General features: G+C 37.3%; 46 protein-coding genes and 1 pseudogene (2 of these 47 only partly in view). 41 read left to right on the top strand and 6 right to left on the bottom strand.

Translation table 11 applies throughout. The annotated features are described in order from the left end of the window. From AB5I83_RS08305 to AB5I83_RS08415, 23 genes are all read left to right on the top strand, one after another. A protein-coding gene (locus tag AB5I83_RS08305; RefSeq protein ID WP_448974414.1) for a PIG-L deacetylase family protein crosses the window boundary here: on the top strand, positions 1-668 show its 3' portion. 13 nt of this gene lie to the left of the window's left edge; only the last 668 of its 681 coding nucleotides appear in the window; its start codon lies beyond the left edge, outside the window; the stop codon is at positions 666-668. A 21-nt stretch (positions 669-689) separates the two neighbouring features. Further along, positions 690-1,514, top strand: coding sequence for a formyltransferase family protein (locus AB5I83_RS08310; protein ID WP_448974416.1), 825 nt, complete (start codon positions 690-692; stop codon positions 1,512-1,514). Continuing rightward, complete coding sequence (locus tag AB5I83_RS08315; protein ID WP_448974418.1) at positions 1,514-2,173, top strand: sugar transferase; 660 nt, start codon at positions 1,514-1,516, stop codon at positions 2,171-2,173. The genes AB5I83_RS08310 and AB5I83_RS08315 overlap by 1 nt, the downstream gene beginning before the upstream one ends. Continuing rightward, a complete protein-coding gene (locus AB5I83_RS08320; protein ID WP_448974419.1) occupies positions 2,170-3,045 on the top strand; it encodes an NAD-dependent epimerase/dehydratase family protein in 876 nt (291 codons plus the stop codon). Before AB5I83_RS08315 ends, AB5I83_RS08320 begins: the two co-directional genes overlap by 4 nt. Before the next feature lies 1 nt (position 3,046). After that, complete coding sequence (locus AB5I83_RS08325; RefSeq protein WP_448974421.1) at positions 3,047-4,282, top strand: glycosyltransferase family 4 protein; 1,236 nt, start codon at positions 3,047-3,049, stop codon at positions 4,280-4,282. A gap of 1 nt (position 4,283) precedes the next feature. Then, the gene (locus AB5I83_RS08330) at positions 4,284-5,303 is read left to right on the top strand and encodes a polysaccharide biosynthesis protein (RefSeq protein ID WP_448974423.1); all 1,020 of its coding nucleotides are present in this window, start codon (positions 4,284-4,286) and stop codon (positions 5,301-5,303) included. Then, positions 5,303-6,412, top strand: a complete 1,110-nt coding sequence (locus AB5I83_RS08335; protein ID WP_448975255.1) for a capsular polysaccharide biosynthesis protein CapF — start codon at positions 5,303-5,305, stop codon at positions 6,410-6,412. The genes AB5I83_RS08330 and AB5I83_RS08335 overlap by 1 nt, the downstream gene beginning before the upstream one ends. Positions 6,413-6,415: 3 nt before the next feature. Then, positions 6,416-7,540: a non-hydrolyzing UDP-N-acetylglucosamine 2-epimerase gene (gene wecB, locus AB5I83_RS08340; RefSeq protein WP_448974425.1), complete on the top strand. Its 1,125-nt coding sequence runs from the start codon at positions 6,416-6,418 to the stop codon at positions 7,538-7,540. A gap of 39 nt (positions 7,541-7,579) precedes the next feature. After that, complete coding sequence (locus AB5I83_RS08345) at positions 7,580-8,281, top strand: glycosyltransferase (protein WP_448974427.1); 702 nt, start codon at positions 7,580-7,582, stop codon at positions 8,279-8,281. Positions 8,282-8,304: 23 nt separating this feature from the next. Then, positions 8,305-9,462, top strand: coding sequence for a glycosyltransferase family 4 protein (locus AB5I83_RS08350; RefSeq protein ID WP_448974429.1), 1,158 nt, complete (start codon positions 8,305-8,307; stop codon positions 9,460-9,462). Positions 9,463-9,482: 20 nt separating this feature from the next. Then, entirely contained in the window at positions 9,483-10,580 is a 1,098-nt protein-coding gene (locus AB5I83_RS08355) for a glycosyltransferase WbsX family protein (protein WP_448974430.1), read from the top strand. Between the two features lie 16 nt (positions 10,581-10,596). Then, entirely contained in the window at positions 10,597-11,643 is a 1,047-nt protein-coding gene (locus tag AB5I83_RS08360; RefSeq protein ID WP_448974432.1) for a glycosyltransferase family 2 protein, read from the top strand. A 328-nt stretch (positions 11,644-11,971) separates the two neighbouring features. Continuing rightward, positions 11,972-13,258, top strand: a complete 1,287-nt coding sequence (locus AB5I83_RS08365) for an O-antigen polymerase (protein ID WP_448974434.1) — start codon at positions 11,972-11,974, stop codon at positions 13,256-13,258. 411 nt (positions 13,259-13,669) lie between these two features. Beyond that, on the top strand, positions 13,670-15,028 hold the full coding sequence (locus AB5I83_RS08370; protein ID WP_448974436.1) for a sugar isomerase: 1,359 nt from the start codon (positions 13,670-13,672) through the stop codon (positions 15,026-15,028). Positions 15,029-15,080: 52 nt separating this feature from the next. Next, positions 15,081-15,722, top strand: a complete 642-nt coding sequence (locus AB5I83_RS08375; RefSeq protein ID WP_448974437.1) for a CatB-related O-acetyltransferase — start codon at positions 15,081-15,083, stop codon at positions 15,720-15,722. A 194-nt stretch (positions 15,723-15,916) separates the two neighbouring features. After that, the gene (gene rfbA, locus AB5I83_RS08380; RefSeq protein WP_448974439.1) at positions 15,917-16,795 is read left to right on the top strand and encodes a glucose-1-phosphate thymidylyltransferase RfbA; all 879 of its coding nucleotides are present in this window, start codon (positions 15,917-15,919) and stop codon (positions 16,793-16,795) included. A gap of 20 nt (positions 16,796-16,815) precedes the next feature. Next, positions 16,816-17,376: a dTDP-4-dehydrorhamnose 3,5-epimerase gene (gene rfbC, locus AB5I83_RS08385; protein WP_448974441.1), complete on the top strand. Its 561-nt coding sequence runs from the start codon at positions 16,816-16,818 to the stop codon at positions 17,374-17,376. Positions 17,377-17,380: 4 nt separating this feature from the next. Continuing rightward, the gene (gene rfbD / locus AB5I83_RS08390; protein ID WP_448974443.1) at positions 17,381-18,235 is read left to right on the top strand and encodes a dTDP-4-dehydrorhamnose reductase; all 855 of its coding nucleotides are present in this window, start codon (positions 17,381-17,383) and stop codon (positions 18,233-18,235) included. Then, the gene (gene rfbB / locus AB5I83_RS08395; RefSeq protein ID WP_448974445.1) at positions 18,236-19,258 is read left to right on the top strand and encodes a dTDP-glucose 4,6-dehydratase; all 1,023 of its coding nucleotides are present in this window, start codon (positions 18,236-18,238) and stop codon (positions 19,256-19,258) included. Positions 19,259-19,339: 81 nt separating this feature from the next. Further along, positions 19,340-20,506, top strand: coding sequence for a nucleotide sugar dehydrogenase (locus tag AB5I83_RS08400; RefSeq protein WP_448974447.1), 1,167 nt, complete (start codon positions 19,340-19,342; stop codon positions 20,504-20,506). Between the two features lie 258 nt (positions 20,507-20,764). Next, entirely contained in the window at positions 20,765-21,475 is a 711-nt protein-coding gene (locus AB5I83_RS08405) for a GDSL-type esterase/lipase family protein (protein WP_448974449.1), read from the top strand. Between the two features lie 410 nt (positions 21,476-21,885). Beyond that, positions 21,886-22,092 (top strand): hypothetical protein, encoded by a 207-nt coding sequence (locus AB5I83_RS08410; RefSeq protein ID WP_448974451.1) that lies wholly within the window; start codon positions 21,886-21,888, stop codon positions 22,090-22,092. 348 nt (positions 22,093-22,440) lie between these two features. Beyond that, the gene (locus AB5I83_RS08415) at positions 22,441-23,022 is read left to right on the top strand and encodes a hypothetical protein (RefSeq protein WP_448974453.1); all 582 of its coding nucleotides are present in this window, start codon (positions 22,441-22,443) and stop codon (positions 23,020-23,022) included. 739 nt (positions 23,023-23,761) lie between these two features. Here AB5I83_RS08415 and AB5I83_RS08420 read toward each other — a convergent pair. Both AB5I83_RS08420 and AB5I83_RS08425 read right to left on the bottom strand, forming a co-directional pair. Next, positions 23,762-24,442, bottom strand: coding sequence for a retron system putative HNH endonuclease (locus AB5I83_RS08420; RefSeq protein ID WP_448974455.1), 681 nt, complete (start codon positions 24,440-24,442; stop codon positions 23,762-23,764). After that, positions 24,435-25,769: an AAA family ATPase gene (locus AB5I83_RS08425; protein ID WP_448974457.1), complete on the bottom strand. Its 1,335-nt coding sequence runs from the start codon at positions 25,767-25,769 to the stop codon at positions 24,435-24,437. Before AB5I83_RS08425 ends, AB5I83_RS08420 begins: the two co-directional genes overlap by 8 nt. A 512-nt stretch (positions 25,770-26,281) precedes the next feature. On the opposite strand from AB5I83_RS08425, the pseudogene AB5I83_RS08430 reads away from it, so the two are divergent. From AB5I83_RS08430 to AB5I83_RS08465, 8 genes and pseudogenes are all read left to right on the top strand, one after another. Further along, positions 26,282-27,318 (top strand): annotated as a pseudogene (locus AB5I83_RS08430) (ATP-binding protein). A 316-nt stretch (positions 27,319-27,634) separates the two neighbouring features. Beyond that, positions 27,635-31,393: a carbohydrate binding domain-containing protein gene (locus AB5I83_RS08435; protein WP_448974459.1), complete on the top strand. Its 3,759-nt coding sequence runs from the start codon at positions 27,635-27,637 to the stop codon at positions 31,391-31,393. A 508-nt stretch (positions 31,394-31,901) separates the two neighbouring features. Then, entirely contained in the window at positions 31,902-32,393 is a 492-nt protein-coding gene (locus AB5I83_RS08440; protein ID WP_448974460.1) for a hypothetical protein, read from the top strand. A gap of 16 nt (positions 32,394-32,409) precedes the next feature. After that, the gene (locus AB5I83_RS08445) at positions 32,410-32,880 is read left to right on the top strand and encodes a hypothetical protein (protein WP_448974462.1); all 471 of its coding nucleotides are present in this window, start codon (positions 32,410-32,412) and stop codon (positions 32,878-32,880) included. 10 nt (positions 32,881-32,890) lie between these two features. Continuing rightward, on the top strand, positions 32,891-33,334 hold the full coding sequence (locus AB5I83_RS08450; RefSeq protein WP_448974464.1) for a hypothetical protein: 444 nt from the start codon (positions 32,891-32,893) through the stop codon (positions 33,332-33,334). 39 nt (positions 33,335-33,373) lie between these two features. Next, complete coding sequence (locus tag AB5I83_RS08455) at positions 33,374-33,811, top strand: hypothetical protein (RefSeq protein ID WP_448974466.1); 438 nt, start codon at positions 33,374-33,376, stop codon at positions 33,809-33,811. A gap of 709 nt (positions 33,812-34,520) precedes the next feature. After that, positions 34,521-36,320, top strand: coding sequence for a sugar phosphate nucleotidyltransferase (locus tag AB5I83_RS08460; protein ID WP_448974468.1), 1,800 nt, complete (start codon positions 34,521-34,523; stop codon positions 36,318-36,320). Then, positions 36,301-37,845: a BCCT family transporter gene (locus tag AB5I83_RS08465; protein ID WP_448974470.1), complete on the top strand. Its 1,545-nt coding sequence runs from the start codon at positions 36,301-36,303 to the stop codon at positions 37,843-37,845. Before AB5I83_RS08460 ends, AB5I83_RS08465 begins: the two co-directional genes overlap by 20 nt. A 197-nt stretch (positions 37,846-38,042) precedes the next feature. Here AB5I83_RS08465 and AB5I83_RS08470 read toward each other — a convergent pair whose 3' ends face one another. After that, positions 38,043-38,399 carry a hypothetical protein gene (locus AB5I83_RS08470; protein WP_448974472.1) on the bottom strand — a complete coding sequence of 119 codons (357 nt, stop codon included), beginning with the start codon at positions 38,397-38,399 and terminating at the stop codon, positions 38,043-38,045. 20 nt (positions 38,400-38,419) lie between these two features. Beyond that, the gene (locus AB5I83_RS08475; protein ID WP_226086121.1) at positions 38,420-38,806 is read right to left on the bottom strand and encodes a hypothetical protein; all 387 of its coding nucleotides are present in this window, start codon (positions 38,804-38,806) and stop codon (positions 38,420-38,422) included. A 130-nt stretch (positions 38,807-38,936) separates the two neighbouring features. On the opposite strand from AB5I83_RS08475, the gene AB5I83_RS08480 reads away from it, so the two are divergent. The 5 genes from AB5I83_RS08480 to AB5I83_RS08500 all read left to right on the top strand — a co-directional run bounded on the left by AB5I83_RS08480 (position 38,937) and on the right by AB5I83_RS08500 (position 49,682). Next, positions 38,937-40,127: an HIRAN domain-containing protein gene (locus tag AB5I83_RS08480; protein WP_448974474.1), complete on the top strand. Its 1,191-nt coding sequence runs from the start codon at positions 38,937-38,939 to the stop codon at positions 40,125-40,127. Between the two features lie 13 nt (positions 40,128-40,140). Next, positions 40,141-42,156 (top strand): ATP-dependent helicase, encoded by a 2,016-nt coding sequence (locus tag AB5I83_RS08485; RefSeq protein ID WP_448974476.1) that lies wholly within the window; start codon positions 40,141-40,143, stop codon positions 42,154-42,156. Between the two features lie 253 nt (positions 42,157-42,409). Beyond that, on the top strand, positions 42,410-46,126 hold the full coding sequence (locus tag AB5I83_RS08490; protein ID WP_448974478.1) for an immunoglobulin-like domain-containing protein: 3,717 nt from the start codon (positions 42,410-42,412) through the stop codon (positions 46,124-46,126). 689 nt (positions 46,127-46,815) lie between these two features. Continuing rightward, positions 46,816-48,480 carry a hypothetical protein gene (locus AB5I83_RS08495; protein ID WP_448974480.1) on the top strand — a complete coding sequence of 555 codons (1,665 nt, stop codon included), beginning with the start codon at positions 46,816-46,818 and terminating at the stop codon, positions 48,478-48,480. Positions 48,481-48,491: 11 nt separating this feature from the next. Then, a complete protein-coding gene (locus AB5I83_RS08500) occupies positions 48,492-49,682 on the top strand; it encodes a hypothetical protein (protein WP_448974482.1) in 1,191 nt (396 codons plus the stop codon). 221 nt (positions 49,683-49,903) lie between these two features. Here the strand turns inward: AB5I83_RS08500 and AB5I83_RS08505 are convergent, their stop codons facing one another. After that, on the bottom strand, positions 49,904-50,566 hold the full coding sequence (locus tag AB5I83_RS08505; RefSeq protein ID WP_448974484.1) for a sulfite oxidase-like oxidoreductase: 663 nt from the start codon (positions 50,564-50,566) through the stop codon (positions 49,904-49,906). Positions 50,567-50,997: 431 nt separating this feature from the next. Between AB5I83_RS08505 and AB5I83_RS08510 the strand changes: the two genes are divergently transcribed. The 5 genes from AB5I83_RS08510 to mtnA all read left to right on the top strand — a co-directional run bounded on the left by AB5I83_RS08510 (position 50,998) and on the right by mtnA (position 57,039). After that, positions 50,998-52,113 (top strand): sugar ABC transporter substrate-binding protein, encoded by a 1,116-nt coding sequence (locus AB5I83_RS08510; protein ID WP_226643099.1) that lies wholly within the window; start codon positions 50,998-51,000, stop codon positions 52,111-52,113. 121 nt (positions 52,114-52,234) lie between these two features. Beyond that, positions 52,235-53,719, top strand: coding sequence for a sugar ABC transporter ATP-binding protein (locus AB5I83_RS08515; RefSeq protein WP_448975257.1), 1,485 nt, complete (start codon positions 52,235-52,237; stop codon positions 53,717-53,719). 1 nt (position 53,720) lies between these two features. Then, on the top strand, positions 53,721-54,722 hold the full coding sequence (locus AB5I83_RS08520; protein ID WP_226086115.1) for an ABC transporter permease: 1,002 nt from the start codon (positions 53,721-53,723) through the stop codon (positions 54,720-54,722). Between the two features lie 16 nt (positions 54,723-54,738). Next, the gene (mtnK, locus tag AB5I83_RS08525; protein WP_448974487.1) at positions 54,739-55,962 is read left to right on the top strand and encodes an S-methyl-5-thioribose kinase; all 1,224 of its coding nucleotides are present in this window, start codon (positions 54,739-54,741) and stop codon (positions 55,960-55,962) included. A gap of 12 nt (positions 55,963-55,974) precedes the next feature. Beyond that, positions 55,975-57,039, top strand: a complete 1,065-nt coding sequence (gene mtnA, locus AB5I83_RS08530; protein ID WP_448974489.1) for an S-methyl-5-thioribose-1-phosphate isomerase — start codon at positions 55,975-55,977, stop codon at positions 57,037-57,039. A gap of 361 nt (positions 57,040-57,400) precedes the next feature. On the opposite strand, the gene AB5I83_RS08535 is transcribed toward mtnA, so the two are convergent. After that, positions 57,401-57,671 carry the 3' end of a DeoR/GlpR family DNA-binding transcription regulator gene (locus AB5I83_RS08535; RefSeq protein ID WP_448974491.1) on the bottom strand. Its footprint extends 491 nt past the window's final position, so the window shows 271 of its 762 coding nt (coding positions 492-762); the start codon falls outside the window, past its right edge — the gene reads right to left on this strand; it ends in the stop codon at positions 57,401-57,403.

Raw genomic sequence — 57,671 nt, forward strand, 5'->3', positions numbered from 1 at the left:
TTGTTATTGCACATCCAGATGATGAAGTTTTAGGAGCAGGAGCTACTATGTATAAATTAGCACAGGAAGGCCATTCCGTAAATGTCTGCATCCTTTCAGGTGATGTTAATGCTAGAAACTTCAGACCGAGCACGGAAGAGTTAAATGAAGATGTAAATAGTTCTATGAATATTCTAGGTGTTGATAGAGTCATTACAGGAGAATTTCCAAACATTGAATTCAACATGGCCCCACATTTAAAACTTGTACAGTTTATCGAAAATGCAATTATTGAAACTGGTGCGGATGTAATTTTCACACACCATCCAGCGGATTTAAATAACGATCACCTACACACTTCTCTGGCTTGCCAAGCAGCATCGAGGCTATTCCAACGAAGAAGTGATGTTAAACCTTTAAAAGAACTACTCTTCATGGAAGTTCCATCATCTACGGAATGGGGATTAAACAAAACGATGAATCAATTTTCACCTAACACCTTTATAGAAGTTGGTGAAAAGAGTGTTGATAAAAAGATAGAGGCTCTAGCTCAGTATCGTGGTGTAATGAGAGATTACCCTCATCCTAGAAGTAATGAGGCAATCAAAGGATTAGCAGCATACCGTGGTGGCCAAGCTGGAATGGTTTATGCTGAGGCCTTTGAAAGTGTATTTAGACGTGGATTCTAGATAAAGAGAGGATGAGATAAATTGAAGAAAAAAATAGCTTTTGCTACTTGTGTACAATTAGGTTTGAGCTGTATTGAAGAAATATATCGCATTGGTGGGAGTCTTGATTTACTCATCACTCTTAAAGATGAAAAAGCGAAGAATAAGTCTGGAAGAATTTATTTAGATGAGATTGCAAATGAACATAATGCACCCCTCTTGAAGATTGATAACATCAACGACCAAGAGGTTCTTAGTACTTTAAAAGAACACCAAATTGATTGGTTGTTTATTATTGGTTGGTCCCAAATAGCAAAGAAAGATGTTCTTGAAGCACCTACGTATGGTTGTATCGGAATGCATCCTACATTATTACCAGTCGGTAGAGGAAGAGCAGCAATACCGTGGGCAATTATTAAAGGTTTAAAAGAAACTGGTGTAACTATGTTTAAGTTGGATGAAGGTGTAGACACAGGAGATATTATTGGTCAAGGCGTTATTAAGCTAGATCAGAATACAACAGCAACAGAACTTTATCAAAAAGTGGACGATATGCACATTACCCTTATTGCAAAGTATTGGGACGAAATCGTTAATAACAATATTACACTTACAAAGCAAAACGATGCAGTTGCTACAGAATGGCCGGGAAGAAAGCCAGAAGATGGCGAGATATTAAATAGAATGACTATGGATGAAGTTGATAAGTTGGTGAGAGCTGTTACACATCCGTATCCAGGAGCTTTCTATAAAGATAGAGATAAAACAATGAGAATATGGTCAGCTAAAACGGATAAAAACGATGGTGGAATAAAACTTAGTGATGGGTATTTAATTCCTATTGATTATGAAGTTGAGGGATTGTAATGGAAGGTAAAAAGTTTCAAAGGTTTATAAAACGTTTAATTGATATTGCGGTTTCATTGATAGTACTTTTAGTATTTTTACCACTGTGGGTAATAGTATCTGTATTAATTAAGACCACTTCAAAAGGACCTGTATTTTTCTTGCAAGATCGACCGGGATTAAACAAACAAATCTTTAAAGTTTATAAATTTCGCACGATGAAACCGGGATCGGACAAAATGGTTAAGGGCCAAGAAGTAATGAAAGACGATGACCGGGTCACTGCAATTGGTAAGCTGCTTAGAAGAACGAAGATAGATGAAATTCCTCAAGTATTAAATGTATTGAAGGGTGAAATGAGTTTAGTTGGGCCAAGACCTGAAAGAATTGCATCCCTTGCAGACTATAATGATGAAATTTCAAAAAGACTTAACATGAGTCCGGGGATGACAGGATTAGCACAAGTGAGCGGTAACATCTACCTTTCCTTAGAAGATAGATACAAGTTTGATGTTTATTATGTTGAGAATTTTAGTGTGTGGCTAGATATAAAGATAATATTTAGAACTGTTGGCGTTGTTTTATTAGGAGAAGATAGATACATTAACAAGTGCTTAGTTGAAATTAACCCAGGAGCTAAAGAGGTAGCTGCTACTAAAGAGGAGACTGTTTCAAAATGAAAAAAGTACTTGTAACTGGTGTTAATAGTTATATAGGTACGTCTTTTAAAAAATGGGTTTCGCAATATCCGGTTAAATATTTAGTAGAAACAATTAGTTTGAGAGACGATGGCTGGAAAGAACACTCATTTAAAGATTATGATGTAGTGTTCCACACTGCAGCGATTGTTCATGTTAAAGAAAATAATACAGATCAGTATTTTAAAGTGAATAGGGATTTAACTTTAGATTTGGCTAAAAAAGCTAAAAAAGATGGAGTAAAACAATTCATACTTCTAAGTACAATGGGGGTTTATGGTACGGAGACAGGACACATAACAAATAATACTATTCCTGAACCAAAGACACCTTATGCAAAGTCAAAATATGAAGCTGAACAACTCCTTGAAGAACTAGGGGATCATGACTTTCAAATTGCAATCTTAAGGCCACCAATTGTATATGGAAGGGATTGCCCTGGGAACTATAGCAGACTTGCAACATTGGCTTTAAAAGCACCATTCTTTCCTAATATAGATAATGAGCGTAGCATGATCTATATTGATAATTTATCTGAATTTGTAAGATTAATAATTGATCACGAAGTTAGTGGTTTGTACTTTCCGCAAAATAAGGATTATGTAAATACGACCGAGTTAGTAAAAGTTATTGCAGAAGCTCATGGGAAAGCCTTAAAAGTTACAAGCATTTTCAATTGGGCTGTTTCAATAGTCCTTAAAAAGTCAGAGACAATCAGGAAGGTCTTTGGCTCTTTTTTTTATGATAAAGAGATGCCTGGTAGCCCAGGGACTTTGCTGAATAGTCAGAGTATAGATTACGAGACTGCATCATTTAAGGACACTATTATAAGTACTGAAGGTAGGGAGCAATGAAATGAATAAAAAGAAAGATATTTTATTTTTATGTCAGTATTTTTATCCTGAATATGTTTCTTCTGCTACACTACCTTTTGATACTGCAGAGGCTCTTAAGAAAGCTGGGTTTTCAGTCGGAGCGTTATCAGGTTATCCAAAAGAATATAGTTTAAATGATGAAGTACCGTTGAAAGAAACTTATAAGGGTATTGAGATAAGAAGGTTAAAATATATTCAACTTAAACGAAGTAACATTATTGGAAGGCTAATTAACTACTTTTCTTTCACTTTTTTTGTTGCTTTACGTATCAATGAGTTAAGAAAGTATAGGGTAGTAATTGTTTATTCTAATCCACCAGTATTACCATTAGTTGCAGCACTAGCTTCAAAATTTTTTAACACTAAAGTTATTTTCGTAAGCTATGATATTTATCCTGAGATGGCTCATATAACAAATAGTATTTCAGAAGATAGCATTATAAGCAAAATGATGAAAATAGTTAATAAGAGTGTTTTCAAACATGTAAATAAAGTAGTAGCTTTATCGAATGAGATGAAAGCATATCTACTTAACCATAGATCAAAGTTATCTGAAGAACAGGTTGAAGTAATTCCTAATTGGTATGAAGATAAAGGAATAATTGAAGATAAAGATGCATCAAAAAATAAATTATTTCGTTCGATAAAAGAAGATGACAACCTTATAGTCTCCTATTTTGGAAACATGGGAATATGTCAGGATCTTGATACGCTAGTCGATGCAATTCGTCAATTCAAAGATGATAGTAAAGTTCAATTTGTATTTGCTGGACATGGAAATAAAATGGATACATTAAAAAAAATAGTAGAAAAAGAAAAACTAGATAATGTAAATATTTTTGATTTTTTACATGGTCAAGACTTCCAGGATGCACTTAATATCAGTGATTGTTTCATCGTAAGTTTAGCTGAAGGTTTAACTGGGCTAGCTGTACCAAGTAAAACCTACAGTTACATGATGGCAAGCAAACCTGTAATTGCCATTATGGGAGAAGAATCTGATATAGCTAAGGATTTAACAGAAAATAATGCAGGCTATGCAATGGAAGTTGGAGAAAGTTTAAAATTGGTAAATTCAATTAAAGAACTTCGTGATGATAAAGAGAAATGTAGAAATATGGGCGAGAATTGCAGGAGTGTTTTCCTTAAAAAGTACACTAAAGAACAGTGTACTCAACAATATGTGAATATGATGCAGAAAATACTGGAGGATTAATATGTTTAAAGACAAGACTTTGCTAATAACTGGTGGTACAGGTTCGTTTGGGAATGCTGTTATGAAGAGGTTTTTGGATTCAAATATAAAAGAGATTCGAATTTTTTCACGTGATGAGAAGAAACAAGATGATATGCGAAAACAATATAAAAACGACAAACTAAAATTCTACTTGGGTGATGTAAGAGATCTGGCTAGTGTAAAAAATGCTATGCATGGCGTTGATTACATTTTCCATGCAGCAGCACTAAAACAAGTCCCATCTTGTGAGTTCTTCCCACTAGAAGCTGTGAAAACAAATGTTTTAGGAACAGAGAATGTACTTACTGCAGCTACGGAATATGGTGTGGAAAAAGTTATTTGTTTGTCTACAGATAAAGCTGCATACCCTATTAATGCAATGGGGATCTCTAAGGCAATGATGGAAAAGGTGTTCGTAGCAAAGGCAAAGACAGTAGACCCAGATAGAACGTTGATCTGTGGTACACGTTATGGAAATGTAATGGCTTCAAGAGGATCTGTAATTCCTCTATTTATCGAACAAATAAAAAGTGGACAACCATTAACGGTAACCGACCCAAATATGACAAGGTTTCTAATGAGTCTTGAGGATGCCGTTGAACTTGTAGTCTTTGCTTTCGAAAATGCTGAAGCTGGAGATATCATGGTTCAAAAATCACCTGCGTCTACAATTGCTGATTTGGCACAAGCAATTAAGGAATTGTTTAATGCTGATAATGAAATAAAAATTATTGGTACTCGTCATGGCGAAAAGCTATATGAAACACTCCTTACAAGAGAGGAACATGTTGTAGCACAAGACATGGGTGGCTTTTATAGAGTACCTGCTGATACACGAGATCTTAACTATGATAAATATTTTGTCGAAGGTGACCAAAAGTTATCAACGGAAGAAGAGTACAACTCTCATAATACAGAAAGGTTAAATATCGAGCAGATTAAAGATAAATTGTTAATGCTTGATTACGTTCGAGAGGAATTGAAAGGTTGGAATCAATGATGAAAATCCTAGTTACAGGTGCAAAGGGGTTTGTTGGTAAAAATCTGATAGCTGAATTAAGAAATAGAAATTTTACTGATATATTAGAGTGTAGTAGAAAAACTGACCAAACTTTACTAGATAAATATTGTAAAGAAGCTGAGTTTGTGTTTCACCTTGCTGGTGTTAATCGTCCTAAGGACCAGTCTGAATTCATGGATGGTAATTATGGATTTACTTCAACACTTCTAGAAACGCTGAAAAAGCACCAAAATACATGTCCAATATTGACTTCTTCTTCCATTCAAGCTGAACTTGATAACCCATATGGTATAAGTAAAAAAGCAGGGGAAGACTTGCTTTTTGAATATAGTAAAGAAACTGGTGCAAAAGTACTTGTCTATCGTTTACCAAATGTTTTTGGGAAATGGTGTAAACCAAATTACAATAGTGTAGTAGCAACATTTTGTCATAACGTAGCACAAGGTTTACCGATTAATGTGAATGATCCTACTGTAGTGATGAACTTAGTTTATATAGATGATGTATTAGGTGAATTTATCAATGCTTTAAATGGTAAAGAAAACATAATGGGAGATTTTTGTGAAGTTCCAATTGTTCATACGACTGCTCTTGGTGAAATAGTTGAATTGATATATTCATTTAAGAAAAGTCGTGAAGAACGTGCTATTCCAAATATGTCTCAACCATTTATTAAAAAATTATATAGTACTTACTTGAGCTATTTGCCGGAAGACCAGTTTAGTTATGGTCTTAAGATGAATACTGACAACAGAGGCTCTTTTACAGAGTTTATTAAGACTCCTGAAAGAGGACAAGTTTCTGTTAATATTTCTAAACCTGGTATAACTAAAGGGAACCATTGGCACCACACAAAGAATGAAAAGTTTCTTGTGGTAAGTGGTAAAGGAGTTATCCGCTTTAGAAAAATTGACTCAGATGAAATCGTTGAATACTTTGTTAGTGGTGACAAAATGGAAGTAGTTGATATACCTACTGGCTACACGCATAATATTGAAAACTTAGGCGATACAGATATGGTCACTGTTATGTGGGCAAATGAGTACTTTGATCCAGAAAAGCCAGACACATACTACTTGGAGGTATAATTAATGAAAAAGTTAAAAGTAATGACAGTCGTAGGGACTAGACCAGAGATCATCAGGCTGTCGGCAGTTATTAATAAATTAGAAGAATCAACTGCAATTGATCATACACTTGTTCACACAGGACAAAACTATGATTATGAACTAAATGAAGTGTTCTTTAATGATTTTAATTTAAAAAAACCAGATTATTTTCTTAATGCAGCTACAGGAACTGCAGTAGAAACGATAGGAAATATTCTAGTTAAGATTGATCCAATTATGGAGGAAGTAAAACCGGATGCCTTTTTAGTTCTTGGAGATACAAATAGTTGTTTATGTGCCATTGCAGCAAAAAGAAGACATATTCCGATATTCCATATGGAAGCTGGAAATAGATGCTTTGATCAAAGGGTACCAGAAGAAACCAATAGAAAAATTGTTGACCATACTGCTGATATAAATTTAACTTATAGCGACATTGCAAGAGAATATTTATTAAGAGAAGGATTGCCTGCTGATAGAATTATTAAAACAGGAAGCCCGATGTTTGAAGTTCTTAATTCAAGAAAGAAAGATATAGAGAAATCAGATGTACTTGAAAAACTGGAGCTTAAAGAAGGAGAATATTTTGTAATATCAGCTCATAGAGAAGAGAATATAAATTCTGAAACTAATTTTCAAGATTTAGTAGATAGTCTTAATGCATTAGCTGATAAATATAATTTACCTATCATAGTGAGTACACATCCTAGGACAAAAAATATGATTGAGGCTAAAGGAATAGAGTTTAATCCGTTAGTTAAAACAATGAAACCTTTAGGATTTAATGATTATGTAAAACTTCAACTTAAAGCCAAAGCCGTTCTTAGCGATAGTGGAACAATTAGTGAGGAATCCTCGATTCTGGGGTTTAGAGCTCTTAATATTAGACAAGCTCATGAAAGGCCAGAAGCAATGGAAGAGGCATCGGTTATGATGGTAGGTCTTAAGAAGGAAAGAGTGTTACAAGGACTAGAAATTTTAGAAACACAAGAACAAGGTATATTAAGGCTTGTTAATGATTATAGTATGCCTAATGTTTCAGATAAAGTAGTTAGAATCATATTATCATATACAGATTATGTAAATAGAGTTGTTTGGAATAAGTAGAAATATAATATTTAATAAATTCTGATAGTTGGTGAGGGTATGAACATATCAGTAGCAATGGCCACTTATAATGGTGAAAAGTTTATATTAGATCAGGTAAATTCAATAATTAAACAGCTGAATTCAAATGACGAAATAATAATTTGCGATGATGGTTCTGTAGATAATACAGTTAAAATTATAGAGGATCTAATGCGTACTGAAAAAAGGATAAAATTGTTTAGAAATCAACATAAAGGTGTTGTAAAGAATTTTGAAGATGCAATAAGACAATGTAATAATGAGATTATTTTTCTTTCCGATCAGGATGATATCTGGGAGGAACCGAAAGTAAGGATAATTAGGAATATTTTTGAACATAGTGACAAATTGTTAATTCTTCATAATGCAATTGATTTTTCAGAAGAGCAATCAAATTTAAAAAAGGAATTAATTCCTGACATGTACCATGGGGTTTATAGGAATATATATAAAAGTTGTTATTGGGGCTGTTGTATGGCTTTTAAAAGGGAACTTGTTAATTATATACTTCCATTCCCAGAAAATCTTGTCTCTCATGACCAGTGGATTGGAATAATTGCAGAATCAAGCCAGGACAGCGAGTTTGTTAATGAACCATTGATAAAACATCGTAGGCATAGTAGTAATGTTACTAAGAATTTGTCACTAAATAAAAAAATTCAGTTTAGACTCAATTTACTTTTAAGATATCTTAAATACAAATATAAACTGATACATTAATTTAATGAAATGAGTTGAAAGAAGTGAAAGTTTCTCATGTATGCCTTTGCGGACCTGTTACTGATAACTGGTCATATCAAGATAACTTATTAACAAAGTATCATAAGAAGTTGGGGTTTGATGTTAGTATTATCACATCTAAGTATGTTTGGAATAATTCAGGTGAAATTGTAATTGATGAACGTGATGAGTATATTAATGAAAATGGAATTAAAACAATAAGGATTGACTCAGTTTATAATACAAATATAAATTCTAAATTTAAAAAATATAAAGATTTATATAAAACAATTGCGAAAGAAAATCCAGACATACTTTTCGTTCATGGTGTTCAATTTATCGATTTAAAATATGTAACTAAGTATGCGAAAGAGAACCCGAATGTGAGAATATATGTAGATAACCATGCTGATTTTTCAAATAGTGCCACGAATTGGTTATCTAAAAACATTTTGCATAAAGTTATTTGGAAACATTTCGCTCAACAAATAGAACCATACGTTGAGAAGTTTTATGGTGTATTACCAGCAAGAGCGGATTTCTTAAAAAACATTTATAAAATTCCAGAAAGAAAAGTTGAATTGTTGGTCATGGGAGCAGACGATGATAAGGTTAAAGAAGCTAAAGATGAAAATGTAATAAAAGAAGTAAGAGAAAAATATAACATTGAATCAAACGATTTTTTAATTATAACAGGTGGTAAAATTGATAATGCAAAAAAGCAAACTTTAGATTTAATGAAAGCTGTTAAGCAAATTGAAAATAAAAATGTAAAACTTTTAGTATTTGGATCCGTCATTAATGAATTGAAAAATGAAGTGAATTGTTTAGCAGATGGCAATAGAATCCAATATATTGGTTGGGTAGAACCGGATGAGAGTTATAAGTATTTTGCAGCTTCTGACTTAGTAGTTTTTCCGGGAAGGCACTCAGTTTTTTGGGAACAAGTTGTAGGCTTAGGAAAACCCATGATTGTGAAGTATTGGAAAGGTACAACGCACGTTGATTTAGGTGGAAACGTTGAGTTTCTATATGATGATTCAATTGAAGAAATAGGTACTAAAATTAATAACTTAGTTAATGATAAGTTGAAATTTAGTAATATGCAAGAAGTTGCTAATAAGCAAGGAATAGAATACTTTACTTATAGTAAAATTGCAAAGAAATCTATTAGTGAATGAAAAAGCTGTATTTTGGGAGGATGAAAGATTATATGAAAGCAAGATTTATTGCAATTTATTTGCCACAATATCATCCAATACCAGAGAATGATAAATGGTATGGTCCAGGATTTACAGAATGGACGAATGTTGCAAAAGCTAAACCATTATTTAGAGGACATTATCAACCGCATATCCCAGCAGATTTAGGTTTTTATGATTTGCGATTAAGAGAAACGAGAGTAGCTCAAGTTGAATTAGCAAAAGAGTATGGAATAGAAGGTTTTTGTTACTGGCATTATTGGTTTGGAAATGGTAAACGTCTTTTAGATATGCCATTTAATGAAGTTGTAAAGGATAAAGAACTAGATTTTCCATTTTGTCTTGCATGGGCTAATCATTCTTGGGAAAAGAAAATGTGGGATAATCAAAAAAATAATGAGCTAATTGTTAAACAAAATTACAATGGGGAACAAGACTATAGAGAACATTTTGAAGCTTTATTGCCTGCATTTAAAGATAAGAGGTATATAACAGTAGACGATAAATTACTTTTCTTTATATACAATCCGTTTGGTTCTGATGAGATCCCTAAAATGATGAAACTTTGGAATGAACTAGCACTTGAAAACGGATTAAAGGGATTTTACTTTGTTGGGAAAACATTTTTTAATGAGAAAAAGGAGCAATTACTTACACTTGGTTTTGATAGTGTATATAACGAAACAATGTTGAGTATACATCATAATTTAAGTTTAGCTCAAAAGGTTAAATTAATGATAAAGAGAAAAGTATTTAAAATGCCTACGGTATTCCCTTATAAACAAGCATCAAAATTGTTAGTAACTGATGATGCTTATTCAGATTCGACCATACCTGTTATTGTACCGAATTGGGACCACTCTCCGAGATCAGGGTCTAATGGATTTATTTTCACTGATTCGGAACCAAAATATTTTAAAGAAGTTGTAAAAGATGCTATAAATAGTGTTGAAAAAAAACCAGATGATAAAAAGATTGTGTTGATAAAATCATGGAATGAGTGGGGCGAAGGGAATCATTTAGAACCTGATTTAAAATATGGTACTGGATACTTAGAAGCAATCAGAGAAGCTGTTAATGAGAAAAAAAATAGTTAAAAAGGGGTAGGTGGTTATGGGAAAATTAAATAATACCCCACTAGTGTCGGTTGTAGTCCCTGTTTTTAATGCCGAACAATATTTGGGAAAAACATTAGAATGTATATCTAACCAAACTTACGAAAATTATGAATTTCTATTTGTTGATGATCATTCAACGGATAGTTCAGCAGATGTTTTAAAAATAGCTTCTAAAAAAAATAATAGAATAAAATTTATTGAACGTGATAGATTACCAAAAGGGGCTCCCACTTGTCGCAATATTGGTTTATCTAAAGCGAAAGGAAAATATATAATTTATATAGATTGTGATGATATATTTTCAAAGACATTCTTGGAAGACAGAGTGAACTTCATGGAAGCTCATACTTATTGTGATTATGCTACTTTTCGTGGGAGTACGGTAATTCAAAACGAAAATCAATTCAAATATGGTGGGAAAATATGGGGAGAACCAGTTTCAAATGATACATTATGGGACTTTTTATCTGTCAATTACCCATTTTCAATTTGGAATAATATATATCGGTTAGATATATTTAGGGATGTTTTATGGGATGAAAAGCTAAAAGTTTACCAAGATTTCGACTTTGCTGTTATGGTGATCTTAAAAAATTATAAGCATGAGTTTGTGCATAACAGTAAGTTTGATTATTATTATAGGATCGGACTTAAAAATAATTTAAGTGCAGAATTTATTTCGGAAGGTAAATTTGAATCTACCAAATATTTATTTAATAAAATTTGGCTTCAAATTTCAAACTTGTCAGATAGTGATAAATATAAGAAAGCATTCACTAAATTTTTTATATTACAGTATACCAGGTTGTTGCATAATGGTACGGGAGTTCAACAGAGAGATTATTTGAAATTTTGTGAAAAACATTTAAACAAAATCATATTAAAGAAAATGAAGGTTACTCTCAAAATGTATACTGTATTTTCAAATGTTAGTAATAATAAGCAGTTAATTGCAAAGTTAATAATTGCATTGTTTTATTATCCTAAAAACATTGCTTCTTCAGTTTTAAATAAGGTTATTGTTAATAAGAAAAGTGGGTAAATGAGACTGGGTAAATGTGATAATCTGAATAAAATCACTACTCGCGAATTTTTTATTTTATTAACACTTTCTTTTATTTAAGCGAAACTTATAGTTTTTAGTTTTTATGAATGATTAACCTAGTGATCTAAAATTAGAACATTTTAGAACTAAAACGTTCGAGGCAAAAAATTTCCTCTTCATTTGACCATAATATAGTTGCGTGAAGTGAAGGCATATATTCTAATATATGACTAGGACGTAAATGTCCGAATTATACAGAAAATGTCTAAGAACATATTAAAAATAACTATTATGGATTTAGAACACAAGAAAGGTAAATTATTATATGGAAAGCGCAGTATTTTATTCTGTAATTCTTTTAGGAAGTATCTTGTTAAGTTTAATAATCAATAGATCAAAAAGTAATGATACATCACTCGGATTAATGTTACTAACTGTATACTTTGTTATTAGTATATTTTCTATAATTATAGTAAAAAACAATCTTATGTATTTACCCGAAATAACATTCTTTCCGTTCATAATATTATTGCTTTCATATTCAATAACTTTCTTGCCATTTTTTAATAGTAAAAATAATCTTAAAGTAAATAATGTTGAAATTACTTATTATAAAGTATATAACTATCTAATATTTTTATATATAGGATTTTCAATTATTTCGATTTTTATATACTTGCCTCATGTAGCAGAGTTAATTACTGAAAATAATTGGGCATTACAACGAAATATGTATTATGACGATCTAGCAGATAGGCCTTATAATAACTTTTTAGAACGAGTTGCATTAAACTATACAAGTTATTTTAGAACTTTTGCTATGCTAATATTTTTTATTTTTCTTAAATATGATTACAATCCAAAGTTAAGATCATTACTATTAATCACCATTGTAGCTGAGATTTCATTGACAGCGATGCAGAATGTCTCTAGAGGGATGATTTTTGACTTTTTTATTCTTTTTATTGCGATGTATATATTCTTTCGTAAATCACTTTCCCAAAAGAATAAACGTCAGATAAGAGTATTTTTTCTTACACTTGGTAGTATTTTTTTATTGTATTCTATTGTAGTTACAATAAGTAGATTTTCTGAATCTACTAGTTTTGACGTTAATTCTATGCGTTCGTTAATTGAATACTTTGGTCAATCACCGCTTGTTTTTAATTATGGTGTATTTCCTATTTCAATGCATACCTATGGCATTTATTCATTTGGAAGGATATTTGAGTTATTTGGTGCAGATATTTCATACCCACAAGCTTCTATTGGTGGAAGCTGGGGGAGTGGTTTTTATACCTATGTTGGTTTAGTTTTTATAGATTTTGGTATTATGGGAGTAATAATTCATGCATTATTTATAAATTTTGTTCTAACTTACCTTTTTAGAAGAAATAAATTTAAGGTAAGTCATTTATTTTTAATATTTACTATATATCAATACTTACTTAAAGGTGCTTTTGTTATTGGTAGAAACTATATAATTTCTCTTGTAGTCTATATTTGTATCTTTATTTTCCTCTATTTATTAGAAAGGGTTAAACTTGATAATGGTATAAAGCCTTATATAGATTTATCTAAAAAGCGTAATAGCAAAATAAAAATTAAATGATGAAAAAAAATTTAAGTAAGGCAGCTTCTAAAAGTTAAGGTATAATTTAAATTCTTCTAAATTCAGCTTTTGGAAAAGTTATAGGAAGCTAGATTGAAGAGGATACTTAGGAGACCTAGACATTTTTCATCGTCAATATGTTGAGTGTAAACATTGGATGAATGCACTTAGTTCAACTTAGTGATTTCTACAAATTGAATTTAAATATTTCTGAGTTTTAATTTAAGATTGAAGAAGTGAATATGAACAAGTGTGAGAGGGCGGGTACTTATTAACAGGAAGAGAAAATTATATTTCAATATAATAACCACATTAGGGGGACGATTAGTTGCAATACTGAGTGGCTTTATCTTACCCGGTTTATATTTAAGTCATTATGGTTCTACTACGTATGGTTTAGTAGTATCCATAATGGCATTTTTAAGTTTTGTAGCATTATTAGATTTTGGGATAGGTGCAGTAGTACAATCCTCTCTTTATAAACCATTAGCAGAAAAAGATACTAAGCAAGTTAGTGAAATCTATAGAAGTGCTTCTAAATTTTTCACAAAAATAGCTATTGTATTTATTGCATATTTATCCATCTTAATTTTGGTTTATCCTAAACTGATTTCGGACCATTCGTTTTGGTTTATAGCATCACTTATTTTTATAATAGCTTTTAGTACAATTGCTCAATATTTTTTTGGTATAGTAAACAAACTACTGCTAATAGCAGATCAAAAAAGTTATATTACGCAAATAGTTGATTTGCTAGTAATTATATTAAATGTAGTTTTTATTGCTATATTTATCCTCAAGGGATTCTCAATTCATTTTGTTCTAATGATTTCAACTTTAGTTAATATTTTAAGACCGTTGTTATTAATGCTGTATGTTAATTCAAATTATACAATAAATAAAAAAATAACATATAGTGAAGAGCCAATTAAACAAAAGTGGAATGGAATAGCTCAACATTTAGCATACTTTGTTGTAAATAATACAGATGTTATGGTTTTAACTGTTTTTTCAAAAACATCATTAATTAGTGTCTCAATATATTCCATATATTATATGATAACAAATGGTTTAAAAGTACTTTTCGAATCTGTTGTTTCAGGAGGTTTTGCCTCGTATTTTGGAAATATGCTTGCAAATAGGGAAACTAATGTTACTATGCAATTTTTACGGTTTGAATGGTTAATTCATACTATAGTAACATTAATCTTCTCTTGCTGTGGCTTGTTAATAGTAAAATTTGTTATGATTTATACTGATGGGGTTAACGATGCGAACTATTTTCAACCTATTTTTGGCTATTTAATCACTTTAGCCATGGCCTCGTTTTGTTTAAGACTACCTTATAACGCGTTAGTTAGGGCTGCTGGACATTATAAGGAAACACAAACAAGTGCATTTATTGAAATGTTAATTAATATTGGAGTATCAATCATCTTAGTACTAAAATATGATATTGTTGGTGTGGCTATTGGAACTTTATTAGCGATGACATATCGTACACTTTATTTCGCTAATTATCTAAAAAATATAATAAAGGGTTATTCATTTAAGTTTTTTATTAAACATATATGTATAGATTTATTATCTGTAATATTAATTGTATTAATCTCTCGATTTGTCCCTGATTTTGAACTCAGTTTTATTGGCTGGACATTAAACGCAATTATTATATTTGTTATTGCACTAACTATTATAATAATTATCAATATTATATTTTATACAGAAAACATGCTATATATTTATAAAAAGTTTAGATTACGTATATAGTTTTTTCTATATTAAATAGAGAACGTTATTTTATGTTAGAAGGAGTCCGAATATGATTAATACGATAGTTAACAAAATAACACATGGGGTAAACTTGTGGATTTCTAAGAGGAATTGGAGAAAGAACAATAAACATAACTTCACTATTGTTGCCAATTTATTTCCACTAGAAAAAGTATCAGTCGGTAAAAAAACATATGGTAGATTAAATATTAAGACATACGGCAACATTCATGAACAACTTATTATCGGGTCATACTGTTCCATTGCAGAGGATGTGAAATTTCTTTTAGGAGGAGAGCACCCATATAATGGATTATCTACTTACCCTTTCAAAAGATATATTTGTGGACAAAAAGAGGAGACAATAACTAAAGGTACAATTTATATAGAAGATGATGTATGGATTGGAGAAAATTCTTTGATATTATCTGGGGTTACTATTGGGCAAGGTGCTGTAATTGCTGCAGGATCTATTGTAGCTAAAGATATTCCACCATATGCAATATTTGCTGGTGGTGAGATAAAAAAATATAGATTCTCTCAGGAAGTGATTGAGCAGCTTTTAGAGGTTGACTTTTCTAAGTTGGATGACGAAATGATTAAGAATCAGATTGACTATCTTTATAGTAAATTAGATTCTAATACATTACGTGATGATTTATCAAAACTGTTTAAGCAATCAGGAGTGTAATAAGTGTATAGTTAAGAATATTCTTTTATTTAACAAATTGATCCATCCTTAACATTTTTCTATAAACGTATCATTATTGTAATTTATTTCGGTTAGTGGAAGTTGTGTTTATTGTCTATGCACAATAAATTCATTTTTAGCTTTATCAACATAAGATCATTTATAAAATAAATTTTGAGAGGGGATTTAGTTCTATGAAAGGAATTGTGTTAGCAGGTGGAAGTGGTACTCGTCTATATCCATTAACAATGGTAACGAGCAAACAACTTCTTCCAATCTATGATAAACCCATGATATATTACCCACTATCAACATTAATGCTTGCAGGAATAAAAGACATATTAATTATTTCAACACCAGAAGATACCCCGCGTTTTGAATCCTTACTAGGAGATGGATCACAATTCGGTATAAATCTTGAGTATAAAATACAGCCGAGCCCAGATGGATTAGCTCAGGCTTTTTTAATTGGTGAGGAATTTATTGGTGGAGATTCAGTTGCCATGGTATTAGGAGATAATATCTATTACGGTAGTGGTATGAGAAAAATACTTAAAAGGGCAGCTGCCAAAGAAAGTGGAGCTACAGTATTTGGTTATCATGTACAGGACCCAAAACGATTCGGTGTAGTAGAGTTCGATGAAAATGGCAAGGTAATTAGTGTAGAAGAAAAACCAGAAGTTCCAAAATCTAATTATGCAATAACTGGACTATATTTTTATGATAGTCGCGTTGTTGAAGTTGCGAAAAATGTAAAACCATCTACACGTGGAGAACTAGAGATTACTTCTATAAATGAAGCATATTTAAAGCTGGGTGAGCTAGAAGTAGAATTGTTAGGACGTGGGTTTACATGGCTGGATACTGGAACACATCAAAGTTTAGTAGAAGCAACAAATTTTGTGAAGACAGTAGAGGAACATCAAGGAATAAAGATTGCTGCACCTGAAGAGATCGCCTATATTAATGGTTGGATTACTCAAGAACAATTATGGGATTGTGGTGAAAAACTTAGCAAAACAGGATATGGACAATATTTAATGAAGGTAGCTAATGGACAAATTCAATATTAATTGAAAGAAGTGAGGTAGAAATGAAGTTTACTAAAACAAATTTAGATGGTGTAATAATTGTTGAACCAACTGTGTTTGGTGATCATCGTGGCTGGTTTATGGAAACATATAATGAAAAAAGTTTTTTGGAATGTGGAATTGATATAAAATTTATACAAGATAACCAATCATTTTCAGCTACAAAAGGTACTTTAAGAGGATTGCATTATCAATTAAATCCTAAATCACAGACAAAGTTAATACGATGTACAAGAGGGGCAATTTATGATGTAGCTGTTGATATTCGCAAAGGAAGTCCTAGTTTTGGAAAATGGTTTGGAATTGAATTGGATGCTGAAAATAAAAAGCAATTATTAGTTCCAAAAGGTTATGCACATGGGTTCATCACGTTAGCGGAAAATACAGAAGTTCAATATAAAGTGGACGAGCTTTATGCTCCAGAGCTTGATCGGGGGATAATTTGGAATGATCCTCAGATTGAAATTGATTGGCCGATGGATATTAAGCCTATATTATCTGAAAAAGATCAATTGGCACCTCTATTAAAGAGTGCTGAGAACAACTTCAGGTATGGAGAGTAATGCTATGAGGATATTAGTTACAGGCTCTACGGGTCAACTCGGTTATGATGTAGTTAAAGAGGGATTTAAACGTGGATTAAACATGGTAGGTGTAGGTTCAAATGAATTAGACATTACAAATAAAGCGGAAGTTCTTGATTATGTAAATAAATTGAAACCAGATGCAATTATTCACTGTGCTGCATATACAGCTGTTGATAAAGCTGAAGATGATAGAAGTATATGTTGGAATGTGAATGTTGAAGGGACATATAACTTAGCAAAGGTTGCTAATGATATTAATGCAAAGTTTATGTATATTAGCACAGACTATGTATTTAGTGGAAAAGGAGCAACGCCATTTAACGAAACTGATGAACCCAATCCAATCGGATACTATGGAGAAACGAAATATCATGGTGAGCAGAAAGTTCAATCATTATTAGATAAATGGTTTATTATTCGTATTTCTTGGGTTTTTGGAACAAATGGTAATAATTTTGTTAAGACAATGCTAAGGTTGGCAGAATCCCGAAATGAATTGAATGTAGTTGGTGACCAAGTTGGTTCTCCTACTTATACATTTGATTTAGCACGCCTTTTAATAGATATGGTTCAAAGTGATAAATATGGAATTTACCATGTAACTAATGAAGGTTATTGTAGTTGGGCTGAATTTGCTAAGGAAATTTTTAGACAAGCTGGTCATGGAGTAAAGGTACACTCTATTTCTTCAGAAGAATACCCAACAAAGGCAATTCGTCCTCAGAATTCTCGATTGTCAAAACAAAAACTGGTCGACAATGGTTTTCGTCCATTACCCAAATGGCAAGATGCACTTGAACATTATTTAAATGAAATTAAAAAAGAGGTGAAATAAGTGTCAAGAAAGAAAATTCTCGTAACAGGTGGAGCCGGTTTTATTGGAGGGAATTTTGTTCAATTTATGGTGGATAAATACCCTCAATATGACATTTATAATTTGGATTTATTAACTTATGCAGGGGACTTGACAAAGCACAAGCATTTAGAAAAGAAAGACAATTATATCTTTGTAAAAGCGGACATAGCTGACCGTGAAACTATATCGGCACTTTTTGAAAAAGAAAAATTTGACTACGTTGTTCACTTTGCTGCTGAAAGCCATGTAGATCGTTCAATTACTGACCCAGGAATTTTTGTTCAAACGAATGTACTTGGAACACAAGTTTTGTTAGATGCATCAAAAGCAGTAGGAGTAACGAAATTTGTACATGTATCGACGGATGAAGTATATGGTGAATTGGATTTTGATCCAACAACATTTTTTACAGAAGAAACACCTTTACAGCCCAATAGCCCTTATAGTGCTAGCAAGGCGTCATCTGATTTATTAGTTCGGGCATATCATGAAACATTTGGGTTGGCTGTGAATATTACTCGTTGTTCTAATAATTATGGACCATATCATTTTCCAGAAAAATTGATTCCATTAACAATTTCTCGGGTCTTAAATGATCAAAATGTGCCTGTCTATGGTGATGGGAAAAACATTCGTGATTGGTTACACGTATATGACCATTGCGCTGCGATTGATATAGTTATGCATGAAGGTGTTAATGGGGAAGTTTATAATGTTGGTGGTCACAATGAACGAACAAACTTAGAGGTTGTTAAGACGATTATCAAAACACTAGGGAAATCAGAGACGTTGATAGAGTTTGTCAAGGACCGCTTAGGACATGATAAACGTTATGCAATTGACCCCACTAAGTTAGAAAATCTAGGCTGGATTCCTACTTATACATTTGAAAGCGGAATTGCACAAACTATTCAATGGTATATTGACAACAAAGAATGGTGGGAGCAAATAATTAGTGGTGATTACCAGAAGTATTTTGAGAATCAATATAGTATTAATTAAACAGAGTATTTTAAATGAATAAATTTGGAAAGAGTTAATTTAAGTAATAGCAATTGAAAATTTGGAAGAGGTAATGTGCAGATGAAAATTACAATCGCAGGAACAGGTTATGTGGGTTTATCAAATGCTATATTATTAGCTCAACACAACGAAGTAATTGCATTAGATATCATCCAGGAAAAAGTAGAAATGATAAATCATAAAAGGTCTCCAATAATAGATAATGAGATAGAAGAATTTCTAGCATCAAAAGAATTGAACCTGACCGCAACAACAGACAACTATAAAGCATTTAAGGATGCGGAATACGTAATAATCTCTACGCCTACCAATTATGATCCGGAAAAAAATTACTTTAATACACGAACAGTAGAAGCTGTTATTGCGAACGTTTTATCTATTAACCCAGATGCAGTGATGGTTATTAAATCTACAGTACCAGTAGGTTATACAGAAGCAGTCCGTGAAAAATTTGAGACAGAAAATATTATCTTTTCTCCAGAGTTTTTAAGAGAAGGTAAAGCTTTATATGATAACTTATATCCATCGAGAATTGTTGTAGGTGAACAGTCTGAAAGAGCTAAAGTTTTTGCTGATTTGTTAGTAGAGGGTGCCCTTAAAGAAAAGATTGATGTCTTATTTACTAATTCAACAGAAGCTGAAGCAATTAAACTATTTGCAAATACTTATCTAGCAATGAGAGTTGCTTTCTTCAATGAGCTAGACTCTTATGCAGAGATCAGAGGTTTGAATACTAAACAAATAATTGATGGTGTTGGTTTAGATACTCGTATAGGTAACCATTACAATAATCCTTCATTTGGTTATGGAGGATACTGTCTGCCTAAAGATACTAAGCAATTATTGGCTAACTATGAGGATGTACCGAATAATATCATGGGAGCAATAGTAGATGCAAATAGAACAAGGAAAGATCATATTGCAGACATGATAATAAATAGAAATCCTAAGGTTGTTGGAGTCTATAGACTTACGATGAAGATGGATTCAGACAATTTTAGACAGTCGGCAATACAAGGTGTTATGAAACGAATTAAAGCTAAGGGAATCGAAGTAGTTGTGTATGAGCCAGCACTTCATGAGGAGACATTCTATAATTCTAGGATTATAAATAATTTTGAAGAGTTTAAGAAAGTTTCCGATGTAATAGTAGCGAATCGATTATCAGAAGATTTACGTGAAGTAGAAGATAAGGTTTATACAAGGGATTTGTTTAGTAGAGATTAAAAGATTAACCCGCTGGGCCTTTGGCTTGGCGGGCTTTTTTTATTTACCTTGTACTCACACTGTTTTTAATACAAAAAATATCTGTTTAGTATTATTATCCTACTGTTGTATTCTAACCTATAAAAACAATATCATCTTTTTAAAATTTTCACACAACCCAGCATCTGTAAAGATAGTTTTAGTCTATGATGTCAACTTTTGTTTAATGTTACTAAATTATTTATATTACAAATAATTTTTATGAAAGGGTTTTTTTGAGTGGGATTTTATATTTCTTTATTTCTAAATGTTATAACCATAACTATCTTAGTTTTTTTAACAAATCATTATAGCTTGGTTGATAAGATCTTAAATAGAGTTGAGAATGTTATTTCGAATGATAGTGAACCTTTATATTTACTAAATCATCAATATTTGGTTCAACTTAGTAAGTATGATGTATATGAAACTAAGCAGTCAGATGTTGTAATGCTGGGTGACTCAATAACTTATAGTGTTAATTGGGAAGAGTTAATGGGAAGAAAGGGAATAGTTAATAGAGGAATAGGAGGTGATATAACGCTAGGTTTTGTTGAAAGATTAGACTATGTTTATAAACTTAATCCCAATAAGGTTTTTATAATGGGAGGAATAAATGACATTGAAAAGGGATTAGATGTACAGACTATTTTTAAAAATTATAAACATATTATTGATGAATTAGATTCAAGAAAAATTGTACCTATAATACAATCCACTCTATTTGTTTCTCCAAAAGAGAAAGATTATAAGGATAAAAACAAAAAAGTTAGGGAATTAAATCAGCTTTTAAAGGACTATGCAATACAAAAAAACATAATTTTTGTAGATTTAAATATTCCATTAGCTCCAAATGGTGTACTTTTATATAATTATACATATGATGGGATTCATTTAAATGGGTATGGCTATAAAATTTGGAGAGATGAGATTAAAAATATTATAAACTAAAAAATTAGTATTTGGAGAGATGAATATTAGCCTCTCAGTTTTCAGCAGTATTTTTAGGCACCGTGGGCACGGATCATATAGTGGGCAGGACTAATTTTAATTTAGCAGTTACAACTTACAGTAAGATTAGCAACTATCACTACAAAGTAACACTCCTACTACGGTAAAGGATAACATAAGGTATCCAAATAATATTTAAACCGACTTTATAACCAATTAGACTTTAATACGTAATAAATAATATAACTACTAAGTATGACGCTGAATACAGTGATTTAGCCCTCTGAGCTATATAAGTTCGGAGGGTTTATTTTTTTTGACTCTATACAGAACATACGTTCTTGTGTGAAATATTAATATTGAAATAACAAATAATTATAAAAAGCTTCAATACAGTTGGGAGGATACAAATGATAAGAGAAGCTAAGGTTATGCGAGTTGAATGTCCTGCTTGTGGTTACAGGCTGCTGGATAAAGGGAATGAAGCTGCTGGTACCGTACAAACGAAGTGTGCTAGATGTAAGCGGGTTTGGGAAGTTGAACTCGCAACAGGTGAATTTAAAAAAGTTAGTGGAAAACCAATAACGAGACTAAAAGGAGTTAGCGATTCGCCATGAGTTGCAATTTAATTCTACCTTAAGGTCCGGGAAATCAGTAAAACTGATGTACCTGGGCCTTTTTAATTTTTACCAAAAGTTCATACCACGATAATACCGAGCGAGGAATCGTATGCATTACCCATGCCGGATGATCTGATGTTTTGAGAAGAAATGATCATCTAGCAAGTGAATGCACATTGAATCAAAAATAATCGGTACCGAGCAATGGAGTCGTGGTGTGAACTACCTATAAGCCGGACATAGTACGCCCTGCAAATTAATGCAGTTTGGGCGTTCTGTGTCCGGCTTATTTTTTTGTCTCTTTTTCCCCTACGGCTCCCTGCCGTGCCACGGGAGGAAAAGAGAATGAGCGAGTTTTTTATCAAAATCGGCAAAGAGCAGGTCGCAGTAAGCGAAGAGATTTACAAAGAGTATTACCGAATGGATCGGCGTCAAAGGTACCTGGAACAGGATATAAAGGTTGGACGGATTGCTGTTGACCATGAAGCAGAAACGGTTGATTTTATCCCAAGCAAAGAAGATTCAATCAATCGTTTGATTGAACTAGGATCTGATTTTGAAGATGACCAAATGATAGAAGATATTCTCTGTGATAAAGCAACAATGTTGATTTTACAAGAAGCGATGGATGACTTGAATGAAAAGGAACAAGAGCTCATTAAGGCTCTCGGAGAGACACAGGGACGCGGGGACGGTTCTCGTGTCTCTTCGGGAGTCGGGCGAGACGTGGGGACGGTTCTTGCGTCTCATTCGGGAGTCGAAAGAGGGACACGGGGACGGTTCTCTTGTTGCGCGAAAAAAGGCACGATGAGCGGTGTTAACTGCTCATCGTGCCTTTTGATTTTATGTTCTTCCTCCAAACGCAAAATTTTTGATTGCCGGAGAAGAATTAAGTCAGCGGTTTTGGCCTATGGGGTTTCAATCTGATTACGGCCATTCAAATGTACCATCCGAGCCATCTTTTTTACCACACGATAACAGGGGATTTACCACCGAATGCCAAGGCCTTTACCAATACAAATTTCATTAGAATTCCCCTGCCTATTTGACCAGTTGCAGGGGAATTCTATTAATCTTAGAAGCTTTATTTTAAGGAAGATAACTTTTGTCTTAGTATTTTGTTTTCCTTCTCTTACTGTACAATTCTATCCTTAATCTCTTTGTTCTCCTGAATTAGTGCCTACTTATCTTTGTTTCATCACATATTCCAATTTTATATTAGCTGCCTTTCCAAAGTAATTCGAGGAATTCCAATTATGTAAACTCTATTTTCATGCTTCGCTTTTATTTTCCCCTCTATAGCCCATTTCTTTACTTCATGGAACTGACATGACATTCTATTCCGCAAGATTGTAAGATTGCGGTGGCTTCCCGAATCGTTAATAGCTCCGTCATCCTACACCTCTCAATGAGACATGGGCACGGTTCTTGCGTCTCAAAAATCGAAAGTTTATTACAGATTTTGATACAGAAGAACCGCCCCTGCGTCTCACCAGAAAGGATAGAAACTCAGCAGTTCCCCTCCCTCATAACATATTTTGACTCTCAAATATTAAAAACAAGAACTATTAATATACTCTTCACAAAAATAAAAATAGTAATAGATTAGAGTTATTAACATCTCATTTTGACCCTTAAAGGTATATAGGAAATGTTTCCATGGATTCTATTTAAGATATGTCTTAATTATTTTTTGTATCAACATCGAATACTCGGCTATTTCACCATTTTCAGGATCACTAATTACCATTTTTTTTAACTCTCGTTTATAAAATTCATCGTCAACCGGACTTTCTGTTTTTTGAATCTGCAAAATGTATCCCATAGCTCTATTTTTAACTCTTTTTCTAGCCCTTACTAATTTTTGCCGATTTAATTTGACGTGATTAATTGTTGTAATGCCCCTTGCTGAATCTGCTAATGGATTAACCTCACAAGTAGATAAATCAAAATCTAAATGTTGTCCTGGATCATCAATACAGGGATCTAATATTGGAGCCTCATCATTCCACTGATCTAATTTTTTGTGATTACAAATTTGGCAACCCCAATGTAGGTTATCCCAATTAAAACTATAATGATGGAATTTTTCTAAGCCCTTAGGTTTTAAGTGTTCAATATGTTCATAGCTTGCTACGCCAATTATTGTTTCACAATAACAACACTTTTCACCATACATCCTTTCTAATGTTTCCTTAACATCCTCTTGCTTATAGCGTTCTTTATAAGTTGAGGTTACTTTAGAATAACTACCCTTTAGTTTAATTTGATTCAAGAGATCTTCAGTCCATTGCTCAGCATTATCTTGAAGACTTTTTGGTATTTTTTTTCGTTGTACTTTAATCATCGACTCGTTCCTTTGCCAATTTTCCTATTGCATCTATTCTTGCTAAAGTTACTGCAGGATCTCCTTCTGGTAAAAGAGTCAATAACTTTTTGGCTTTCTCCTTAAGTGAATTTATTTGATCGGAATCTAATTTTCCTAAAGCCTTTAGACTATATAATTCTTCTAGTTCGTCTATTTCTTTCTGAACTTCAGGGCTCCTAGAATAGGTGTCCATAATATCTGTTAGAGTATCTTCTACTTGCCAGCCGTATGGATTAGATTCTTTTGAGCTTTCAATATGATTATTTTCTTCATGTAAGTTAATAATTTCTATGTCACTACATGAGGAAATTATGATTGGAGCATGTGTTGTTGCAATAAATTGGACCTTGGGAAATGTTCTTTTTAAATCTTCCACGATCTTCCATTGCCACCTAGGATGCAGGTGAAGATCTAATTCATCAATTACAATTACCCCTGGAGTCTCTTTAATGGCATCTTCCCTTAACTGCGGATTTAGTATTGCCATACGATAAGCAATATCCGCAACCATTCCAATTATACTCCTATAGCCTGAACTCATCATTCTTAACGGTATTCTTTGTTCTCCAAATTCAACCATTACTTCCTCTTCTTCGAAATCATACTCTATGCTTACTTCTTCATTTTCTTCAACTAAACCTCTCATAAACTCTTCAACTGCATTTAAAACTGCATCTAATTCACCGATTTTTTTTCTCTTCTGTAGTTGAATTGTTGTCATTCTTCTTAGCCAGTTTACAAATAATTTAATATTAGACTCAGATTCAAGGCAATCAGTATATCCAATAAACCTTGACATATCTTCTCGTTTAAATGGATCCACCCATTTATTTTTCTTTTGTGAAAATAGTCTCCCTGCGCTTTGATACGATATAACGGGCAAAATAATAGAATGATCTTTATTTTTCACAATCGCCTGTTGCATTTCTTTTGCTGTTTGTATTATATCTTTTGCTTGAGATCTCGTCGTTTTACCTTTAATGGAGTCCTTAGTTCTTTTCCATATAATACATTTATCAGCTAAAGTTCCTTCACATTTAATTACTACTGGGATTTGAGGTTCTTTTGTTATGGTCGCATCCCCTGGTTTGTCCCACTCTTTTCTGATTTCATCATAAATAATATTTCTAGTTTGTACTCCATCTAAACCAGCTAAATAACCTCCCAATCCAACTGTTAGTGCTTCTAAAATACTAGTTTTACCAGTTCCGTTATTCCCAATAATTAAAGTGAACTGATCATTAAAATTGAGTTTTTTTTCTTTAAAAAGCTTAAAGTTTTCTATATGGAGAGTAGAAATTCTCATTAATATAGCCTCCTCTCTAGATTTTATTACTGTATATTCATTACCTTCTATTATAACCAAAATGTGTAATTTAAAGAATAAATAAATGATTTAAAGTAACTTCCTATTTAGCCTTACTACAGATCAGACCCGAGATACAGGGAGACACAGTGACGGGTTCTCGCGTCTCATTCGGGGGTGGAATAGTTTGGTTATGGTCTGGGGTTTCATGCTGACTTATTGGTATTTATACTGATTATTAATAGTCTATTGAATATATTTTATAGTCCTGGATTATAATAAGTGCTTATTTTTAATGTTTGGTTTATGATAGATTTGATGGTTGTTATCCACTTTGTCATTCTCCTCTTGTGAGTTGTTCTTCTGCTTTTCATCCTTCTTTTTCTATGAGACTTTCTCCAAATATAAACTACTTCTTTCGTCTCTCTTTATGATTTCTACGATTTCTCTTCTTTAATTTTGCTTTTACCCTATAAATTATCAAAAATATTAAACCGTCTGGAGGTATGTCTATGTCTGTAAAGGTTGCAAGTATCGGTTTGAAAGGTCTTGAGGGTTATCGTGTTGATGTAGAGGTACAGGTGAAGGAAGGGTTCGAGTCAATTGTGATTGTCGGGCTGCCTGATGCTTCGGTGAAGGAGTCGAAGGAGAGGGTGACGGCGGCGTTGCACACTCTCGGTTTTCCACTGGTTGATAAGAAAGTAATCATCAACCTGTCGCCAGCTGAGCAGAAGAAGAATGGGCCTTTGTTTGATCTTGCGATTGCGATTGGCATTCTTAAGAGTGGTGGTTTTATACAGGATCCAATTCCGATGGATGCTGGTTTTTTCGGTGCTTTATCTCTGGATGGGACGGTTCATCCTGTAGAGGGAATGATTGCTGCTATTTTGGCAGCCAGGAAGCTGATGTTAAAGCGTCTAATCCTGCCTTTTGATCCAACGATACCGAGAATTGAAATCGATGACTTGGAACTTGTCTATGTTGAAAGCCTTCAGGATGTGATGAATATTTTAGCGGGACAGCAGTTGTTGCCCTTGCTGCCGGAAATGGAAATGATTGAGGAATCCATGGTGTCCACAAGGGATTTCAATCAGATCATTGGGCATGATTTTGCCAAGCGAGCGCTTGAGATTGCAGCGAGCGGCGGCCATTATGTACTGATGGATGGGCCGCCAGGATGCGGAAAGAGTCTTTTGGCTGAGACATTCCCGACTATTTTGCCTTCCCTTTCGAAAGAGTCACTGCTTGAAAAAACAAGCCTCTATCAGCTGGTTGGTGCTCCCTACTCCTCACTGACTTTTCCTCCATATCGCCATCCCCATCCCCATCATTCTGCATCGGCCGTCTCAATTAACGGAGGTGGCACCAACCCCAAACCAGGTGAAGTTTCCCTGGTCCACCGCGGCGTCCTTTTCAAGATGAATTGGACGAGTTCTCGAAAAAGACACTTGATATGCTCCGCCAGCCTTTTGAGAATGAAAAAGTGACCATCAGCCTCATTCACTCTACTTTAACTTATCCCTTTCTATTCAAAACCATTTCTATTTGAGACGTCAGAAGCGTCCCTGCGTCTCTTCCGTTTCTTCCCCAAAACAATGAAACCGTTTACAAAAATCAGAACCTAAAGAAACATATCGAAAAAGGATAAAATTAAGTGTGGTACTGATAAATAATCCCATAATAAGAAAATAAATGCGCCGACATCCTTTAGATTAATTAAAACGACTTCAACTAATTCACTTGATTAGTAGATATTGTTTTAGAACTTCTTTATTTTCTTGCTTGGGTAAAGGAGGAAATCAGCATAGGGCCAAAAGGCACCGTACTAGACTAGCAAAAGGGTTAAAAACGAAGGAGGAAAAAGTTTGAATAAGACATTTACTATTCTATTAACGCTTTTATTAGCATTTCAAAGTTTAGGACTTGCAATTACCCCTACGATCAAACCGGAAGCAGCGACAAATTCAACAAATGATTCAGATTGGACACTTTTTTGGTCGGATGAGTTTGATAGTACCGAAATTGATAAATCGAAGTGGTCATATGATATCGGAAACTGGATTGTCGATGGAGATGGAAATGGAGTAGCTCGAGGGTGGGGAAATAACGAACTAGAGTATTATACCGACTCCCCTGAAAATTCCTATATTCAAGATGGGAATCTAGTAATTGAAGCCAAGAAAGAAGAAACCACGGATGAGTTTGGCTCATATGACTATACTTCTGCCAAGCTCAAAACAAAAGGTTTGTTCAGCAAAAGGTACGGGAAGTTCGAAGCCAGAATGAAGCTTCCAAGTGGCCAAGGATACTGGCCAGCATTTTGGATGTTACCTGAGAATGATGTTTATGGCGGCTGGGCAGCTTCAGGTGAAATTGACATCATGGAAGCAGCAGGAAAAAATGCAAAAGAAGTTGGCGGGGCCCTTCACTTTGGTCAAGTAGCTCCTAACAATGTTCATACAGCAGAAGCATACCACTTCCCTGAGGGAGAATCTAATACAGATTTCCATACATATTCAATAGAATGGGAGCCTGGCGAGATTCGCTGGTATGTTGACGGAAATCTCTATCAAACTTCGAATAACTGGTATAGCAAAGATAAAAACAATACCGAAAAGTACTCTTTCCCTGCCCCATTTGATCAAGAATTCTATCTTGTTTTGAATCTTGCAGTTGGCGGCTGGTATGGCGGCGATCCAGATGCGACAACTACTTTTCCTGGTAAAATGGAAGTAGATTATGTACGTGTTTACGAATTGACAGGAAGAGACTATAAAACACCGGTTGAACCATCTGTTGAGAAAGTAGAATTGCCAGCAGATGCAAAGATGCCGCAAGCAGATGGCAATCTTATTTATGACAATGATTATATTAAGGGTTTTACAGATATTTCAGCTGAAACACAAATTATGGATCCCCTATACTGGAACTTTCTGCACCTGCCAAGCTTTGGTGGTGACGGAGGGATAACAACTGACACCATTAATGGAGAGGCATTTGCCAAGGTAGAGGTTAAAAATCCAGGAAATGCACTATGGTCGTTGCAAAAGATTCAATTACTTTCAATTGCAAGTGGCGGCAAGTATAAAGTTAGCTTTGATGCCAAGTCCACTAGTAATCGGAATATGATGGTCAAAGTATCAGGTGGTGCTGACCGTGGCTGGGCAAAGTATTCCAATGAAGAAATCATTGAATTAACAAGTGAAGTCCAATCATATGAATTCTCCTTTGATATGATTCAGGACACGGACTTGGCGGCAAGGTTAGAGTTCAATATGGGAGCCAACGGGAACAATCCAATTTGGATTGGGAATGTTAGAGTGGAAGATATTACAGGAGTCCAACAGGATTATTCTGCTAAGGAACCTCTGTTAAATGGCAACCATGTTTATAATGGTACGTTCGACCAAGGAACAATGGACCGCATGACTTTTTGGAATTTTAATCAAAATGACGGTTCAGCCACAGGGAATGTTAGTGAAGCAACCAGGGAATTCAAGGCCGCCATTGCTGATGGAGGAAGCAGCTCAACTGCTATCCAGTTAACGCAAAAGGGTATGAATTTACTCGAAGGTAAAGATTACGAATTGACCTTCAATGCAAGAGCAGATCAACCAAGAGATATTCAAGTAGATTTCTTAAGCAAGGATGGAACAGTTGTTTACTCAACAAATACTGTCAACTTATCTGAAGAAATGAACAAGAAAACGATTGAGTTCACAATGCCTGGTGAAGTGACGGACACCCAGGGCCAGTTAGTATTCAACTTGGGTGGAAATAGTTCAGATGTTTATATTGATGATGTTATGCTGCTGAATCTATCAGGGAATCTGGTGATACCATCGTTAGTCAATGGTGATTTTAGCAATGGACTAGAACCGTGGTCACAATACATTCACTATGATGCGCAGGCACAAATAACAGAAGCAAACGGTGAAGCGAAAGCAGCGATTACAAATCCTGGTGGAGAAGAGTGGGGTGTTCTTCTTGAGCAAAAAGGCTTGAAATTTGGCCAGGGACAAAAATATACTGTCTCTTTTGATGCAAGATCAACAACGGACCGACCAATCGTTGTCTCCTTGGAAAATGCCGAGTACAAAAGGTATCTCTCCGAAGTTACTGAATTAACGAATGAAATGAAAAGCTTTACCTATGACGTTGATATGACAGCGAATGACACACTAAGCTTGAAGTTCCAAATGGGCAAGTACGGTTTGGATGCACATGATATTTTTATTGATAATGTAAAGATTATCACAGCAGGTGCATCACAACCAGAAGAACCTACAACTCCAGAACCTACACCAGAGCTAGACAACGGTACTTTTGAGGCAGGAATGGCTGGATGGGTCTCATGGTGGGGAGACCAGTGGAGCGGAGTTGCTGAAGGAACAGCTGATGTAGAAAACGGAGAATTAAAGGTCGATATTACGATGGTAGGCGGTGCTTCGTACTCACCACAAATTTTTCAGAAGGGAATTACTTTTGAAAAAGGAAAAACCTATAACGTAACTTTTGATGCACGAGCAAACGATGCCCGTAAAGTCAACGTGAACATCGGAAAAGAACTGACAGAAGATCCTTGGTTCATTCCATATGCGCCAACACAAACTTTTGATTTAACAAACGAAATGCAAACCTTTACCTATTCATTTGAAATGACCGAAGATACCTTCAACGATGGAAAAATGGTCTTTGAGCTCGGAAACATTCAAGACGGAAATGCTGCAACAACTGTTTTTCTGGATAATGTATCGATTACAGTGGATGGTCCCGGAAGTGTTATTGACCAGGAGGCACCCGTGATTTCTGGGGCTGAGGACCAAACGGTAAAATTAGGGGATGCTTTCGATCCTCTATATGGTGTTAAAGCAACAGACAACGCTGATGGGGATGTAACTAGTTCAATTATCGTTAACGGCACAGTAAATACATCCGTGGCAGGAAGCTATACGCTGACCTATATCAGTACAGATTCATCAGGCAACACAGCCAAGGTTGAGCGAAAAATCACTGTCATAAAATCAGGCTGGTTGAAAGAGAATGGATACTGGTTCTACTATGATCCTGGTACGGGGATCATAAAAACAGGCTGGCTGCAGGATGGTTCGAAATGGTACTATCTCGATGGCAATGGAGTTATGAAGACAGGGTGGATTTTATCAGGAGGCAAGTGGTACTTGCTTGAAGAAAGTGGAGCAATGAAGACTGGCTGGGTCAAGTCTGGAACAAAGTGGTACTACCTCGAGAGCAGTGGAGCCATGAAAACTGGCTGGCTGAAAGACGGAGGGAAATGGTACTACCTTGAAAGCAGCGGAGCGATGAAAACAGGCTGGCTGAAATCAGGAGGCAAGTGGTACTACCTTGAGGGCAGTGGTGTCATGAAGACCGGCTGGCTCAAGTCAGAAGGCAAGTGGTACTACCTTGAGAATAGTGGAGCCATGAAAACCGGCTGGGTCAAGTCTGGAACAAAGTGGTATTACCTCGAGAGCAGTGGAGCCATGAAAACAGGCTGGATCAAAAGCGGCAGCAAATGGTACTACCTCTACAGCAGCGGGGCCATGGCCTATAACACAACCATAGGCGGATACAAACTAGGAGCAGATGGAGCGTGGATTCAGTAGATTTGTAGGTGCCTTTTCGACAGGTGCCTTCAGAAACGTGGACTTTAAATTTTATATGGCTTTAATAAAGAAATTATCAATCCATCTCATGATAGGAGAGGTAATAAATATTAATGTAAGAAATACTCCAACACCCCATATAAAAGCTGTTTTGTGAGAAAAGGCACGATGAGCGGTTTTAACTGCTTATCGTGCCTTTTTTAATTCTTAGTTCTATCATGCATTATTTTGATTGTTAGAGAAAAATGTTGTCTCATTCCTGTCCTATAGGATTTCAATCTATTGGTTTTCCCAAAAAGCAGGATATAAAGAGTGGATCCTGGATGAAACCATGGAACGTACAGGCTCTTTAAAGGTAATTGGAGGGGATCAACAGAAGTTTAGAGACCACTGAAAAGTACCTGCGTTCTTTTTAGGGCTTATTTCTCAATTTATCCGTAATCATGTCGATAAAAGATTTAGGCTGTAAAAAATTTGGCAGGATACCTTACTGAAAAGGAGTTTGTAAATGGGAGAAAGACCATATTATTTTGACCGGCAAGGAAAAATAAATCTATTAATAATGGAAGACCGCTTTGATATGTATTCTAGAAGAATTCAGCAGCAGACTGCTGATAGGGAAGATGCTGAGTTTGCTGAGGAGGATCTTCAGAAACTTTTTTCAGAAATGAAGGAATTTGTTGTAGAGGCATATAGCTATTCTCTTTTTGGGAAGAGTGCTTATTGGCATGACTATCTTCAACTGTTATCGAAAATCCTCTTTTCGATTGGTCAGTGTAAATTGGTTCTGGAAGAGTATGAGGAAGCGAATAAATGGATTTTTTTAGGTGCGGAAATCAGCCCTGGCTATGATACTAAGACAGCAATCTATTATGACTCTTTGCTCCATCAAGCCGCTCTTAAAACTAAAGAGCCGTGCAGGATGAGTTTATTAGAAAAAGCCAATTCTCTTAATCCAGACTATGAGCACAAATATCAAGTTCTAGTAGAATTTACATAAGATATGGAGGAGAACAATGAATTTATTGGCTACATATATCCATAGAGCGTTATACCGCCGGAATTTTCTATATGAAGAACATATTGAATACCTTGATGATGATTGCACCAAGTTTGTATCGCCTTTTACCATTTCTTACGGTGGGCCTTCCTATTTTGAAGAAAAGGAAATCTATATCCACTTATTCGTAGATGATAAGTTATCTTTAGTGGATGTCTATATCACTGACTATGTTTTTCTTAAGGATTCACTAGGCGATTTCCGCAAAGGGCTTTTATTCGACAAGATCAATGCAATGAACAGTGAGAATTCACTATGCAGATTTTTTATTGATGAAAATTGGGTCAAAGTTAAGCAAAGCTTCGATTTTATTCCAACGATCAACCTGGAAAAAAGTGCAGATAACATGATTAGCACGATCTTTGACAATATTGCCTATTATATGGCGGATCAAGCTATAATCCTAGAAGATTTAGTTGATTATTAAGGAGTTTTTCATGGAAACGTTAATGGAGCATTTCAAGGAGTATTTCAAAAAAATTGACATGCCAGTCGAATTCGAACAATTAGCAAATGATGAATACGACATTTATGGTCTTTTTAATTTACTAATCGATGTAAGAAATTGTGGGAACCTGTATCTAACCTGGGAAGTCCATGAGAATTACGTCAATATTACCGTTGATCATTTTATGGAAATCCCAAGCGAGGATGCGATCGGAGAATTTCTGGAGTTTTGTAATGAAATCAATGAAAAAAGCAGATACGCGACATTTTTTGTCGATGGTCATGTGGTCAAGCTAAAGCATACAGTGTTTCTGTTAGACTATGACAATATGGAAAATACCGCCCAACATGTCATTGATTATGTGACAAATAACCTTGTCATTTTAGCGGAAAAAACAATAGGGGAATTTCGTGACCTTGCAGAAAACTATTAAGACCAAAAATTATGATGTAAAGGCTGGAGGCTCAATACAATGATTGATTTTCAAAAGGCATATCACTATCTTGAAAACACATCTTCAAACGATATTTTCACTAGGATCGTTCCATACTATGTTTATTCATCCATAATCAATAAACCAATTAATCGATTCGCCCTATTGGTGGTTTTAGCATCACTAAAGGGTCCTTTTAAACCCGATGTATTTAAGGAACCTGAAGTGGAAGATTTTCTTGAACTAGGTAAATATCAAATGGAAGCTGATTGGTACCTTTATGTGGACCAATGGGCAGAAAGGTATGTGCACAACAGTACCGACACGACCTACTATCATAAAATGTGGGATGTGATCATGCAAAAGGATCAAAGCATATCCCAACTTATGATGAACCATGACTTCAAACATCGTGAATATTACATACCAGAACTGAGAGCATTCGGATTCATGGATGACCATTGGCCGAGAAAGTAGTGGGACGCAGGGACGCTTCTCGCGTTCCATCGGAATTCGAAGTAGTTTTGCTGGGCAGGTTGTCCGGGGTTTAATGGTGTTGAATGTCCCTTGTTATTAAGTGATAGCACTAGATTTTTGATAGGATGCTTTATCTTAAACCAGGTCGGAGTGGTGTTTCTGATCTGGTTTTTTTATATCTTATGGGGGCTTGTCATAAGCCTTTGGACTGCAACTTTTGTTATATTTTATGTAGGCGGCATCTATTATGAGGATGGGAAATCAGGATTCTTTCATTCTTCAAAAGGTTTCTCCTTTTATTTCCTTCTGCCTGCTTTTTAGGTCATTTCTGCTGTTTGTTTAAAACAGACCTCTATCAGCTTGCAGGCGCTCCTCACTCCTTGCTGATTTTTTCCATACCACTATCCTCATCAATCATTATCGCCCGTCTCGATGATCGGAAGTGACAACAACCCTCTAAATCAGGTGAAGTGTCCCTGGCCAGCCGCGGCGCCCTGTGCCTTGCATCCAGGCAGGCTGATGGATTGAAATACTGACTAGAAAAAGTTTTTAGTAGATTAGTTGACGGTTACAAGGTAGACATGAGACGTCAAAAATCGTCACGGCGTGTCATTATCTACGGTCTTTTGTTCATTTTTTAAAAGAAAATGTAGAAAATGAACATAAAAAAAGATAAAATGATAGATATTGGATAGGAGATGATACAGAAATGAACAAAGATGCCTTGAAAATAATTAGAGAATATAAAAAAAATAATAGACTAACGCAAAGGGATATTTCAGAAATCTGTGATTTTTCTTTAGGGAAAACAAATAAATTGCTGAACTTATTAATCCAGGAAGGTCTATTACTTAAATCCCCTAGTGGTTATTCACTGACAGATCAAGCAGATCATGTAATGGACCAGTATCGAGTTGATAATGCGATTATTCTGGCTGCGGGATTTGGCTCGCGTTTTGTCCCTCTTACTTATGAAACGCCAAAAGGTTTGTTGGAAGTACGCGGTGAGAGAATGATCGAGCGACAGATTGAACAATTGATTGAAATGTCCATTACTGATATTACGATTGTCGTTGGTTATCTTAAAGAGAAGTTTGAATATCTCATAGATAAATATGGTGTAAAGCTGATCTATAACAAGGAATATGACACTAAAAATAATTTATCGACTCTCCACCATGTACGTCACTTACTAAGGAACACCTACATTTTGTCTAGTGATAATTATATGACTAAGAATATCTTCAATACGTATGAGTTTGAAAGCTGGTACAGTGCCGTAAAGGCAGAAGGTGAAACAGCAGAGTGGTGTCTGACAGTTGATAGTAAAGACCGAATAAAGCGGGTGGAAGTAGGAGGAGTCAACTCGTGGCATATGTATGGTCCGGTATTTTTTTCGAAAGAGTTCTCTGATCAAATCGTGCCCTTGTTAGAAAAGACATATAAGCAGCCAGGATCAGAGGATTTTTATTGGGAAGATGTTTTTACGCGAAATCTAGATGTATTAGAAATGTATGTGAACCGACAGCCCGAACATACTGTTTATGAGTTTGAAAGTTTTGAAGAACTAAGGGTTTTTGATTCGACATACAGAGAAGACTCCAGGAATAAAGTGCTGTCATTAATTAGTTCGATCTTTAAAGTTAGCGAAGATGAAATCAAAGATATTAAACCATTGAAACTGGGTATGACGAATAAATCATTCTTATTCACTATTAATGAGAAAAAATATATTTGCCGGATCCCTGGAGAAGGTACAGAGCAGCTGATTAATAGAGATGAAGAATATGGCAGTATAAAAGCCGTTATACCTTTAAAAATCACTGAACACATTGTCTATATTGATTCGAAGAGCGGCATTAAAATATCAGAATTCGAATCAGGAGCCAGAAGCTTGAACATAAATAGCGATATGGAGCTATTTGAAAGCATGAAGACTCTTAATAGGCTTCACAATAGTAATATAACCGTACCTCATAGTTTTGATGTTGAGAAAAATATCTTATTTTATGAAGAATTATGCAATAAAAGCGGAGCTATTCTATTTGAAGATTATTCATCAGTAAGGACAAAGATGAGTGAACTTCTTTCAATCCTAAAGAAAATGGATCTCCCATCCGTATTTTGTCATATTGATGCTCACTTTGATAATTTTCTAGTCTTGCCGAATGGAGATCTGAAATTGATTGATTGGGAATATGCAGGTATGTGTGACCCAGTGATCGATCTTTCCATGTTTGCGCTATATGGTAATCTGGATCAAGATCAAATTGAGAAGCTGATGGACTATTATTTCGATAGAAGTCCAACTCAGGAAGAACGCCTTAGAGTATATATCTATATTGCACTTGGCGGGTTTTTATGGTCCATGTGGGCACAATATAAACAAGCATTGGGAGTGAAGTTTGGAGATTACACTCTCATTATGTACCGTTATGCAAAAAATTATTATAAAAAAAGTATGGAGATCTTAATGGGGGAAACAAAGTATGAACTTGCAAAAAAATAGAACTAAACAGGAAATAGACTGGACTTTAACTCTAGCTCCACTAATTCTAATCATATTCATGTCGGTAATTCTATTAGTCTATCCAAATGCTAGCAGTAATGCTATTGATTTTTTGAGAAGTATTTTTGTCGGTGATTTTGGTTCGTTTTACATGGTATTTGGCCTTGGCGTATTTTTAATCTCGATATGGTTGGCTTTCTCTCGTTACGGTCATGTGAAACTAGGTAATTTAGAAAAACCAAGGTTTAACACATTCGCATGGGGTGCAATGATCTTCACCTCAACCATGGCTGCGGATATCTTATATTGGTCACTGATTGAATGGGCTTATTATTTTGGTGCAACTCCATTTGGTATGGAAAATATGAGCCTGGCGCAGAAACAGGATTTTGCTTCAACTTATCCATTATTCCACTGGGGACCTATTCCATGGAGTTTTTATATCCTGCCTGCGGTTGCATACGGATATATGATGTATGTGAAGAAACGCAAAAGACAAACCCTTTCAGAAGCATGCCGTTCAACAATCGGACACCATGCTGATGGAGCGTTAGGTAAATTCATTGATATCTTCTCGATCGTTGGGTTGCTTGCAGGGACAGCAACTACGTTCTCCCTGGCAACACCATTACTATCTTTAGTCGTATCGACGATTTTTGGGATTCCTCAAAGTACAGCGTTGACGATCATCATCCTAGGGGTCATCGCATTAGTTTATACAATTGCTGTTACGTTAGGTTTGAAAGGGATTTCTAAGCTCGCGAATCTCTGCGTAATTATCTTTTTAGCACTTATAGCAATCTTTTTATTCTTTGGACCTACGAGGTTCATGATCGAAAGTGGAATTACGGGTATCGGAAAATTAGCAAATGATTTCTTTAGTATGTCAACATGGATGGATCCACTTCGAGTATCTGGAGAAGGTGGTTCAGGGTTCCCTCAAGACTGGACGGTATTCTATTGGGCATATTGGATTGCGTGGTTTGTTGCCACACCGTTCTTCATTGGTAAAATCTCTGAAGGAAGAACCATCAAACAAACTATTTTAGGCGGGTTTACATGTGGGTTATTAGGAACATTCACTTCCTTTATTGTGTTCGGCAACTTCGGACTCTTCCACCAAACACAGGGTAACGTAGATGCAGCCGGAATGCTCGCAGAAGGAGCCAGTCCATCTGAAGTCATCCTTCAGATTTTCCAACAGCTTCCTATAAGCAGTGTCGCGCTTGTCTTATTAGCAGTAGCGATGATCGCCTTTTACGCAAGCACATTCGATGCCATCACGCTTGTTGTAGCAGAATACTCATTGAAAAAATTAGAACCAGGCCAGGAGCCTCCTAAGTTTATCCGAGTATTTTGGGCACTAATCTTTATCATTTTACCGATCGCCCTTATCTTTAATGAGACTACCCTAACCATGCTTCAAACGATCTCCATTGTTGCGGCATTCCCGTTAGCCATCATAATGGGTATCATCATATATAGCTTTATAAAAGATTTGAAGAACGATAGTGAAACAGTGTAGGGGACATGGGGACGGTTCTTCCGTCTGAGTTCCTGAGGCAGGTATGTCCCTCTTTGATTGTTGATTTTAGACCATCCTTATATCTATTGAAACACAAATAACCCGGATCAGGACTTCATTCACATGAGTCCTATCCGGGTATTTTTCTGAGTTTTTGTCTTCCATGTTAAGAGCCCTGTGTAAGCCGACTCTAACCGTCAGCCTCTTTTTACTGAACTTTCGAGGCAGGCGTGGGCGAATTGTACGATTGCTTCGTATTTTGTTCCTTGAATTTCGCTATTTGCACCGGCTTTGAAGCCTTCTCTTTGGTCTAATTGTGCTGTGTACATTGGATACTGCGGGAGTTCCACAGGTGATCCCAGCATAAGCACGCAGTCTGATGCTTTGTAAAGGACAACCATTACGGTTCCATCATTCATGAATGAAGAGACTAGCGTATCAAGTTCATGAATTGTTTCGAATTTTTCAGACATATTGCTGTATGTCTCGCGCAAGCAATTCTTTAAAGCATCTATAATAAGCTGTTCTTCGTTTTGAGTTAATGTATGATTCATTGTTTTCCCACCTTTTAAAACTAGTTTGGTTGAAGTTTGAAGCTTCGGATCAGACCAGACATGAGCAATACTGCTTGGATATTCGTTTGATCCATCGTTTCCAAATGCTCCTCATTCAGGTAGTCACGGAAATCTTCCATATTCAAATAATGGCGTTCTGCTGCGAACAATGGGGTTTCGTGTAATTCAATTGATTCATTGTTTACTATGTTACATTGAGAGAATTGATAAACAGAGCCTTGTATGTACTCTCCGTTAATAGAGGCAACAAGAACTAGGTCGTATTTTTCCATGACATCAAGTGCCTGGCCAGTTGATAATGCTCGATTAATCGTATTCGTCACAAAACCCATGACTTCATTTATTTCGTATTGGGTTAGGGACCGGTCTTTTTTGGAGTTGAACATGAATACACCTCGAATTTTGTAGAATTTAACTGGAAATCACTATACAATTCTATTATACAGAAATGTAATGGGAAAAGTCGGAAAGTAGAGACTTTTTTATAAAATTGCTGAATATTGTCGAGGTGAGGGAATGACACAGCTTGTACGACTAGCCGGGGTGAAATTTGAGGGAAGACAAGAAGTGATAAACAGACTTTCGATTGATGATCACATCTATATGGAAAGGGATTACTTCAACCAGCATGACAGAAATGCGATTGGTGTTTTTAACGAATATGATGAAAGTATCGGTTGGATTCCGAGAGAAACTGCAGCCAAACTATCTCCGCTGATCGATGGTGGCCAAGAGTTCGAAGTGAGATTGAATCGGATTCTTGGAGGAGGCTTTGGTTTATTATTTGGTGTAGAAATTGCCATTACCAAGGTAGACCGGAAGCAGCAGGAAAGAGTCCATCAAGAAATTATTGATCTTCTTAATAATCAAACGGAAGAACAATCCAAACAAGCGATGGAGCAGTTTAATAAAAGTATGCGGGAAACACATGAGAGACATATCCTTGAAGGGAATGTGGAAGACCTGCTTGTGATTATCAATAATCATTGGTTGAGTCTTGAATCCATCCAGTCTTTTATAGAGTACAGCTTCCAAATGGGTAGATTTGAAGATTGCTTTAAAGCACTTCAGACCTTGGAGAACCTGGCAACTTTCTATCATAATCAAGAAATATTGAACTATTGTAAAGAAAATATTGAGGTCTATTTATCCTATGGATATGATCAACCATTACCCATTCCAAACCAGAAGAACTATCCCCAAAGTATGGAGCGCTTTGATGAAACGTATCCAGATTTGGACCGGATCCGCGAAGCTAGTACTCATGATAGGATAGATGAATTTCTTAAAGAGATAACTGCTGAAATGGAGAGCTCTCATGCTGAAATTAGAGCAGAAGCATCTTTCTTACTTGGAGAACTGTATTTTTTAAGTGGGAAAGTTCAAGAAGCTTTAGAATTATATATGCTGGCCATCAGGGATAATCCAAATAAAGCGTTGTACTGGGGATATACTGCCCAGGTGATGAATAGAAATCAAGTGGATGCTTTGATATGCAGCAGAGTGATAAGGCATGCTATTGATTTGGATCCAGCCAATCCCCGTTGGCATTTCTTGCAAGCTATTTTACTATTGCGGATCAGTCAGGCTGAAGAAATCGATCAGCTTATTGAAACATTCATTTATGAGATTACAACGGCGAGAGATTTATGCAGGGAAGATCAAACAGGATTGAAAGAAGCGATCATGTCATTAATTATTGAATGAGGGGAGGACAAGTATGGAGACCAACATCACATTCAAGCCGCCAGCCACACCGATTGCCAAGATAGCTAAGAGTGTAACGAGCCAAAGAATTGTGACTCCCCGCGACCCAGATGCTTATTATTTTCGCAGTTTAGAGAAAATTGGAATCTATTTAAATGAGAAACAAATTGAGGCGGTAAGAACGACAGATGGGCCGGTTTTGACTTTAGCAGGTGCTGGGAGCGGGAAGACAGCTGTGTTAACCGCCCGTGCTGGTTATCTCATGCTTATGAAAAATGTTAAACCACAGCAAATATTGATTGTCACGTTTACAAAAAAGGCAGCCATTGAAATGGCGGAGAGAATTTCAAGGATTCCAGGGATTACTTCCGAAATGATGGGGAATTTGCTTGTCGGGACATTCCATTCGATCTTCCTTCGGCTGTTAAGAAGTGTTGGATACACCCATAAGATTATCAATAATGATAAACATAGACAGTTTATCATCAAAAAGATTTTAAAGGATATGAACATTAGTGATGAGCCGGAAATCTTGCTGGCAAAGTTCAACTATATGGCCAATCATCTTATACTCCCTAAGACGGCGAAAGCAAACGCATTAGTAGATCAGGAAGTTCAAGAGGCGTTTCAGAGATTCATGGATTATAAGGAAGAAAATAATCTGATGGATTTTGATGATATTCTTTTTCACACCTATCAATTAATAGAGAAACAGCCGCCGATATTAAAAAATTTACAACGCCGCTTTACCTATATTGAGATCGATGAATACCAGGACACATCTGTTCTCCAGCATGTCATTATGAAAAAATTAGCCCTGCCTCAAAATAACCTATTTGTCGTAGGGGATGATAGTCAATCGATTTATCAGTTTCGCGCAGCAACAAATGACATTATTTTAGGTTTCCCTCAAGAATATTCTGGTTGCCGGAAAATCGTACTGGATATTAATTATCGTTCCAATCCATACATCGTGGGCCTGGGAAATGAAATCATTAAGCATAATAAAAAAAGGTTCGAGAAAAACTTGTATGCGGTCAACCAATCGGGAAAAGAGCCTGTTTACTCCACATATGAAACAGTGGAAGATGAGGCGAGACATATTATTCATTCCTTAAAAAGGTCTGACCGGGAATGGCGCGACCATGCCATTCTTTTTCGTACCCATGCTGTTAGCAGAGAAATAACTGACAGACTTGTTTTAGAGGAAATTCCGTTTGTTACATATGGGAAGGATGAGCTATTTTATGATAATCCAATTGTAAAACCCATTTTGGATTATTTAAGGCTATCCTGTGATCCAGGTCATTGGCCGGCTTTCAGGGGTATACTCCCTTCCTTATATCTGTCGGCTGATAAGGTTATAGATTATATTGGAATGAATCAGAAACCGGGAGATCTTTTATTGGAAAAGATCACAGATTTACCGTGGATCAGTTCCAATCATAGAGAGATTTTGACTGAGAAAGTTGCCTTTATTAAGCAATTGAAGGAACTACAACCCGTTGCAGCCATTCAAGAAATTAGGAATGGTAAAGGACAATATACCAGGTATTTATTAGATCGGACGAAGCCGGCCTCAACACTTTATGAAGAAATAGTAGAAGAAACCCTGGATGAATTGGAAAACTCCGCTAGAAATTTTTCTAGTGTTAAGGAGTATTTACAATTTATTGACCAAGTGATGTCCTATCATGAACAAATGGAAAAGCTAAGAAAGCAAAAGAATCCCAATGTTGTGAAGTTAATGACCATACACGGATCAAAAGGACTGGAATTCCAGGTTGTGTATTTGATAGGAGCCAGCGAATCGATCCTTCCGCACCAATCATCCTTACATGAAACCGATGATCGAATATCCATTTTATCCGGAGAAGACAAAATCAACGAAGCCATCGAAGAAGAAAGACGCCTTATGTACGTTGCTGTAACCAGAGCAAAAGAGGAACTCCACATCTCCTCCCTCCAAACCTACCGTAATAAAACCATAGGGGTGTCTAGGTTTATTTTGGAGGTGTTTGGGACATAGGGAGGGTTTTTGTGTCCGAATCGGGAGTCGAAGAATTTCAGTGGTGTTTAATTATAGAAGGAGCATGGGACGTTCCTATGCTCCATTTTTCAATTAATACAGGATTGGGCTTTTAAAATTGGAGGAAATTCCCTAAAGGAAAATTACCAAATTAGGCTAAATTACTTACTCGATTTGATAAAGTAGATTAGTATGGGCTTAAATTATAAAAGAGAGCGGCCTGTAAAAATACATATAAAAAGGGGTGGGGAAGATGAGGAGTTTTTCAAAGATTGTTAGTTTAACAGTTATCATTACTTTGCTGTTGAACTTTTTGCCTCGTCAACTTTTTCAAAACAACATAACTAGCATTCAGTCTGCAAATGCAGCTTTGCATTTGACAAGGGAGGATGCGAAAAAATATGAAGGGATTGTTGCAACAGAGACTTCACTGACAGTTGTACTGGTGGAGGATGGAACTGTTGTCGCAAGCTCCCCTCGAGGCAATAATGAAACAACACAATGGACGAATATTGCTGCTGTTGATTCTGGCAACCAGCATACGCTCGGTCTCAAAAAAGATGGGACAGCGGTTGCAACAGGTAATGATGCACACGGAAGGCTAAATGTCAGTGAGTGGAGCAACCTTGTGGATATTGCCGCAGGTGCTGAGCATAGCGTTGGTTTAAAAGCAGATGGAACGGTGGTTGCAGTTGGGAATGATAGGAATGGTCAGTTAGGCTTACACCATTGGGAAGGTATTGTCGAGATCGCTGCTGGAGCCAGGCATACCGTAGGTGTAAAATCAGATGGAACTGTGGTTGCGGTGGGAGATACGCAGAATAGACAAACACAGGTAGGAGACTGGACGGATATTGTATCTGTCGCAGCTGGATTTGCCCATACAGTTGGCCTCAAAAAGGACGGAACCGTTGTGGCGACAGGTTTGAATGATTATGGCCAGACAGATGTATCATCCTGGTCTGATATTGTCTCGATCGCTGCTGGTGAAAGCTTTACGGTCGGTTTAAAAGCAGACGGGACGGTAGTGGCGACTGGATATAATGAGGATGGACAAATTGATGTTGGTGAGTGGAAAGATGTTGTTGCGATTGCTGCAAGCGTCTGGCATACCGTTGGGTTGAAGGCGGATGGCACGCTGGTTGCAACCGGGGATAATTGGAATGGCCAAACAGATGTACAAGGCTGGCAGGATATTGTGGATATCACTGCGAATGGACAGTTTACTGTAGGGCTGAAAGCAGATGGAACGGTTATTGGAAAAGGCTATAATTGGAATGGTCAGCTGGATCATCTTGATGATTGGAAAGACATCAAAAAAGTCGAAGCAGGATATGACTTTACACTTGGCTTGAGAGCTGATGGAACCGTTATTGCAACTAATCCGAAAAGTTATAACAAAGGTCAAACTGAGGTTGCTGATTGGCGGGATATTATCGATATATCTGCAGGATATAAATTTACCGTTGGTTTGAAGAAAGATGGGACCGTCGTGGCAACAGGCGATAACTATTATGGCCAGATAAATGTTAATGAATGGACCAATATTGTTGCTATTTCTGCTGGATCTAACTATACCGTAGGGTTAAAAGCAGATGGAACCGTTATTACGACTGGTTATCCAGGATTTGCAATGTGGGATGTGAATAATTGGACAGATATCATTGCTATTTCTGCTGGTCCAAATCATACAATTGGATTGAAGTCAGATGGAACCGTGCTGACAGTCAAAGGACATGACTACGAGCTTGGTGATGTATCAGATTGGACAGATATCGTTTACATCTATGCAGGCGGCGGGAATACGCTCGGTATTAAGAAGGATGGCACCGTCGTTGGCACTGGAGAGTTCTGGGATGATGCAAGAACGACCTCCAATTGGAAAGATATCGTCGCTCTTACTGGACGCAGTTCAATTGTCGGGCTTAAGAAGGATGGTACCATTGTTGCGATCGGGCCGAATTCTGCTGGAGAAATAAGTGTGGTCCCATTAAGACATACGCTAGAGGGAATCGTTTCATCTTATGACATATCGAAATCGGTCGGAGCCTCTGGTGATACAATCACCATTGGGGTCCATTTTACAAAGAGTGTCAAAGCAGGAGTTAAAATCGCTTTGCGTGGCGCAATGGCTTCCACTCCTCAAACGATGACAGAAGTGGCTGGAAGTAACGGCAAGACATATGAGTATACATTTACAGTTCCTGAAAATGCATCTGGTAAAGTTCATTTCCATCTATCCGATATGATAGATGATGAATCAGGGTTTGTATATCAGGATCAATATGCCAATAACCTATTTGTGATAGATGGAGTTGCTCCAAGCTTTTATGGAATAGAAGATACTTCTATTAATGTTGATTCCGACTTTGATCCGATGGATGGAGTGAATGCCTACGATCTTATTGAAGGAAATCTTACAGCTAAAATTGAGCTGGAAGGAGATGTGGATCCATCAAAAATGGGTGATTATGTAGTCACTTATAAGGTCACGGACACATCTGGAAACACCTCCGAAAAATCAAGAACGATTACTGTATCCGACAAAGGCGAGCCTGTCTTAACGGGAGTGGAAGACGTGACACTAGAAGCTGTTGATTCTTTTGATGTCCTTGAAGGCGTTGCTGCAACGGATAATGTAGACGGTGAACTTACGGAGAGAATTGAAGTAACGGGCACTGTTGAACCTTTGCAGCCTGGTGTTTATGTCGTGCATTATTCGGTCACTGATGCAGCCGGGAACACAGCGACAGCTGAAAGGAAGATTACGGTTGTCGATACAGTTGGACCAGTGATTTCAGGAGCAGATGACAAGACAATCAATATGCACTCTGCTTTTGATCCATCTGAAGGAGTCGAGGCAATTGATGTTGTAGATGGCGATTTGACTAGCAATCTGAGAATCTACGGTACCGTAAAGCCTGATGTAAAAGGGAAGTATACCCTTACTTATATTGTTAACGACATAACCGGAAACGAGACGGAGCTGAATAGAACCATTACGGTTATAGATGCTATAAAACCAGTGATTTCTGGAGTGGAGGATCTGACCATTAAAATGGGAGCAGACTTTGATCCGCTGGCAGGAGTCAGGGCAACGGACAATGCAGACGGTGATCTGACCGAAGACATCCAGATTAATGGTGAAGTCGATACAAAGGTTAAGGGCACATACAGGTTAACATACACTGTGACAGATAACTCTGGTAATTCGGAATCTGTGACAAGAACGGTACACGTTATCGACCAGACAGCACCTGTGATTACTGGGGCTGCGGACCAAACGATAAAAGTAGGCACCGGCTTTAATCCCCTAAATGGTGTTAAAGCTACAGACAATGCTGATGGCGATATAACAAGCTCAATCATTGTTAACGGCACTGTGAATACATCCGTTGCGGGAAGCTATACGCTGACCTATACGAGTACAGATTCATCAGGCAACACAGCCAAGGTTGAGAGGGAAATCACTGTCATCAAATCAGGCTGGCTGAAAGAGAATGGATACTGGTTCTACTATGATTCTAAAACTGGAATCAAGAAAACAGGCTGGCTGCTGGATGGCTCCAAATGGTACTACCTCGATGCTAGTGGCGTGATGAAGACCGTTTGGATTTTGTCAGGAGGAAAGTGGTATTACCTTGAAGCAAGTGGGGCCATGAAGACTGGCTGGGTCAAAAGCGGCGGCAAATGGTACTTCCTTGAGAAGAGTGGGGCGATGAAGACCGGTTGGATTCAATCAGGAGGAAAGTGGTACTACCTCGCTGGCAGTGGAGCAATGCAAACAGGCTGGATCAAAAGCGGCGGCAAATGGTATTACCTCGAAACAAGCGGCGTCATGAAAACAGGCTGGATCCTCCTCGGAACAAAATGGTACTACCTCAACTCCGGAGGCGCCATGCAAACCGGCTGGGTATACATCAACAGCAAATGGTATTACTTCAATTCTGGTGGAGTTTGGGTGAAATAAAGTTGGCAGTTACCGCTTTCGACAGGTGCCCCTTTCGACAGGTGCCTGTCACCGCCCGAAATTTGTCGAATAAATTATTAATAGTAATAAGACATTTGAAGAGAGTAGAGGCTTGGTATGCGCAAAGTCTGGATTGTATATAACGCACTTGTTTTATTACTAATATCCTTATTTGTATTTTTGGATATAATAACCAATAATAATAGTTCTAACTATTCTATAAATATGATTAATGCTCAAATAGCGATGAACATAGTTGCTGTAGGTATTTTCTTAACCCCCATATGGATTATTTTGCTTATAGTATATAGGTCAAAGATGAATAAGAAGAGTTTTCTTATTGGTTTATTTTTGTGGGGATTGACCTTATTAGTTAGTGTTTATCCTATAATGTCGACAGTCGGGAGGGCATTTTTTTAGGAATCAATTGATTAATTGAGGTAGAAGTGTAGGAATTAGAACATAATACTTAACGCTCAGAGATAACCTCTGAGCGTTTTTGTATGTGGATATTTCGACAGGTGCCTGTCACCGCCCGAAATTTGTCGAATATATCGAAGAGCAAACTGTTTCCATTTTAAGTGAGTGTCTCTTTACTATGATATCAACTTCCTTTTTTTAGTATTATTCACTAGATTTGTCTAGTATAATTGTACTATTATAATCGTTTTAATAAGGTAGGTAATTATATGACAACAACGCTCGCATTGGATCTAGCGGAAGAAATTCCTCCAAACGGGGATTTACCTCCATCTCAATCACTGCTGCAACAGTATGAAAAGATGATTGTAACGACATTGATCCGTTCATTCGCACTTGATTTTATGTTCAAGGACCAAGATGGCGGAAATATCGATACTCCGGTTACGGCGCGTGAATTTGGCTTGAAGGATGAGGCGGCTCAAGCTCGCTATCAGAACCGTGGAGACTATCAAGATAAAAGAGTGAAGAATAAATACCATCAGCATGCGAACTACTCTAAACGAAATGCTGAGGCAAGCAGCCTTCGCAAAGATGGTAAACTGATAGATTCCTATACAAATCAGAAGATGTCCAGGAACGAAGCTCAGGATATGGATCATACGATTGCTGCCAGTACAATACATAATGATCCAGCTGTATATTTAACAAATTTAAACGGTGTTGATTTAGCCAATGCTGACACCAATTTGAATCATACGAACTTTTCTATTAACCGTTCAAAGAAGCACAAGGACATGAAGCAGTTCATTAATGAACTGGAGAAGAATCAGGCAGCAAGCGAGGCAAGGATAAATGTGCTGAAAAAGAAAGGCGATCTTTCTGACAAGGAACGCGGCGAGTTGAGAAAACTTGAAAATTTAAGCAAGGCCAATATTGAGATGATGGCGGAGGCAGATAAGAAAGCGAGAAAAGCATATGAAGGAACAATTCGCACAGCTTATTTAAAGGATAAAGAAACGTGGAAAAAACTCAAGACAGATGCGGTATCGCAGGGCATGAAGATGGGACTTCGCCAAGTTGTTGGCATGCTGCTTGCTGAGATGTGGATGATTGTGCGCAGAAAATTCCCGCAGATTGTTGCGAAAATGAAAGAAGAATTCTCGCTAAGCACTTTTCTAAAGCAGGTTGGTGAAACCTTTAAGGAAGCTTTTATGATGATAAAGGAAAAATTCTCGTCGTTGATTAAATCATTTGGCAATGGCGTGCTTGCCGGAATTATGGCTTCGCTTTCGACGTTCTTTGTCAACCTGTTTGCAGGTACAGCGAAAAATATCGTCAAGCTCATTCGCGAGTTTTGGGGCAGCATCACGGAAATCTTTAGTTTGCTTGTATTCAACCGAGATCAGTTGGCACCGGGTGACTTGATGAAAGCTGTATCAAAGATAATTGTCATGGCAGCATCGGTTGCTGCGGGAACATTTATTGGCGAAGCCTTCAGTAAACTTCCGATTGCTCAAATGCCAGTCATTGGCGAGCCGTTGACCATTTTTATCGGGGGAATGACGACAGGCATCCTGAGTATTTCGCTTCTGTATTTCATCGATCATTCCAAAGAGGTAGCAGAGTTAGTCAATTTCATAAACAAATTCGAGGATCAGCTAGTGCGTAAAATTGAATTTTACCAACAGCTGAATGTTGATCTGCAGGCGAAGGTAAGCGAACTTGCTGCTCTCTCATTGGATGAGTTGCATGCTCAAATCGAATTGGTCAATAAAATGTCTTCAGGTCTTGCGCTGGCAAAGAACCCGGATGAGGCAAATGAAGTAGTCACGCGCACTATACAGGAAATGCGCCTGGATTTGCCATATGAAGGCCGTGACCAGCTAAAGGAACTGCTGCGTGATAAGTCTGTAACGTTACATTTCGGTTAGGGAGTGAGAGGATGGGTTTCTTTTATAAGCTGCGTGACATGAAGGATACAATCAGCTATAAAATGGAAGATGTGAAGGATTTTGTCGTTGAAAAGGCAGTGGATGCCAGGGACCTAGTCAGTGATAAGGCATTCGATGCGAAATATGCAATTGAAGATAAGGTTAGCGATCTAAAGGATTTTGTGGAGGATACAGCTTATTTCGTGTCGGAAAAAGCCGAGGATACAAAAGATTTTATCTTAGACAAGGCTGCAGACACGAAGGATTTCGTGAGTGACAAGACGTTCGATGCGAAATATTATATTTCCGAGAAGATACAGAATAAATCTAGAGCAGATCTAGTGGAAATAGGTTCATACGTGCTTTTTCCTGCCCAAATTCCGCTTAAAGCAGTCATGTCAGCCGTGGGGAAGAATTCGGCATATGGTGTCCAGGAGAAGAGCGATTATTTAAATATGCGTATTGATATCCTTGAGAAGCAACAGGATCAGGGAAAAAACTTGAATGAAAAACTAACTGCGCAATTTGAGGATATCCGAAAAGTCAAAGAGCAATTACATACACAGCTTGAGTACTTTGCAGAGGTATTCGAGAAGATTCATAACCGTCCGACGTACAATATCAAATTTGATGGGCATGAGAGGACCTTTGATGAACTATTCCGCCATGCCAATATTGACTCGGATTTTGCCATGTTCGACTCGTATTTGCTGAAAATTTATGATGAGGATGCAGGGATTATCGATGGTCTCATGCGTTCGCCGGTATTTGCAGCCATTTTGAAATTCCGCGAGAGAGCCCTGAAAAATAAAATCGATCATGCGGTTTCAGAGGTCAACCAATGTATTGAAAATATGAAGGTGGTCAATGACTATCTTGCCAGCCTTTCATCCACCGCAGCAGTGTTGGCAAAGGAACTGCATGCAATAGAAGAAGTCTTTTGGGATTTCTTGTATGAGCTGTCAGAAACAGTTGATAATAAACCTGATTTCGAGAGATTTACCGAGGATGAAATTACACTGCTAGATACAAACATCAAGCTTGTCCGTGTGATTGTCGCGCTCTTAAATACCCATCTATTCGAGGAAACAGCACCAGATGCAAATGGATTGAAACCCATCAATCAACTAGGTGTTGAGAGAGTTGCGAAGGAATCTGAAGGGACATTGGGCGACATGGGGACGGTTCTTGTATCCCAGTGAGTCAAAACCAACGGATTTTAAGTTGTGATAAAATTCAAATTATTAAACAGAACTGTCTTTGATGCCTTATGCCAAGAAGGTATTCTTCAAACATAAAGAATTAATCGATCAGTTCTATTCTCGAAAAATGGCTAATCTCTTCTTACGCATGAAGTAAGAATGTTTAATAAATAGAAAAGAGAGAAAAACAAGTGATTGTTTTTCTCTCTTTTCTACTTCACTCAATCAAAATCTTTCTTCTCCCATTCATCCTCTGGCAGGTACATGTCGTCGCTTGAGAATCTTTCTTCTTTGAAAGGATCGGCGTTGTTGTGGAACCCGTTGCTTTCCCAGAAGCCGCTTTTATCTTCTTTCATGAATTCGAAACCTCGAACCCATTTTGCGCTTTTCCAGAAGTATAGTTTCGGAACGACAAGTCTCAGTGGCCAGCCGTGCTTTTTTGAAAGAGGCTTTCCATCATAGGAGTGGGCGAGCAGTACATCGTCGTCCAGCATCATTTCAAGTGGAAGGTTTGTTTCATAATCGTAGTCGCCGTGTACCATTACAAACTTTCCGTTCGGTTTAATCCCACAATGCTCGAATAGGTCTTTTACTTTCACACCGGTAAATTCAGTGTCGAATTTTGACCACCGCGTTACGCAATGGATATCACATTTAACCGTTGTCTGAGGCATTTTTAAAAGATCAGTATACGTCAGTACAATCTGTTCTTCTACCTCTCCGAAGATTTTAAAGTCCCATGTGTCCATTTCGTATTCAGGAACTTCTCCCTCATGCAATATTGGAAACCTCTCTGTCAGGACCTGGCCTGCTGGGAGTCTTCCCTTCAATTTCGGATCCACTTCTTTTACTTTCATCTTTTTTATGCGCTCTGCTTTTAACATCTCTTCCCCTCCCTGATTCAATATTCTGTTAAATTATGTTCGATTCTACCATTCTCACTCTTCTTATACAAATTTTATTTTGCTTTTGTTTGTTTCGTGTTTGTTTTTGAATAATAGGATTTTTTATAGAAAATAAAGATTTACTAGATTTAAAGGGGAAGATTTATAGTTCCATTGTAAATACATATGGAAAAATAGTTTCAAAAAAACCTGAAAACAACATAAAACAATAAAATTATGTGGGTTTCACGTCCGAAAACCAAATAAATTATAAACAATTCAAAAAAAACATTGTAGAAAGGTAGAATGTCATGATAAAATTTAACCAAACATGAAAGCGCTTCACAATAGATTCCTCTATCTATTAGGAATGACAGAGATACATATGGCTCGATAGACTGGAATCCAACAAAAATTTAGGGGGAAAAAAGATGAAGAAAAGAAATTTCTTTAAAACTGTTGCCGTTTCAGCTATGGCTATGAGCTTATTGTTGACGGGCTGCTCTTCGGGTGGGTCAGAGCCTGCGAAAGGGAACGAAAAAGTAAGCTTTGAAAACGTCCCTGAAGTGTTCAAAGATGGAAATGACATGAAGATCAAGGTAATCAGGAAGATCGGCGGCGACGATCATACTGCTCAATTCCTTGCTGGTGCTAAATCTGAAGGTGAAGCATTAGGCTTTAAAGTAGATGTGTTTACTGCAAATGGCGACACGGCGAAGTTCCATGATGCCATTGCACAAGGGCTTCAAGAAGACTATGACGGTTTCATCATTTCCCATGGTGATGATGCTGCTACTGTAGATGATGTAAAAAAATTGACTGAAGCTGGAAAGAGTGTCGTTACTTTCGACTCAAACGGCGACTTGATGAATGTTGACGGAGTTACGTTAACTTCTCAAGATGACGAAGCGCTTGCAAAGTTAGCTTTGGATCAGTTAGTTAAAGAAACAAATGGTGAAGGAAATATCGTGTACCTTTGGGTTGATGGATTCCCGCCAATGGTAAGACGTAACAATGTATATAAAGATGTTCTTGAAAAGAATCCTGGCCTAAAAGAAATCGAACGTTTCGGTGTAGCTGCTGCTGATACATCTGTTCAGACACAGAACGCTGTTGCTGCCATGCTTAACAAGCACAAGAAAGGTGAAATTGACGCAATCTTCGCTACTTGGGATGCGTTCGCGATTGGTGCAGCTCGTGCGATCAAGGAAGCTGGCAGAGATGAAATCAAGATTTACGGTATCGACGTTTCTAACGCTGACCTTCAATTGATGCAGGAAGAAGGAAGTCCATGGGCATATACAGCGGCTGTTGACCCTAAGCTGATTGGTGAAGTGAACATGAGAATTCTTGCAAAGAAGCTTGCTGATGAAGAAACTCCGCAAACATATGACCTAGAAGCTTCGCTGATTGACCAAAAGACGCTTCAATCTTCTGATTCTCCAGTGAACATGCAGACTCTTGCTGACATCATCGATGGATGGGGCAAATCTGATGCTTTCGAAGAGGATTGGATGAAGACTCTAAAGGATCACTATAAGAAATAAGTATCTTGATTCATTGAAGGTACATGGGAAGCGCACTCTCTTATGGACTTTAAGAGAGTGTTTGCTTTAGAAGTGCAATTGCCGGAAGGTGGGAAAGAACGTGACTAGAACGTTGCTGGAAATGAAGAATATCACAATTGAATTTCCAGGAGTAAAGGCCCTGGACGATGTTAGCTTCTCAACCGAAACTGGTACGACACATGCGCTGATCGGTGCGAATGGCGCTGGTAAATCAACTTTAATGAAGGTGCTTTCTGGTGCCTATAACCATTACACCGGTGAGATCTACCTTAATGGTGAGAAAATTGATATTCGCACACCGAAGGATTCTCAGGATTATGGAATCCAAATCGTCTATCAGGAAGTGGATACGGCATTGGTTCCGTATTTGACGGTTGGTGAGAATATCATGTTGAACGAAACCGTGAATGATATGGGCAAAAAGCAAATCGTCAGCTGGAAGGAAATTCATCGAAAAGCTGCTGAGATCCTTGCCAGTATGAATGTTAAGGTATCTACTAAAAAACTTGTCAGCGAACTGACGCTAGCTGAGAAGCAGATGGTCCTGATTGCCAGGTCTATTTTAAAAGATTGTAAGTTTCTGATTCTTGATGAGCCGACAGCTCCGTTAAGCCACTCTGAAACAAATGAGTTGTTCCGGATCGTCCGCGATCTCAAGCAGCGTAATGTTGGGGTCATCTTCATTTCCCACCGCTTGCCTGAGCTGTTTGAAATCTGTGATGAGATAACGGTTATGAGGAATGGACAATTTGTCATCAAGGAAAGAATTGCTGAAACAACACCAAACCGCGTAATCGAATATATGCTTGGGCAGAAACTTGATGATCAGTTCCCGAAAAAACAGGTGACGATAGGCGATACGCTCCTTGAAGTGAAAAATCTTCATGATGAAGGTGTGATCAAGGGGATTTCCATGCATGTAAGGGCAGGGGAAGTGCTCGGAGTCGCCGGGCTTGTCGGAGCCGGAAAAACGGAATTATGCAAAACGCTGTTCGGTGCAACCAGGAAAACGGCCGGGGATATCATCCTTAAAGGGAAAACATTGAGAATCAAGAACCCTCACCAAGCGGTTAAACAGGGGATCGCACTTGTCCCGGAAGAAAGAAGAAAAGAAGGGATCCTTGTTGCAGAGCCGGTGTCGAGCAATTTGAGTTCTGCCAACCTGAAGCGTTTCACTAAGTTCCTTGGCTTCCTCGATTTTAAAGGGGAGAAAATCAAGGCGCGGGAAATGATCGGCAGCCTGGGCATCAAAACTCCTTCTGAAGACACGAAGGTTCAGAATTTATCAGGCGGAAACCAGCAAAAAGTCGCAATCGGCAAATGGCTTCTCACGGATGCGGAAGTGTATATCTTCGATGAGCCGACAAAGGGAGTCGATGTTGGGGCGAAGAAAGATATATTCGAATTGATTTCCGGACTTGCCCAGCGTGGGAAAGCGGTCATTTATGCTTCGTGTGAACTATCCGAAATTGTCGGAATCACTGACCGTGTCTATGTCGTTTATGATGGGCAGATTTCAAAAGAGCTTGAAACGGCAAAGACCAACGAAGAAGAACTATTATTCTATTCAACAGGAGGCAAGTGAGATGAGCGTTCCAAATCCTGCTCCGTCCAAACAGCCAGTAAGAAAGACATTCGACTTTTTTGACTTTTTATATAAGTATGGGACGATTCTTACTATATTTGTGTTGATTGCAGTGTTTGCAATCTCGAATCCGAGTTTTTTACAGGCGAATAATATCATTAATATCCTGCGTTCCATTTCGATTGTAACGATTATCGCGATCGGTATCACGATTTCTTTGACCGTCGACGGCTTTGACCTGTCTGTCGGTTCAGTAGCATCCCTTTCGAATGCGGTCGTCATCTCGATGTTTGTATGGTTTTCACAAAATACCTTCATTGCGATCTTGTCAGCCATTGCCGCTGCATTGATTGTCGGTGGATTGAACTCGTTCATGATCGTGAAAATGAAGATTCCTGATATGCTGATGACTCTGGCGACAATGTTCATCATTCAGGGTATTGCCCTGACTTATACAAAAGGTGCAACCGTTTCACAGAACATGGTTATGCCTGATGGGACTTTCTCGGAAGGTACCATCAGCCCATTATTCGCAAAAATAGGGCAGGTACCGTGGATCATCTTGATAATGGTTGTAGTTGTCATATTGGTCCATATCCTTTTGACGTATACAAAGCACGGAAGATATATGTATGTAATTGGCGGGAATAAGGAAGCAGCAAGGCTCTCCGGTATTCCGGTCAATAAATATAAAATTGCAGCTTATCTACTATCAGCTACATTCGCAGCGATCGGCGGTATTGTCCTCGCTTCTCGTGTCATGACAGCTGAAATCAATGCTGGTGCTCCATATCTGATGGAATCGGTTGCCGCAGCATTCATCGGCTTCTCCGTCTTTGGAGCTGGAAAGCCGAACGCACTGGGTACATTTGTCGGAGCGGTCCTGATCGGGATCCTGGCGAATGGACTGGTCATGATGTCTGTTCCGTATTATGCAATGGATATTGTAAAAGGAACAGTATTGGCATTTGCATTGGCGCTTACTTACTATAAACAAAAGTAAAGTGGGGGAATAAAAGATGGCTATTTTTACAACTGAGTATTTTACAATGACAGAAGCAGATGCGATTGAATACGCTAAGACTCGACTCAACTTTTTTGACGAAGATGCTGAGCTTACGTGCAAGGAGATTGGCGACGGCAACCTCAACTATGTTTTCAGATTAGTAGATGAAAAGAATAATAAGTCTGTCATCGTTAAACAAGCCGGTCCAGTAGCGAGGATTTCGGATGAGTTCAAGCTTTCGCCTGACAGGAACAGGATCGAAAGTGAAATCCTTGAACTCCAGAACAAGCTTGCTCCTGGTTTTGTGCCGGAAATATACGGTTATGACCCAATCATGAATTGCTGTGCGATGGAAGACCTTTCAGATCATGAAATCATGCGTACGGCACTGATGAACCATAAGAAATTCCCGCTATTTGCAGACCACATCACTACATATATGGTCAATACACTATTGCTGACAACGGATGTTGTGATGGAGCACAAGGAAAAGAAAGAGCTGGTAAAAAGCTTCATGAATCCAGAGTTATGCGAAATTACTGAAGACCTTGTGTACACAGAGCCATTCTATGATTGTTCGCGCAACGATGCGTTCCCGGCTTCAAGAGACTTCGTCCAGGAAACGATCTGGAATGATAAAGCTCTTCAACTTGAAACTGCTAAGCTAAAGTTCGAATTCATGACAAATGCTCAATCGCTTCTGCATGGCGATCTTCATACAGGTTCAGTTTTTATAAAAGAAGACTCTACGAAAGTGATTGATCCTGAATTCGCATTCTATGGCCCAGCTGGATATGACGTAGGGAATGTCATTGCCAACCTCACTTTCGCGCTGGCGAATGCGAAGTACACAATTGAGGATGCGGAACAAAGGGAAGACCAAATCGAATATCTTCAAAATACGATTATCGATATTGTTGATCTTTTTAAAGAGAAGTTCGTTAAAGCATGGGATGAAAAAGTGACGGATCGTACGGCACATTACGAAGGCTTCAAAGAGTACTATTTGGATTCTGTCCTGCGAGATACAGCTGCTGTATCAGGGCTTGAGCTTTGCCGCCGGATCATCGGGCTTGCCCATGTAAAAGACATAACCTCCATTGAGGATGCAGAAAAACGTGCAGCTGCAGAGAAAGAGTGCCTGACAGCTGGTAAGCGATTCATCATGGAAAGAGGAACTTTGAAAACTGGTGAAGATTTTATCAAAGTCGTAAAAGAAAGTTTCAACAACATCTAGGAGGTAGTGCGAATGGAAAGACCAGTGGATGCAATTCAATCGGTCAGACTCGATGATGAGAAAGATATGCTCGTCTTGTTGGACCAGACACTTTTACCAAATGAAAAGAAATTTCTTGAATTGAAGGAACTGAAGGATATTTGGGATGCGATTTACTTTTTGAAAGTAAGGGGTGCTCCGGCAATCGGGATTGCGGCCGCGTACGGAGTTTATCTTGGCACGAAGAAATCCGGAGCGGACTCTTATGAAGAGCTGTATGAAGATTTTAAAAAGGCGAAGGATTATCTGGCGTCTTCACGTCCTACAGCTGTGAATCTTTTCTGGGCGCTTGACCGCATGGATGCCCGCTTTAAGAGAGAAGAAGGCAAGAGTGTGTCTGAAGTGAAGGCTGCATTAAAAGAGGAATCGGAATTAATCCGTGCTGAAGATGAGAAGGTGTGCGCTTCAATTGGCGAGTATGCTTTGTCATTGTTAGAGCCGGGCATGGGAATTCTCACGCATTGTAATGCTGGTACGATTGCCACTGCCAAGTATGGTACAGCGCTTGCGCCAATTTACCTTGGCCAGGAAAGAGGGTACGATTTCAAGGTTTTTGCTGATGAAACACGCCCGCTGCTTCAAGGTGCCCGTTTGACTGCCTGGGAGCTTCAGGAAGCAGGTGTTGATGTAACCTTGATCTGCGATAACATGGCATCCATTGTCATGAAAGAAGGGAAAGTCCAGGCGGTTCTTGTCGGATGTGACCGTGTTGCGGCGAACGGAGATTCAGCCAATAAAATCGGGACATCTGGTGTAGCCATCCTTGCGAAACACTACAACATTCCATTCTACGTGTGCGCACCGCTATCGACGGTCGACCTGGAATGCAAAACTGGCGACGACATCCATATCGAATTAAGACCAGCGGAAGAAATCACGACACAGTGGTACGAAAAGCCGATGGGGCCAAAAGATGTACAAACCTACAACCCAGCCTTTGATGTAACAGATCATAGCTTGATTGCAGGTATTGTCACAGAAAACGGAATCGCATATGCGCCATTTGCGGAGAGTCTTCCGAAGATGTTTAAGAAATAGTATTGAAGGAGCTGGCAGAGAGATCTGCCGGCTTATTTTTTTTGGGGTGGGGACATGTGCTTTGGTAATGTTACGGGAAAGGAAGAGTATTCGTGTATTAGAATTAATAGGCGGAGAATTTCCGGCTAATGTATATAGATGAAGTTTAAAAGGCAGATATAAGCGGAGGAATTCCGGTTAACTACCCTAAATAGGCCGAATTTTAAAGATTTTGTTTGTATAGGCGGAATATGTCCGCTTATTTTTAAGGAAATATTGATATTTCCCAATATAAACGGAATTTTTCCTCTTATTTTTTCAAACATCCTTCTCACAAAGCCAAAACCAGGTCACCCATAGGCGACCTGGTTTATGGTTTTCTTCACTCACACTCCACTAACTCGACGCCTTTGTCTCTTAGGAATTCATGCCATTCTCTTGGCAGGTTTTCGTCCACGATAACGGTGTTGATGTCCTCGAATCCGCAAATGGTAGTGAATGATGTTTTATCGAATTTAGTATAATCGGCAATCAGAAAAACTCTATTTGCGTGGTCGGCTGCAATTTTTCTAATGACTGCCTGCTGTTCGTTGGAGTCTGTGATTCCGTGTGCCTTGCTGACAGAACGGCAGGAGATGAAGGCGGTGTCGAAA

The organism is Mesobacillus sp. LC4, from assembly GCF_053543455.1.

Excerpts from the sequence above, each read along its gene's own strand:
- AB5I83_RS08315 (WP_448974418.1), top strand. The coding sequence starts at position 1,514 with ATGGAAGGTAAAAAGTTTCAAAGGTTTATAAAACGTTTAATTGATATT.
- AB5I83_RS08320 (WP_448974419.1), top strand. The coding sequence starts at position 2,170 with ATGAAAAAAGTACTTGTAACTGGTGTTAATAGTTATATAGGTACGTCT.
- AB5I83_RS08325 (WP_448974421.1), top strand. The coding sequence starts at position 3,047 with ATGAATAAAAAGAAAGATATTTTATTTTTATGTCAGTATTTTTATCCT.
- AB5I83_RS08330 (WP_448974423.1), top strand. The coding sequence starts at position 4,284 with ATGTTTAAAGACAAGACTTTGCTAATAACTGGTGGTACAGGTTCGTTT.
- AB5I83_RS08335 (WP_448975255.1), top strand. The coding sequence starts at position 5,303 with ATGAAAATCCTAGTTACAGGTGCAAAGGGGTTTGTTGGTAAAAATCTG.
- wecB (WP_448974425.1), top strand. The coding sequence starts at position 6,416 with ATGAAAAAGTTAAAAGTAATGACAGTCGTAGGGACTAGACCAGAGATC.
- AB5I83_RS08345 (WP_448974427.1), top strand. The coding sequence starts at position 7,580 with ATGAACATATCAGTAGCAATGGCCACTTATAATGGTGAAAAGTTTATA.
- AB5I83_RS08355 (WP_448974430.1), top strand. The coding sequence starts at position 9,483 with ATGAAAGATTATATGAAAGCAAGATTTATTGCAATTTATTTGCCACAA.
- AB5I83_RS08360 (WP_448974432.1), top strand. The coding sequence starts at position 10,597 with ATGGGAAAATTAAATAATACCCCACTAGTGTCGGTTGTAGTCCCTGTT.
- AB5I83_RS08365 (WP_448974434.1), top strand. The coding sequence starts at position 11,972 with ATGGAAAGCGCAGTATTTTATTCTGTAATTCTTTTAGGAAGTATCTTG.
- AB5I83_RS08370 (WP_448974436.1), top strand. The coding sequence starts at position 13,670 with ATGGCATTTTTAAGTTTTGTAGCATTATTAGATTTTGGGATAGGTGCA.
- AB5I83_RS08375 (WP_448974437.1), top strand. The coding sequence starts at position 15,081 with ATGATTAATACGATAGTTAACAAAATAACACATGGGGTAAACTTGTGG.
- rfbA (WP_448974439.1), top strand. The coding sequence starts at position 15,917 with ATGAAAGGAATTGTGTTAGCAGGTGGAAGTGGTACTCGTCTATATCCA.
- rfbC (WP_448974441.1), top strand. The coding sequence starts at position 16,816 with ATGAAGTTTACTAAAACAAATTTAGATGGTGTAATAATTGTTGAACCA.
- rfbD (WP_448974443.1), top strand. The coding sequence starts at position 17,381 with ATGAGGATATTAGTTACAGGCTCTACGGGTCAACTCGGTTATGATGTA.
- AB5I83_RS08400 (WP_448974447.1), top strand. The coding sequence starts at position 19,340 with ATGAAAATTACAATCGCAGGAACAGGTTATGTGGGTTTATCAAATGCT.
- AB5I83_RS08410 (WP_448974451.1), top strand. The coding sequence starts at position 21,886 with ATGATAAGAGAAGCTAAGGTTATGCGAGTTGAATGTCCTGCTTGTGGT.
- AB5I83_RS08415 (WP_448974453.1), top strand. The coding sequence starts at position 22,441 with ATGAGCGAGTTTTTTATCAAAATCGGCAAAGAGCAGGTCGCAGTAAGC.
- AB5I83_RS08420 (WP_448974455.1), bottom strand. The coding sequence starts at position 24,442 with ATGATTAAAGTACAACGAAAAAAAATACCAAAAAGTCTTCAAGATAAT.
- AB5I83_RS08425 (WP_448974457.1), bottom strand. The coding sequence starts at position 25,769 with ATGAGAATTTCTACTCTCCATATAGAAAACTTTAAGCTTTTTAAAGAA.
- AB5I83_RS08440 (WP_448974460.1), top strand. The coding sequence starts at position 31,902 with ATGGGAGAAAGACCATATTATTTTGACCGGCAAGGAAAAATAAATCTA.
- AB5I83_RS08445 (WP_448974462.1), top strand. The coding sequence starts at position 32,410 with ATGAATTTATTGGCTACATATATCCATAGAGCGTTATACCGCCGGAAT.
- AB5I83_RS08450 (WP_448974464.1), top strand. The coding sequence starts at position 32,891 with ATGGAAACGTTAATGGAGCATTTCAAGGAGTATTTCAAAAAAATTGAC.
- AB5I83_RS08455 (WP_448974466.1), top strand. The coding sequence starts at position 33,374 with ATGATTGATTTTCAAAAGGCATATCACTATCTTGAAAACACATCTTCA.
- AB5I83_RS08460 (WP_448974468.1), top strand. The coding sequence starts at position 34,521 with ATGAACAAAGATGCCTTGAAAATAATTAGAGAATATAAAAAAAATAAT.
- AB5I83_RS08465 (WP_448974470.1), top strand. The coding sequence starts at position 36,301 with ATGAACTTGCAAAAAAATAGAACTAAACAGGAAATAGACTGGACTTTA.
- AB5I83_RS08470 (WP_448974472.1), bottom strand. The coding sequence starts at position 38,399 with ATGAATCATACATTAACTCAAAACGAAGAACAGCTTATTATAGATGCT.
- AB5I83_RS08475 (WP_226086121.1), bottom strand. The coding sequence starts at position 38,806 with ATGTTCAACTCCAAAAAAGACCGGTCCCTAACCCAATACGAAATAAAT.
- AB5I83_RS08480 (WP_448974474.1), top strand. The coding sequence starts at position 38,937 with ATGACACAGCTTGTACGACTAGCCGGGGTGAAATTTGAGGGAAGACAA.
- AB5I83_RS08485 (WP_448974476.1), top strand. The coding sequence starts at position 40,141 with ATGGAGACCAACATCACATTCAAGCCGCCAGCCACACCGATTGCCAAG.
- AB5I83_RS08490 (WP_448974478.1), top strand. The coding sequence starts at position 42,410 with ATGAGGAGTTTTTCAAAGATTGTTAGTTTAACAGTTATCATTACTTTG.
- AB5I83_RS08495 (WP_448974480.1), top strand. The coding sequence starts at position 46,816 with ATGACAACAACGCTCGCATTGGATCTAGCGGAAGAAATTCCTCCAAAC.
- AB5I83_RS08500 (WP_448974482.1), top strand. The coding sequence starts at position 48,492 with ATGGGTTTCTTTTATAAGCTGCGTGACATGAAGGATACAATCAGCTAT.
- AB5I83_RS08505 (WP_448974484.1), bottom strand. The coding sequence starts at position 50,566 with ATGTTAAAAGCAGAGCGCATAAAAAAGATGAAAGTAAAAGAAGTGGAT.
- AB5I83_RS08510 (WP_226643099.1), top strand. The coding sequence starts at position 50,998 with ATGAAGAAAAGAAATTTCTTTAAAACTGTTGCCGTTTCAGCTATGGCT.
- AB5I83_RS08515 (WP_448975257.1), top strand. The coding sequence starts at position 52,235 with ATGAAGAATATCACAATTGAATTTCCAGGAGTAAAGGCCCTGGACGAT.
- AB5I83_RS08520 (WP_226086115.1), top strand. The coding sequence starts at position 53,721 with ATGAGCGTTCCAAATCCTGCTCCGTCCAAACAGCCAGTAAGAAAGACA.
- mtnK (WP_448974487.1), top strand. The coding sequence starts at position 54,739 with ATGGCTATTTTTACAACTGAGTATTTTACAATGACAGAAGCAGATGCG.
- mtnA (WP_448974489.1), top strand. The coding sequence starts at position 55,975 with ATGGAAAGACCAGTGGATGCAATTCAATCGGTCAGACTCGATGATGAG.